This is a genomic window from Streptomyces sp. NPDC054887 (assembly GCF_053610585.1).
In genome coordinates this window covers 45,492-94,147 of the sequence record NZ_JBSGYQ010000026.1, presented here as the reverse complement: position 1 = coordinate 94,147, position 48,656 = coordinate 45,492, and the positions used below count along the sequence as shown (strand labels likewise).

Annotated in this window: 50 protein-coding genes and 1 tRNA gene; 22 read left to right on the top strand and 29 right to left on the bottom strand. The window is 71.2% G+C overall.

Features of this window, described 5'->3' with window-relative positions; genetic code table 11:
- Positions 1 to 72: 72 nt before the first annotated feature.
- Both ACWGH0_RS17180 and ACWGH0_RS17175 read right to left on the bottom strand, forming a co-directional pair.
- Complete coding sequence (locus tag ACWGH0_RS17180) at positions 73 to 579, bottom strand: DUF5949 family protein (RefSeq protein WP_453404962.1); 507 nt, start codon at positions 577 to 579, stop codon at positions 73 to 75.
- A gap of 82 nt (positions 580 to 661) precedes the next feature.
- A complete protein-coding gene (locus tag ACWGH0_RS17175; RefSeq protein WP_453404961.1) occupies positions 662 to 1,051 on the bottom strand; it encodes an ArsR/SmtB family transcription factor in 390 nt (129 codons plus the stop codon).
- Between the two features lie 149 nt (positions 1,052 to 1,200).
- On the opposite strand from ACWGH0_RS17175, the gene ACWGH0_RS17170 reads away from it, so the two are divergent.
- The 3 genes from ACWGH0_RS17170 (at position 1,201) to ACWGH0_RS17160 (ending at position 5,767) form a co-directional block, all read left to right on the top strand.
- A complete protein-coding gene (locus tag ACWGH0_RS17170; protein ID WP_453404960.1) occupies positions 1,201 to 3,255 on the top strand; it encodes an HAD-IC family P-type ATPase in 2,055 nt (684 codons plus the stop codon).
- Between the two features lie 380 nt (positions 3,256 to 3,635).
- Positions 3,636 to 4,580, top strand: a complete 945-nt coding sequence (locus ACWGH0_RS17165; protein WP_453404959.1) for an endonuclease/exonuclease/phosphatase family protein — start codon at positions 3,636 to 3,638, stop codon at positions 4,578 to 4,580.
- Positions 4,581 to 4,696: 116 nt separating this feature from the next.
- A complete protein-coding gene (locus ACWGH0_RS17160; protein ID WP_453404958.1) occupies positions 4,697 to 5,767 on the top strand; it encodes a terpene synthase family protein in 1,071 nt (356 codons plus the stop codon).
- Positions 5,768 to 5,803: 36 nt separating this feature from the next.
- On the opposite strand, the gene ACWGH0_RS17155 is transcribed toward ACWGH0_RS17160, so the two are convergent.
- Entirely contained in the window at positions 5,804 to 6,406 is a 603-nt protein-coding gene (locus tag ACWGH0_RS17155) for a CAP domain-containing protein (RefSeq protein ID WP_453404957.1), read from the bottom strand.
- Between the two features lie 207 nt (positions 6,407 to 6,613).
- On the opposite strand from ACWGH0_RS17155, the gene ACWGH0_RS17150 reads away from it, so the two are divergent.
- Positions 6,614 to 6,847 carry a hypothetical protein gene (locus ACWGH0_RS17150; protein WP_453404956.1) on the top strand — a complete coding sequence of 78 codons (234 nt, stop codon included), beginning with the start codon at positions 6,614 to 6,616 and terminating at the stop codon, positions 6,845 to 6,847.
- A gap of 52 nt (positions 6,848 to 6,899) precedes the next feature.
- On the opposite strand, the gene ACWGH0_RS17145 is transcribed toward ACWGH0_RS17150, so the two are convergent.
- The 5 genes from ACWGH0_RS17145 to ACWGH0_RS17125 form a co-directional block, all read right to left on the bottom strand.
- Positions 6,900 to 7,655, bottom strand: coding sequence for an ABC transporter permease (locus tag ACWGH0_RS17145; protein WP_453404955.1), 756 nt, complete (start codon positions 7,653 to 7,655; stop codon positions 6,900 to 6,902).
- Positions 7,652 to 8,503, bottom strand: coding sequence for an ABC transporter ATP-binding protein (locus ACWGH0_RS17140; RefSeq protein ID WP_453404954.1), 852 nt, complete (start codon positions 8,501 to 8,503; stop codon positions 7,652 to 7,654). Before ACWGH0_RS17140 ends, ACWGH0_RS17145 begins: the two co-directional genes overlap by 4 nt.
- A gap of 159 nt (positions 8,504 to 8,662) precedes the next feature.
- A complete protein-coding gene (locus ACWGH0_RS17135) occupies positions 8,663 to 9,718 on the bottom strand; it encodes a polyprenyl synthetase family protein (RefSeq protein WP_453404953.1) in 1,056 nt (351 codons plus the stop codon).
- 132 nt (positions 9,719 to 9,850) lie between these two features.
- Positions 9,851 to 10,261 (bottom strand): ATP-binding protein, encoded by a 411-nt coding sequence (locus ACWGH0_RS17130; protein WP_453404952.1) that lies wholly within the window; start codon positions 10,259 to 10,261, stop codon positions 9,851 to 9,853.
- Positions 10,262 to 10,325: 64 nt separating this feature from the next.
- Positions 10,326 to 11,516, bottom strand: coding sequence for a PP2C family protein-serine/threonine phosphatase (locus ACWGH0_RS17125; RefSeq protein WP_453404951.1), 1,191 nt, complete (start codon positions 11,514 to 11,516; stop codon positions 10,326 to 10,328).
- 248 nt (positions 11,517 to 11,764) lie between these two features.
- Between ACWGH0_RS17125 and ACWGH0_RS17120 the strand changes: the two genes are divergently transcribed.
- On the top strand, positions 11,765 to 12,112 hold the full coding sequence (locus ACWGH0_RS17120; RefSeq protein WP_453404950.1) for an STAS domain-containing protein: 348 nt from the start codon (positions 11,765 to 11,767) through the stop codon (positions 12,110 to 12,112).
- 132 nt (positions 12,113 to 12,244) lie between these two features.
- On the opposite strand, the gene ACWGH0_RS17115 is transcribed toward ACWGH0_RS17120, so the two are convergent.
- Both ACWGH0_RS17115 and ACWGH0_RS17110 read right to left on the bottom strand, forming a co-directional pair.
- Positions 12,245 to 12,748 carry a MarR family winged helix-turn-helix transcriptional regulator gene (locus ACWGH0_RS17115; protein ID WP_453404949.1) on the bottom strand — a complete coding sequence of 168 codons (504 nt, stop codon included), beginning with the start codon at positions 12,746 to 12,748 and terminating at the stop codon, positions 12,245 to 12,247.
- 81 nt (positions 12,749 to 12,829) lie between these two features.
- Entirely contained in the window at positions 12,830 to 13,699 is an 870-nt protein-coding gene (locus tag ACWGH0_RS17110) for an RNA polymerase sigma factor SigF (protein ID WP_453404967.1), read from the bottom strand.
- Positions 13,700 to 13,883: 184 nt separating this feature from the next.
- On the opposite strand from ACWGH0_RS17110, the gene ACWGH0_RS17105 reads away from it, so the two are divergent.
- Positions 13,884 to 14,519, top strand: a complete 636-nt coding sequence (locus ACWGH0_RS17105) for a hypothetical protein (RefSeq protein ID WP_453404948.1) — start codon at positions 13,884 to 13,886, stop codon at positions 14,517 to 14,519.
- A 164-nt stretch (positions 14,520 to 14,683) separates the two neighbouring features.
- Positions 14,684 to 15,232, top strand: coding sequence for a flavoprotein (locus tag ACWGH0_RS17100; protein WP_453404947.1), 549 nt, complete (start codon positions 14,684 to 14,686; stop codon positions 15,230 to 15,232).
- Positions 15,233 to 15,496: 264 nt separating this feature from the next.
- Here the strand turns inward: ACWGH0_RS17100 and ACWGH0_RS17095 are convergent, their stop codons facing one another.
- From ACWGH0_RS17095 to ACWGH0_RS17080, 4 genes are all read right to left on the bottom strand, one after another.
- A complete protein-coding gene (locus tag ACWGH0_RS17095) occupies positions 15,497 to 16,558 on the bottom strand; it encodes a serine/threonine-protein kinase (RefSeq protein WP_453404966.1) in 1,062 nt (353 codons plus the stop codon).
- A gap of 286 nt (positions 16,559 to 16,844) precedes the next feature.
- Positions 16,845 to 17,450, bottom strand: coding sequence for a hypothetical protein (locus tag ACWGH0_RS17090; protein WP_453404946.1), 606 nt, complete (start codon positions 17,448 to 17,450; stop codon positions 16,845 to 16,847).
- A gap of 192 nt (positions 17,451 to 17,642) precedes the next feature.
- On the bottom strand, positions 17,643 to 18,383 hold the full coding sequence (locus tag ACWGH0_RS17085) for a PP2C family protein-serine/threonine phosphatase (RefSeq protein ID WP_453404945.1): 741 nt from the start codon (positions 18,381 to 18,383) through the stop codon (positions 17,643 to 17,645).
- A gap of 131 nt (positions 18,384 to 18,514) precedes the next feature.
- Positions 18,515 to 19,279 carry a DUF72 domain-containing protein gene (locus ACWGH0_RS17080; RefSeq protein ID WP_453404944.1) on the bottom strand — a complete coding sequence of 255 codons (765 nt, stop codon included), beginning with the start codon at positions 19,277 to 19,279 and terminating at the stop codon, positions 18,515 to 18,517.
- Between the two features lie 195 nt (positions 19,280 to 19,474).
- On the opposite strand from ACWGH0_RS17080, the gene ACWGH0_RS17075 reads away from it, so the two are divergent.
- Entirely contained in the window at positions 19,475 to 20,278 is an 804-nt protein-coding gene (locus ACWGH0_RS17075; protein ID WP_453404943.1) for a transglycosylase family protein, read from the top strand.
- A 401-nt stretch (positions 20,279 to 20,679) separates the two neighbouring features.
- Here the strand turns inward: ACWGH0_RS17075 and ACWGH0_RS17070 are convergent, their stop codons facing one another.
- The 3 genes from ACWGH0_RS17070 to ACWGH0_RS17060 form a co-directional block, all read right to left on the bottom strand.
- A complete protein-coding gene (locus ACWGH0_RS17070) occupies positions 20,680 to 20,970 on the bottom strand; it encodes an antibiotic biosynthesis monooxygenase (protein WP_453404942.1) in 291 nt (96 codons plus the stop codon).
- A gap of 98 nt (positions 20,971 to 21,068) precedes the next feature.
- Positions 21,069 to 21,674, bottom strand: coding sequence for a hypothetical protein (locus ACWGH0_RS17065; protein ID WP_453404941.1), 606 nt, complete (start codon positions 21,672 to 21,674; stop codon positions 21,069 to 21,071).
- A 62-nt stretch (positions 21,675 to 21,736) separates the two neighbouring features.
- A complete protein-coding gene (locus ACWGH0_RS17060) occupies positions 21,737 to 22,675 on the bottom strand; it encodes an SCO2400 family protein (RefSeq protein WP_453404940.1) in 939 nt (312 codons plus the stop codon).
- 430 nt (positions 22,676 to 23,105) lie between these two features.
- On the opposite strand from ACWGH0_RS17060, the gene ACWGH0_RS17055 reads away from it, so the two are divergent.
- A complete protein-coding gene (locus ACWGH0_RS17055; RefSeq protein WP_453404939.1) occupies positions 23,106 to 24,530 on the top strand; it encodes an FG-GAP and VCBS repeat-containing protein in 1,425 nt (474 codons plus the stop codon).
- Positions 24,531 to 24,768: 238 nt separating this feature from the next.
- Here the strand turns inward: ACWGH0_RS17055 and ACWGH0_RS17050 are convergent, their stop codons facing one another.
- Together ACWGH0_RS17050 and ACWGH0_RS17045 are read right to left on the bottom strand one after the other, a co-directional pair.
- Positions 24,769 to 25,029, bottom strand: coding sequence for a hypothetical protein (locus ACWGH0_RS17050; protein ID WP_453404938.1), 261 nt, complete (start codon positions 25,027 to 25,029; stop codon positions 24,769 to 24,771).
- A 52-nt stretch (positions 25,030 to 25,081) separates the two neighbouring features.
- Positions 25,082 to 25,408 carry an immunity 53 family protein gene (locus ACWGH0_RS17045; RefSeq protein ID WP_453404937.1) on the bottom strand — a complete coding sequence of 109 codons (327 nt, stop codon included), beginning with the start codon at positions 25,406 to 25,408 and terminating at the stop codon, positions 25,082 to 25,084.
- A 578-nt stretch (positions 25,409 to 25,986) separates the two neighbouring features.
- On the opposite strand from ACWGH0_RS17045, the gene ACWGH0_RS17040 reads away from it, so the two are divergent.
- Positions 25,987 to 26,700 carry a hypothetical protein gene (locus ACWGH0_RS17040; RefSeq protein WP_453404936.1) on the top strand — a complete coding sequence of 238 codons (714 nt, stop codon included), beginning with the start codon at positions 25,987 to 25,989 and terminating at the stop codon, positions 26,698 to 26,700.
- Between the two features lie 135 nt (positions 26,701 to 26,835).
- Here the strand turns inward: ACWGH0_RS17040 and ACWGH0_RS17035 are convergent, their stop codons facing one another.
- Together ACWGH0_RS17035 and ACWGH0_RS17030 are read right to left on the bottom strand one after the other, a co-directional pair.
- Positions 26,836 to 27,018 (bottom strand): hypothetical protein, encoded by a 183-nt coding sequence (locus tag ACWGH0_RS17035; protein WP_453404935.1) that lies wholly within the window; start codon positions 27,016 to 27,018, stop codon positions 26,836 to 26,838.
- A gap of 87 nt (positions 27,019 to 27,105) precedes the next feature.
- Positions 27,106 to 27,179 (bottom strand) — tRNA-Gly (locus ACWGH0_RS17030).
- A 578-nt stretch (positions 27,180 to 27,757) separates the two neighbouring features.
- On the opposite strand from ACWGH0_RS17030, the gene dcd reads away from it, so the two are divergent.
- Positions 27,758 to 28,333, top strand: a complete 576-nt coding sequence (gene dcd, locus ACWGH0_RS17025; RefSeq protein WP_453404934.1) for a dCTP deaminase — start codon at positions 27,758 to 27,760, stop codon at positions 28,331 to 28,333.
- Between the two features lie 22 nt (positions 28,334 to 28,355).
- Positions 28,356 to 28,853, top strand: coding sequence for a phosphoribosyltransferase (locus tag ACWGH0_RS17020; protein WP_453404933.1), 498 nt, complete (start codon positions 28,356 to 28,358; stop codon positions 28,851 to 28,853).
- 189 nt (positions 28,854 to 29,042) lie between these two features.
- Here the strand turns inward: ACWGH0_RS17020 and ACWGH0_RS17015 are convergent, their stop codons facing one another.
- The 5 genes from ACWGH0_RS17015 to ACWGH0_RS16995 form a co-directional block, all read right to left on the bottom strand.
- Complete coding sequence (locus ACWGH0_RS17015; RefSeq protein WP_453404932.1) at positions 29,043 to 29,972, bottom strand: Yip1 family protein; 930 nt, start codon at positions 29,970 to 29,972, stop codon at positions 29,043 to 29,045.
- Between the two features lie 164 nt (positions 29,973 to 30,136).
- Complete coding sequence (locus ACWGH0_RS17010) at positions 30,137 to 31,585, bottom strand: FG-GAP-like repeat-containing protein (RefSeq protein WP_453404931.1); 1,449 nt, start codon at positions 31,583 to 31,585, stop codon at positions 30,137 to 30,139.
- 426 nt (positions 31,586 to 32,011) lie between these two features.
- A complete protein-coding gene (locus ACWGH0_RS17005; protein ID WP_453404930.1) occupies positions 32,012 to 33,154 on the bottom strand; it encodes an FG-GAP repeat domain-containing protein in 1,143 nt (380 codons plus the stop codon).
- A 180-nt stretch (positions 33,155 to 33,334) separates the two neighbouring features.
- Positions 33,335 to 35,602 carry a (Fe-S)-binding protein gene (locus ACWGH0_RS17000; protein WP_453404929.1) on the bottom strand — a complete coding sequence of 756 codons (2,268 nt, stop codon included), beginning with the start codon at positions 35,600 to 35,602 and terminating at the stop codon, positions 33,335 to 33,337.
- A gap of 161 nt (positions 35,603 to 35,763) precedes the next feature.
- Entirely contained in the window at positions 35,764 to 36,255 is a 492-nt protein-coding gene (locus tag ACWGH0_RS16995) for a sugar transferase (protein WP_453404928.1), read from the bottom strand.
- A 179-nt stretch (positions 36,256 to 36,434) separates the two neighbouring features.
- Between ACWGH0_RS16995 and dnaK the strand changes: the two genes are divergently transcribed.
- The 5 genes from dnaK (at position 36,435) to ACWGH0_RS16970 (ending at position 41,167) form a co-directional block, all read left to right on the top strand.
- Positions 36,435 to 38,291 carry a molecular chaperone DnaK gene (dnaK, locus tag ACWGH0_RS16990; protein ID WP_453404927.1) on the top strand — a complete coding sequence of 619 codons (1,857 nt, stop codon included), beginning with the start codon at positions 36,435 to 36,437 and terminating at the stop codon, positions 38,289 to 38,291.
- Positions 38,288 to 38,965, top strand: coding sequence for a nucleotide exchange factor GrpE (grpE, locus tag ACWGH0_RS16985; protein ID WP_453404926.1), 678 nt, complete (start codon positions 38,288 to 38,290; stop codon positions 38,963 to 38,965). Before dnaK ends, grpE begins: the two co-directional genes overlap by 4 nt.
- 45 nt (positions 38,966 to 39,010) lie before the next feature.
- Positions 39,011 to 40,213 carry a molecular chaperone DnaJ gene (gene dnaJ / locus ACWGH0_RS16980; protein ID WP_453404925.1) on the top strand — a complete coding sequence of 401 codons (1,203 nt, stop codon included), beginning with the start codon at positions 39,011 to 39,013 and terminating at the stop codon, positions 40,211 to 40,213.
- Position 40,214: 1 nt separating this feature from the next.
- Complete coding sequence (locus ACWGH0_RS16975) at positions 40,215 to 40,670, top strand: heat shock protein transcriptional repressor HspR (protein ID WP_453404924.1); 456 nt, start codon at positions 40,215 to 40,217, stop codon at positions 40,668 to 40,670.
- A 188-nt stretch (positions 40,671 to 40,858) separates the two neighbouring features.
- Positions 40,859 to 41,167: a hypothetical protein gene (locus ACWGH0_RS16970; protein WP_453404923.1), complete on the top strand. Its 309-nt coding sequence runs from the start codon at positions 40,859 to 40,861 to the stop codon at positions 41,165 to 41,167.
- A 34-nt stretch (positions 41,168 to 41,201) separates the two neighbouring features.
- Here ACWGH0_RS16970 and ACWGH0_RS16965 read toward each other — a convergent pair whose 3' ends face one another.
- The gene (locus ACWGH0_RS16965) at positions 41,202 to 42,185 is read right to left on the bottom strand and encodes a helix-turn-helix transcriptional regulator (RefSeq protein WP_453404922.1); all 984 of its coding nucleotides are present in this window, start codon (positions 42,183 to 42,185) and stop codon (positions 41,202 to 41,204) included.
- Between the two features lie 154 nt (positions 42,186 to 42,339).
- Between ACWGH0_RS16965 and ACWGH0_RS16960 the strand changes: the two genes are divergently transcribed.
- Together ACWGH0_RS16960 and ACWGH0_RS16955 are read left to right on the top strand one after the other, a co-directional pair.
- Positions 42,340 to 42,501: a hypothetical protein gene (locus ACWGH0_RS16960; RefSeq protein WP_453404921.1), complete on the top strand. Its 162-nt coding sequence runs from the start codon at positions 42,340 to 42,342 to the stop codon at positions 42,499 to 42,501.
- Positions 42,498 to 42,818, top strand: a complete 321-nt coding sequence (locus ACWGH0_RS16955) for a Rieske (2Fe-2S) protein (protein WP_214909602.1) — start codon at positions 42,498 to 42,500, stop codon at positions 42,816 to 42,818. Before ACWGH0_RS16960 ends, ACWGH0_RS16955 begins: the two co-directional genes overlap by 4 nt.
- A 115-nt stretch (positions 42,819 to 42,933) precedes the next feature.
- Here the strand turns inward: ACWGH0_RS16955 and ACWGH0_RS16950 are convergent, their stop codons facing one another.
- Positions 42,934 to 43,356, bottom strand: coding sequence for a pyridoxamine 5'-phosphate oxidase family protein (locus ACWGH0_RS16950; RefSeq protein ID WP_453404920.1), 423 nt, complete (start codon positions 43,354 to 43,356; stop codon positions 42,934 to 42,936).
- A gap of 144 nt (positions 43,357 to 43,500) precedes the next feature.
- On the opposite strand from ACWGH0_RS16950, the gene clpB reads away from it, so the two are divergent.
- Complete coding sequence (clpB, locus tag ACWGH0_RS16945; RefSeq protein ID WP_453404919.1) at positions 43,501 to 46,086, top strand: ATP-dependent chaperone ClpB; 2,586 nt, start codon at positions 43,501 to 43,503, stop codon at positions 46,084 to 46,086.
- Between the two features lie 116 nt (positions 46,087 to 46,202).
- The gene (locus ACWGH0_RS16940; RefSeq protein ID WP_453404918.1) at positions 46,203 to 46,745 is read left to right on the top strand and encodes a YbjN domain-containing protein; all 543 of its coding nucleotides are present in this window, start codon (positions 46,203 to 46,205) and stop codon (positions 46,743 to 46,745) included.
- 200 nt (positions 46,746 to 46,945) lie between these two features.
- Here ACWGH0_RS16940 and ACWGH0_RS16935 read toward each other — a convergent pair whose 3' ends face one another.
- A complete protein-coding gene (locus ACWGH0_RS16935) occupies positions 46,946 to 48,199 on the bottom strand; it encodes a pyridoxal phosphate-dependent aminotransferase (protein WP_453404917.1) in 1,254 nt (417 codons plus the stop codon).
- Between the two features lie 128 nt (positions 48,200 to 48,327).
- On the opposite strand from ACWGH0_RS16935, the gene ACWGH0_RS16930 reads away from it, so the two are divergent.
- A complete protein-coding gene (locus tag ACWGH0_RS16930) occupies positions 48,328 to 48,537 on the top strand; it encodes a hypothetical protein (RefSeq protein WP_453404916.1) in 210 nt (69 codons plus the stop codon).
- Positions 48,538 to 48,656: the final 119 nt, after the last annotated feature.

Here is a 48,656-nt window from a genome sequence, read left to right as displayed (position 1 = left end):
CATCACAGATATGCGCCTCCACTGGGGCGCATATCTGCCTGAAGGCTGTGGGGGGGGCGATCGCCCGCCGGGTTACTTGCGCAGGGTCGTCACCGGGATCACGCAGTGCGCCGAGGCGGCCAGCACCTCCTCGTCGGCGACGAACGCCTTCAGGGCCTCCGCGTCGACGGGGACGCCGGGCTTGGCGTCCGGCCACGGGCGGGTGGTGAAGATGAGGTGCGCGTGCTTGCGCTTGAGGGCCGCGGCGGTCCACTCCTGCGGTACGAGGCTCTGGACCCGCAGGCTGGGCATCGTCAGGGAAATGCTGCCGCTCTCGACGAGCAGGCTGACCGGCTCCTTCGACTTGGAGCCGTCGGTGACGCCTTCGCCGACGGGGAGGCCGGTCTGCTCCAGCAGGTGGCGGACGGCCCGCTCGCCGGCTTCGGGGCCGGCCGAACCGTCACCGAGGGAGTACGCGAGCAGGAAGGCCATGTCGCGGCCGTCGTCGATGTTCTCGCCCGACCATGCGATTACCGAGATAGTGCCCAAGTGGCTTTGTTCGAAAGGCGTTTGAGCGTCCTGAGCAGTCTGTGAGGTCATACAGCGGGACCCTAATTGCCCTCGGTGGGCAGGCCCGGCCATAAGTCACCCGGTCGGGCTAACCGGATTTCCGCAGTACCCCTTACGAGGAAGGCGTCCCGTCGATATCCGGCCGCGCTGCCGGGGGGACGTCCCGGGTGCCGAGGCGCAAATGCTCGATGTGATAAACGGCTTCATCGAGTAGTTGGGCGACGTGATTGTCGTAAAGGCTGTAGACAATGCGACGGCCTTGCCGGACGCCGGTGACGAGACTCAGTGCGCGCAGCAGCCGGAGTTGGTGCGAGACCGCCGACTGCTCCATGCGGACGGCTTCGGCCAGCTCCGTCACTCCGCACGGGCTCTGGCGGAGGCGGGTCAGGATCATCAGCCGGGACGGGGTGGCCAGGGCCTGGAGCGTGGCGGCGATGGTGGCGGCGGCGTCCGCGTCGAGATGACCCGTGGGTGTGGCGCGTTCGTCGACTCCGTGTCCCATGCGGCCATCGTATCGGGGGCGTTTCGTGTGATGAGTGAAGAGCTCTTCATGTGTTCCGTTATGGTGGCCGCAGGGCGCGCCGTGCGGCGGTGCGTGGCCGGCCGGGATCCGCCCCGGTCGGGATCCGCCCGATCGAGAGGTGTTCCGTCATGGCTTCTCCGCTGATCGACGACCGGACCGCCGCGCGGCCGGTCGCCGCGCCGGCTCCGGTCCGCCGTACGCGGTTGTCCGCCCTGCCGGAGGTGCGGTGGGCGGGTCTGTCCGCCCTCGCCTTCCTGCTGGCCTTTCCGTTCGACCTTGCGGGGGCGCCGGGGTGGGTCTGGGGGCCGCTCTACGCGGTCTGTTACGTCGCGGGCGGGTGGGAGCCGGGCTGGGCCGGGCTGATGGCGCTCAAGGAGCGGAGCCTCGACGTCGACCTGCTGATGGTCGTGGCGGCGGTGGGAGCGGCGGCCATCGGGCAGTTCCTGGACGGCGGGCTGCTGATTGTGATCTTCGCGGTGTCCGGGGCGCTGGAGGCGCTGGCCACCCGGCGTACGGCCGATTCGGTGCGGGGGTTGCTGGACCTGGCCCCGGCCACGGCGGTCCGGGTCGCGGGCGCGGGCGCGGCCGGGGAAGCGGCGGGCGAGGAGGTGGTGGGAGTCGCCTCGCTGCGGATCGGGGAGCTGGTGCTCGTACGGCCGGGGGAGCGGCTGCCGGCCGACGGGACGGTGGTGGAGGGCGCCGGCGAGGTGGACCAGGCGACCATCACGGGGGAGCCGCTGCCGGTGCGCAAGGAGCCGGGAGACGAGGTCTTCGCGGGCACGCTCAACGGGACGGGGGCGCTGACGGTGCGGGTCGACAAGGACGCGTCCGATTCGGTCATCGCGCGCATCGTGGAGATGGTCGAGGAGGCGAGCGGGACCAAGGCGCCGACGCAGTTGTTCATCGAGAAGGTCGAGCAGCGCTACTCGGTGGGTGTCGTGGTGGCCACGCTGGCGCTGTTCACCGTTCCGCTGCTGCTGGGGGCGGACTTCACCGGGACGCTGCTGCGGGCCATGACGTTCATGATCGTCGCCTCGCCGTGTGCGGTGGTGCTGGCGACCATGCCGCCGCTGCTGTCCGCGATCGCCAACGCGGGACGGCACGGGGTCCTGGTCAAGTCCGCCGTGGTGATGGAGCGGCTGGGCGGCGTCACGCGGGTGGCGCTGGACAAGACGGGGACGTTGACGGAGGGGGCTCCTCGGGTGGCGGAGGTTCGGATGCTTGGGGTGGGGGTGGGTGGTTCTGCTGGTGCTGGTGCTGGTGCTGGTGCTGGTGATGTGGGTGCGGGTGCTGGTGGTGCTGGTGGGTTTGGGGTTGGGGAGGTGTTGGCTCTGGCTGCCGCCGTGGAGCATCCGAGTGAGCATCCGCTCGCGCGGGCCGTTGTGGCCCTGGCCAAGGAGCGCGGGCTGCCCGTGGGTACGGCCGAGGACTTCTCGTCGGAGCCGGGGCTCGGGGTCCGGGCCGTCGTGGGCGGGCGTGAAGTACGGGTGGGGCGGCCCGCCGGAGCCGTCGGCGGGGACGCGGTGACGGCCGCGGTCGTGGAGGAAGTGGAACGGGCGGGGCGTACCGCCGTGGTGGTGTGGGTCGACGGGGCGCCGGTGGGGGTGCTCGCGATCGAGGACCGGGTGCGGGCGGGGGCCGGGGAGGCGGTCGCGGCGCTCGGGCGGCTCACCGGGGCTGCGCCGGTGCTGCTGACCGGGGACAACGTGCGCGCCGCCGAGCGGCTCGCCGGTGGGGTCGGCATCACGGACGTACGGGCTGGGCTGCTGCCGCAGGACAAGGTGGCCGCCGTGCGGGAGTGGGAGGCGGCGGGGGAGAGGGTGCTCGTCGTCGGGGACGGGGTCAATGACGCACCGGCGCTTGCCGCGGCGCACAGTGGCATCGCCATGGGGAGGGCCGGGTCGGACCTGGCGCTGGAGACGGCTGACGCGGTGGTGGTGCGGGACGAGTTGGTCACGGTGCCGGCGGTGGTGGCGCTCTCGCGGCGGGCGCGGCGGCTGGTCGTGCAGAACCTCGTGATCGCGTCCGTGTGCATCGGGGTGCTGGTGGTGTGGGACCTGGCGGGGCATTTGCCGTTGCCGTTGGGGGTGGCGGGGCATGAGGGGTCGACGGTGCTCGTGGGATTGAACGGGTTGCGGTTGCTTCGGGAGTCGGCTTGGCGGGAGGCCGTTCGGGACGCGTGAGGTGTGCGGGGGCCTGGGGCGGCGCGGGGGCTTTGGTGCCGGTGCCGGTGCCGGTGCCGGTGCCGGTGCCAGTGCCGTGCCGGGGCTTTGGGGTCGGTGCCGTGCCGGGGCGTCTCCTCGGGCGTCGAACGTTCGGGTCTGGCTGCGGTTCTTGGGGGGTGGTTGCGTTCGACGCCCTGCGGGGAGCGCCCCGGCACGTCCCCTCCCGCCACCGTGGAGGAGGTGCCGGGAGCTGCGCTGTGGGTGTGGCCCGGCGCGTCCCCTCCTGCCGTCGTGAGGGTGCGGGGTGCTTCTGCCGGGCGGGGGCGTGGCGCCTCTCACTGTTGCCGGGGTGCGGGGGTCTTTGGTCGGTGGTGTGGGGTGATGGTTACGGTCGGGGGATGGGGTGGATGCGGTGGTGCCGGTGGGAGTGGGGGCTTGTCTCGGGGGCTCTGCTGGTCGCGGGGCTGTTGAGTTTCCATTCCGCCGTGCCCGACATGGTGGGGCGGCCGGGCAGTCTCCTGGAGACGTTCCTGCCCTGGCTCGGGGTGTTTGTTCCCGTGCTGCTCGTGCTGTCGCTGTGGCGCCGTTCGCTCGTCGGGCTGGTGGCGCTCTCGCTGCCCCTCGGCGCCTGGGTCGCGTGCTTCGGCGGGACGGTGGTGGGTGACGGGGCCGCGTACGACCTGGTCGTGGTGCAGCACAACGTGAGTGACGAGAACGCCGATCCGGCGGGTACGGCCGGGGTTCTGACGAAGGCCCGCCCCGGACTGATCGCCCTGGAGGAGCTGACTCCACAGGGGCTGGACGGCTACGCGTCGGCGCTTCGGCCGGAGTATCCGCATCACGCGGTGGTGGGCACGGTCGGGCTGTGGTCGAAGTACCCGCTGACGGGCGTGCGGCCGGTGGACATCCGGCCCGAGGGGGTCGGTACGGGCTGGAACCGGGGGCTGCGGGCCGATGTGCGGATGCCGGGGCGGGAGGCCGTCGCCGTGTACGTCGCTCATCTGCCGTCGGTGCGGCTGGGACCGGCGGGGTTCGGCACGGCGCGGCGGGACGAGAGCGCCCGGCTGCTGGGCGCCGCCATCGGCGCGGAGGCGCGGGAGCGGGTGATCCTGCTCGGCGACCTGAACAGCACGGTGGACGACCGGGGGCTGGACCCGGTCGCCGCGCACGTGAGGGCCGGGCCGGGGTTCGCCTTCAGCTGGCCGGCCCGGTTTCCTCTGGCGCGTATCGACCAGGTCATGACCCGCGGGGCCACCGTCACCGGGATGTGGTCGCTGCCCGCCACGGGGAGCGACCACCTGCCGGTCGCCGCGCGCGTCGGACTGTCAACGCCGGAGGGATGACGCCCTGATCGGGTGGATTGCCGTGTCTGGTGATTTATGGGCCAGATGTGGTGGTTGGTGCGCTGGAGGATGGGGACACCGCCAGCGTTGCCAAGGCCAGAGGTGTGTCCATGGGTATGTCCGTAACCGAAGTCGAGCTGCCGCCGATCTTCTGCCCCCTCGAGTCGGCCATCCACTCCCGGGTCCGCTCCATCGAGGCGCGGGCCGAGGCGTGGGTCCGTGCGAGCGGCATGGGCGGCGACGACGAGCTGGCGTGGATCGTCGCGAGTCACAGCGCCGACTTCTTCGCCCGTTTCGCTCCCACGGCCGACGCCGACCGGGTCCTGGTGGCGGCCCTGTGGGTGTACTGGGGCTTCGGGTTCGACGACGCGCGGTGCGACAACGGGCCGCTGAGCACCGACCCGGCGGCGTTCGGCGCCCTGGCGGGACAGGTGCAGCGGGCGGTCGAGGCGCCGTCGGCCGTGTGCGCCGCCGAGCCGTACGTGGCGGCCGTGCAGGACATCATGGCCAGGTTCCGCACCTTCGGCGGGCCCGCGCAGCTGCGGCGGTTCGCCACCGCTCACCGTGCCTGGCTGTCGGGTGTGACGTGGCAGATCGGGAACGCGGCCCGTGGGCACATGCCGGATCTGGACGAGTTCCTCGCCATGCGGCTGCTGTCGTGCGGCGGCGAGCCGACGTTCGCGATGCTCGAACTGGCCACGGGTGTGGAGGTGCCCGGCCGTGAGATGCACCGGCCGGTGGTCCGGGCGCTGACGGAGATGGCCATGCTGCTCGCGGCACTGGACAACGACCGGCACTCGCTGCGCAAGGAACTGTCCCGGGGGCACACCGACCAGAACGTCTACACGGTCCTGATGCGGCATCACGACCTGTCGCTGCGCGAGGCGGTCGAGGCGGCGACGCGCCTGCGCGACCGGGTGATGCTCCGGTTCCTCGACGTGTACGAGCAGGTACGCCCGCAGGCCGGCGCGGAGCTGGACCACTACCTGCGGGGACTGCGGTACGGCGTACGGGGCAACGCCGAGTGGGGTCTGCGGGTGCCGCGCTACCTCAGCCTGGGGCACGTGCCCGAGGGCCTGGACGACACGCCGCTGGAGTGGGCGGAGCGGCCGGCCGACGACGACCGTTCGCCGCTGCGGATCCCCTCCGTGGCGTGGTGGTGGGACGAGGACCTGCTGAGCCGGTGAGCGGCGGCCGTGTTCCCGCACGGCCGCCGCACCGGCTCAGCGCGGGCGGGCCAGCAGGAGCGTCCACCATCCCTGGCCGCCGCGGCGGCTCACTCCGACGCCGACGTGCCGGAAGGCGCAGGTGAGCATTACGGCGCGGTGTTTCGGGCTCTGCTTCCAGCGGCGCAGGGCCGCCGCCGGGTCCAGTGCGGAACGGGCGAGGTTCTCGGCCACCCGCCGCCACCGGTATCCCTCGTCGGAGAGCCGGTCGCCCGGCCTTGAGGCGTGCGCTCCGGTGTGCGAGAGGGCCCCGGCGCGTGCCATGTAGGCGCTGTGCCGTTGCGCGGCCCCGGTCAGGGCGCGGTGCGACCGTACGGGACGGCAGCCGTGGCGGGCCCGCTCCCGGTTGAGGAGCCGGACCATGACCTTCCGGGCCTTCTGCACGGAGGCCGGAGGGCGCCTCTCGTGCCCGGACGGCTTGCGGGGCGGGCGCTGTCCCCCGGAGGGGTGCCACGTCTCCTGCCAGACGTCGGGGAGTGGCGGCAGGGTGTGGGTGTGGAAGTCGTGCACGGGGGGCTCGGGCCACGCGAGGTGCGGCGGCGGAGGGGGCGGATCCGCGCTCGCGGGCGCGGCGGTGACAGGGGCCGCGACGACGGCCATGGAAAGGAGGATCAACGTCAGTTTCCGGCGCACCCGCTGCTCTTTCTCTTCTTGTCCGACGACATGGGTAGGCATTTGTTTTTTGACGATTATTCCGTCCTTCACCTTAGGGGGAATGTGCGGGGAAATCAGTTTCCATTTCTGGGAGTTGTGCGGGCGAGTGACTAAGATTTTTCTCGTTCCTACTCCCCCACACAAGGAATGCCGATGTCGTTCTTCCGCCGTACCGCGGCCGTCTCCGCCGTCGCCGTCGCACTGGTCGCCGGCGGGCTCGCGTCCACCGCGTCCGCCGCCCCCGCCGGGGCCCCCGCCGCCGTGTCCGAGGTCCTCCACCCGTACCCGCCGGGCGGTGGCCCGCTGCGTTTCGGGCCGTTCGTCTTCCCGAGCAACGGCCAGGTCAGCGGTGGCTTCGCCTGGAACACGTCGAACCACCCGCTGTAGCGGCGCACACAGGGGTGGGGCGTCACCGGTTCACGGTGGCGCCCCACCCCTGTCAGCGCTTCAGGGTCGCCGCGCTGGCCACCAGCACCGCCACGACGCAGACCAGGATCAGCAGCGCGTCACGCACGAACACCCCCGTGACACCGCTGTGCTGAGCCGCTTCCCCCGCCGCCTGCACGGCGTATGTCATCGGCATCACCTTGGCCAGCGCCGCCAGTGAGCCGTGCATCTCGTCGCGCGGGACGAACAGGCCGCAGACGAGGAACTGGGGGAGCACGCCGGCCGGCAGGAACTGCACGGCCTGGAACTCGTTGCGCGCGAAGGCGCTCACCAGCAGGCCGAGGGCCAGGCCGAGCAGGGCTCCCAGCATGGCGATGACCATCAGCAGGTAGGCGGGGCCCTTGATCTCCAGGCCCAGCGGGCCGACCGCGAGGAGCGTGGAGAGGACCGCCTGGAGCAGGGCCAGGAAGGTGAAGGCCAGGGTGTAGCCGAGGACGATGTCCAGCCGCTGCACCGGCAGCGTGAGCAGCCGTTCGGCCGTCCCCGAGGTGCGTTCGCGCAGCGTGGATACCGAGCCGACGAGGTACATCACGATGACCGGGAAGATCCCGAAGACCTGCGGTCCCACCCGGTCGAAGCTGCCGCCGGAGTGGTCGAACATGAGCTTCAGCAGCACCATCAGCATGCAGGGGATCGCCAGCACCAGGGCGGTGCTTCCGCGGTCCCGCGAGAACTGCTGGAGCACCCGGTGCGCGGTGGCGACCGTGATGCTCGGGGTGAACGGCAGCTGCCTGGTCCGGGTGATCATCCCAGAGTCTCCTGCGCGAAGAAGGAGGAGTGCGGGTCGGCCGGTACGTCGACCAGCCCGGTGGACGGGGAAGGCGCCGGGACGAGGCCCGCCGGGGTGCGCTGTGACGGCTTCACCAGCCGCATGAAGGCGCTCTCCACGGTGTCGCAGCCCGTGTGCGTCAGCAGCTCGTCACGGTCGCAGGACGCGAGCAGCCGGCCGCCGCGCATCAGGAGGAGCCGGTCGCAGCGGTCGGCCTCGTCCATGACGTGGCTGGACACGAGCAGGGTCGTCCCCTCGTCGGCCAGCCGCCGGAAGACCGTCCACAGCTCCCTGCGCACCAGCGGATCGAGGCCGACCGTGGGTTCGTCCATGACCAGCAGGTCCGGTGTCCCGAGGAGGGCGACCGCGAGCGACACACGGGAGTACTGGCCTCCCGACAGGCGGGCGACGGGCTGGTCGGCGTACTCCGCGAGGTCGACCTCCTTGACGACCCGTACGACGGCGTCCTCGCGGCGCCAGCCCCGCATCCCCAGCGCGGCCGAGAAGTAGCGCAGGTTCTCCAGGACCGTCAGATCGGCGTATACGGACGGGGCCTGGGTGACGTAGCCGACGCGCGAGCTGAGGGCGGCGGACCCGGCGGGGTGCCCGAGGACCTGTACGTGGCCCGAGGTGCATCGCTGGATGCCGACGACGGAGCGCAGGAGCGTGGTCTTGCCGCAGCCGCTCGGCCCGAGCAGGCCCACGATCGATCCCCTGGGCACCGTGAAACTGATGTCGTCGAAGATGACGCGGTTGCCGAGCGCGACGCGCAGACCGTACACATTGATGGCGGTGGGACCGAAGGCCGATGGCCTTTTGGTCTGCATGTCGTCCCGCTTCAAAATTCGCGTCCCGTGTTAGATGCTGCGCGTCGGTTCGTCGAAATGGCGCAGGGGCCCACTGACTGGAACGGTGAAAGACCCCGGGCGGTTACGCCGAATGCCGAAAACGCTGACGCGCATGGCCGAGGGGCGGGATTTCCGGTGTCAGTGGTCGCGTTGCGTCAGCAGCAGTGCGAGGTCGTGCAGTTGGCGGTAGACGGAGGGAACGGGCTCGGCCCGCGCCAGTGCCCGCATCGCGGACGTGATCTGCCGCCTGGCCTCGACCTCCGTCGCCTCCCGGCCGCCGGCGCGCTCGATCAGGTCGGTGGCGAGCGCCACGTCGGCCTCGCCCAGCGGGTGCGGACGGCTGTAGATGCTCGCCAGTCGCCGGCCGGCCGGGCCCTCGTCCGCCAGCGCGACGGTCACCGGCAGGGACTTCTTGCGCGCCGCCACGTCCGCCCCCACCGGCTTGCCGCTGCGCTCGGTCCGGCCCCAGATGCCCAGCAGGTCGTCCACGCACTGGTACGCGATGCCCAGATGGCGGCCGAAGTCGCGCAGCCCGGCGACGCGGGACTCCGGCACCCCGGCCAGCACGGCGCCCAGCGCGCAGGCGCACGCCATGAGGGAGCCCGTCTTCCCGGCGGCCATGGCCAGGTAGTCCTCCGGGGCCACCCGGTCGGTGCTCTCGAAGGCGACGTCCTCGCTCTGGCCGCGCAGCAGGTCGTCGAGAGTGGCGGACAACTCGCGTACGGCGGCGGCCGCGTGGGGGGAGCCGGACGTGGTGAGGGTCGTCAGGCCGCTGATGAGCAGCGCGTCGCCCGCCAGTACGGCGGCGGGTACGCCGAACACCGCCCACGCGGCCGGCCGGTGGCGGCGGAGCCGGTCGGCGTCGATGACGTCGTCGTGCAGGAGCGAGAAGTCGTGCACCAGCTCGATCGCCACGGCGCCGGGGACGGCGCACTCGGGGGGCGCGCCGACCGCCTGCGCGGCGAGGAACACCAGGGCGGGGCGTACCGCCTTGCCCTCGCCCGCCGCGACGGCGGTGGGGGTGCCGTCGGCCTCGTTCCAGCCGCGGTGGTATCCGGCGATGCGCCGCTGCGGGGCGGGCAGCCGGTCCACCGCCGCGCGCAGCGCGGGCGTCACGAGTGCGCGGGCCCGGGAGAACACCGCCGTGTGGGAGGAGGCGGGGGGAGCCGGAGAAGGGAGCAGTTCGTTGAGCACACGCTCAGTGAAGCGAGATCGCGGGGGTGACGCACCGTGACCGGCGCGCGCCGTCGGGAGATCACCGGAACAGATGATGCACGGGCCAATTAACGATGGTCGGAGGGTCTGACGTAACGCTCGGCGCCGGGGTCAGAGGGCGAGCGCGGCGCAGATCTTCTTGCCCCCTCCGGGGGCCGGGGTGACCGTGACGAAGCGGGCCAGGAAGTTCACGAGGGTGAGGCCGTAGCCGCCCTCGTAGCCGGTGATGTCCGGGTGGCGGGGGCGCGGGCGGGAGGGGCTGGGGTCCTGCACGGTGATCTCCACCGTGTGGCGGTTCGCGGTCAGGCGGAGCCCCGTGATGCCGCCCGCGTGCCGCAGCGCGTTGGTGACCAGCTCGGAGACGACCAGCACCACGTTCTCGGCGGCCTCCTCGGTGGGCGCCGGGGCGAGGTCGGACAGGAACGCGCGAGCGGTGTCGCGCGCCTCGGCCGCGGTGTCCGGCCGTGTGGTCCTCTCGGCGACGCCGGTACTTCGGCCACAGACCGTCTGCGTGCGGTTCATGTCGTTCACCCCCGTCTGGATGGAAGGTCCTTGATCAGGCGACCCCGGGGCTCCTGCCCCGCTTCTACCCCGGGCTAACTTCGCGCGTCCCCCGGCCGAACCAGTCCAGGCAGACGACCAGCGCGTCGTCGGCGGCGTCCGTGTCGGTGTCACGGTACGAGGCGAGCTCCTGGAGCACCGCGCGGGGTACCGCGGCGGCGGGCAGGAAGCTCGCGGCCTGGATGGCGCGCGCCAGTGCGCGCTCGCCGTAGGTCTCGCCTGCCCGCGTGGCGGCGGCGTACACACCGTCGCTGACGAAGACCAGCCGGTCACCGGGGAGTACGCGGAACTCCTGGGGGACGTACGCCGTCTCCTCGAACATGCCGAGGGGGAGCTGCGCCTCGAAGGGCACGCGCTCGACGGTCTTGTTCCGCTGGCGCCACAGCTGGGGGGAGCCGGCGTCGACGACCCTGGCGTGCCCGGTGGCGAGCTCGAAGGAGAGCAGGAGCGTCGAGACGTACGCCTCGCCGTGGTGCTGGCCGTAGATGGCCTGGTCGGCGAGGGCGGCCTGGTCGGCGATGCCGATGCCGGCCCGGCGGGCGTTGCGCAGCGCGTTGACGGCGAGGTTGGTGAGCAGGGACGCCTGGATCCCCTCCCCCATGCCGTTGGTGACGGTGAGGGTGAGGGTCTCGGCCGTGGTGGCCCAGTCGAAGTTGTCGCCGTGGATGGCGTACGCGGGTTCCAGCTGGGCCCCGATGGCGTACTCCTGGCGGGAGCAGGCGCTGCCGGGGAGCAACTGCCACTGCATCTCGGCGGCGAGGGTGAGGCGGCTGACCCGGCGGGCCTGGAGGTACACGTCCGTGTCGCGCTCGGCGACCATGATCTCGTGGCCGAGGAGTTCGGCGAGCTCGGTCAGTTCCTCGGTGGTCTGGGGCGTGCATCTCTGCTGCGGCAGGCGCACGCTGAGGACGCCGAGCCGGTCTCCGCGCACGGTGACCGGCAGGTGCAGGTCGACGGCCTCGTCCCGGCCCACGTGCTGCCCGTACGGCTTCTGGCTGCCGAAGGCGCGACCCTCGGGGCTGGCATGGACCGGCAGGGAGCGGGCGGTGTGCGGCAGGGCGGTGACCGGCTGGAGGACCGTCAGGCTGTAGTCGGCCATCAGCAGGTCGACTGCGGTGGCTTCGTAGTGCTCGACCAGAGCGGCACGTGCCGTTTCGAGGAGGGCGTGCGGTGCGGCGGTGCGCACGGCACGCTCCACGGCCAGGAAATGCGTCACGGTCGGCGGTCCTCTGTGTCTGTCGGGCGGATCGGGGTGTATCGGGGCAGAACGGACGGGGGTGCGGCAGTGGTCGGCGGCCGTTGGTGACGGTGCAGCGTAACGGCATTGGGGAGATTCGGTGAGCATAATGTTGACAAACCCCGAGTGTTGCCAAGCGGCAACTGTTACCCCTAGGGTGATTCTGCCGCACCGTAGGGGCAGATGCGTCGGCTCAGCCGGCCGCTGCCACATCTGAGGGGCCAGTTGTGCACACACGCAGCACCGAACAGCGCATGCTCCTCCACACGCACCGGTCGGAGCGGGCCGTCGTGCTCGCCCTGCGGGGTGAGGTCGACCGGGAGTCGGCCGGACCTCTTCGGACGGCACTGCACCGCGAGGCCGGCCGGGGAAGGACGCCGGTGGTGATCGACCTGTCGGAGGTGACGTTCGCCGACACGGGAATGATCAACGTGCTGCTCGCGGCCCGCCCTGTGCTGGGGAGCCGCCTGCGCCTCGCCGCGCCTTCGGCGCTCGTGCGGAGGCTGCTGGGAGTGCTGTGCCTCGACGGCGTCTTCACCGTCCGCGACACCCGCGAGGCGGCGATCGCCGCGTAGACCGGGGGGTGGCGGGGCCCTCTTCGTGCGCGGGGAAAGGTGGCGCGTACGTCGGCCGCCCGTACGGCAGCGGGGGCGGTCGGCCGGGAGGCGTCGGCGGCGCGGACGCCGGCCGGCTGGGTGTCGGCCCGCTCAGGCCGGGCGGACCGCGCGTACCGGGGAGTCGTCCTCGGCCGCTGTGCCGTGCACCACGGCGGCGGCGGCCTCCCGGAACGCGGCGAGGCCCTCGGCCAGTTGTGTCACGTCGTCGGGAGCCATCGTTTCGAGCACGGGCGCGAGTTCCAGCACCTGCGACTCCCGTACCTCGTCGAGCAGCGCGCGCCCCGGCCTGCTCAGGTGCAGCTCCACCTCGCGGCGACTGGCCGGGCTGAGGCGGCGCTCCGCCAGGCCCGCCGCCTCCAGACGGTCGCACAGCCGGCTCGTGGCGGGCGGGCTCGATCCGAGCGTCTCGCCCAGGGCACGCAGATTGCCGCCATCAAGGCGCTCGATGACCAGCAGCGCGCGGAGCTGCGAGGGCGAGATGGGCCCGGACGGGGCGCTCAGCTGCGCCCTGCCCCACAGGACGGCGAGCAGATCCGTCACCTCGGACGCGGTGTACGCCGGGTCCGGTGAGCGCGACGGTGGTCTGGGGGGCACCGTTCCACTCTGCCACCCCGGAGGCGGCGCTGTCAGTACGGGCCGGGACCTCATGCGCTCGGCCGCCGTGACCCGCGTACGTCAGCGCTCGCCGGCCATCATCCCGGCACGCAGTTGCTTCAGCACGCGCGACAGGAGACGGGACACCTGCATCTGGGACACGCCGAGCTCGGCGCCGATCTGCGCCTGCGTCATCTCCTGGCCGAAGCGCATCTCGACGATGCGGCGGTCGCGCTCGTCGAGCCGCTCCAGGAGCGGCGCCAGGGTGTGCAGGTTCTCCACGCTCTCCATGGCGGGGTCCAGCTCGCCGAGCCGGTCGGCGAAGGTCCGGCTGTTGGCGTCGGCGCCGTCGGTGCTGTCGTTCGGTGCGTCGAGGGAGCCGGCGGTGTAGCCGTTCGCGGCCACCAGGCCCTCGATGATCTCTTCCTCGGAGAGGCTCAGGTGCTCGGCCAGCTCCGGCACGGTGGGGTCGCGGTCCAGGCGTACGGAGAGCTCCTCCTTGGCCTTCGCGAGGTCGACGCGCAGCTCCTGGAGCCGCCGGGGAACGTGCACGGCCCAGCTGGTGTCGCGGAAGAACCGCTTGATCTCACCGACGATGTACGGCACGGCGAAGGTGGCGAAGCCGACCTCGCGGCTGAGGTCGAACCGGTCGATGGCCTTGATCAGACCGATGGTGCCGACCTGGACGATGTCCTCCATGTCGCCGCCGCCACCGCGGTTGCGGAAGCGGTTGGCGGCGTACCGCACGAGGGACAGGTTCATCTCGATGAGGGTGTTGCGCGCGTACTGGTACTCGTGGGTGCCCTCTTCGAGCACCTGGAGCTGGTCGAAGAAGAGCTGCGACAGCTCACGGGCGTCCTTCGGCGCGACCTTGCCCGCGTCCTCGATCCAGGGCAGCTCCCCGACCGTCTCCACGTCGGCGATGGTCTGCGTCTGCGTGGCCGTCGTCATGGTCGCCGTCCTGTTCATCGTCCTGCCCCTCCCGGTATGCGGTCCCCTCGAAAGGCGCTCCTGCCCCCTAATCCAGAACCTATGCATCATCACTGTCCGCGTTTACACGGCCAAGAACTGGTAACACTCCGTGACTAACAGCGGAATCCTCGTACGAGGAAGCCCCCAAGAAAGGCGGGAACTCATGTCTACGGGCGCTGTGGTCCTTCTGGGTGTGGTGGCCGCGATCATCACGGCACTCCTGCTGGCCCGGCCGGTGGCGCAGGCGGCCCCCGACGATCTGCGACGCAGGTTCGGGCCGGAGTTCGACGAGACGGCCGCACGGCACGGCGGGGACGTCGAGGCGGCGGAGCGCGATCTGAGCGAGCGGCTGCGGCGGTACGGCGGCCTGCGGGTCAGGAGTCTGACGCTTCAGGAGCGTGAGCGGTACACCGCGCGGTGGGCCGGGCTCCGGGAGCAGTTCGTCGACGCGCCGGGGACGGTCGTGGCGCAGGCGGACCGGCTGATGAACGACCTGGCCCGCGACCGCGGTTTTCCGGCGGACTCCCTCCAGCGCCAGTACGAGGCGCTGTCCGTGCACTGCCCCCACGAGGCGGGAGCCCGCCGCCTGCTGCACGACGCCGCCGAGCGCGCGGCGGCGGGTGACACGGACACCGAGGCGATGCGCCAGGCCCTGCTCGCGGGCCGCGCCCTGTTCGCCGAGCTGATCAGGACCCGCCCGCACGACGAGGGCGCCCGCCGGGCCAATGGCCTCCAGCGCCTGCCCCGGCGTCCCCGGCTGCCCGGCCAGCGGATCGCGGCGCACCACCACGCGGACTGAGGGGACGGATCGCGGCGTACCGCCACGGGGACTGAGGGGACGGATTGCCGCGCACCGCACGCGGACCGAGGAGACGGCGTACGGCGTCGCACGACCCGCCGGACGTACGGCGACGGGGGCCTGATCCACTGGGGTGCTGACTCAGTCGTCGATCGGGGTGTGGTGTGTCCCAGCGGGCCAAGCCTTTTCTGTACGTCGTCGTCTGCGCGGCCGCGGTCGCCGACGGCGTGGGGCGGCTGGTGGCCGCCGCGCAGGAGCGCGGGTGGGAGGTCGGCGTGATCGCCACCCCCCAGGGGCTCGGGTTCGTCGACCGGGAGGCGCTGGAGGCCCTGACCGGGCGGCCCGTGCGGTCGGCGTGGCGGTCGCCCGGCGATCCGCGGCCCTTCCCGCCGGCGGACGCCGTCGCGGTCGCGCCCGCCACGTTCAACACCGTCAACAAATGGGCGGCGGGCATCGCGGACACCCTCGCCGTGGCCACCCTGTGCGAGGCGTACGGCGCGGGCGTGCCCACCGCCGTGCTGCCCTCGGTGAGCCCGGCGCTGGCCGCCCACCCCGCGTACCGGCAGAGCATCGAGCGGCTGCGGGGGATGGGCGTGCTGGTGGAGGGCGGCACGGGGCCGTTCCGGTGGGAGGAGGCGCTGGAACTGCTCGCGCTCGCCGCGCCGGCGGACGGGGTGACGGTCGCTCAGGCCGGTTCCGCAGAGGGGGAGTAGGGGCGCGTCGCTCCGGCGTGGATTCGACCGTGGTCGAGGGGCCGGGGTCCGGGGACAGGTCCGTGTCGCCTCGGTGCGGTGCCGGCCGTGTGCGGGGGCCAGGGCCCGGGAGTGGGCCCGCGTCGCCCGGGCGCGGACTCGCCGGGCCCGTAGTGGCGCCTCGGCTCCGGGGGTGTCGTGGCCGCGGTCGAAGGGCCGGGGGCCGGGAGAGGCCCGCGTCGCTTCGGCGCGGGCCCGGCGCGGGCGAGCAGGCCCGCGTTCGGCTCAGCGCGGTGTCTCGGCCGTGGTGGAGGGGCCGGGGTCCGGGGTGTCGGCGGAGCTGGGCTCGGGGGAGAGCCACGCCATGCCGATGAGTACCGCCGTCACGAAGGCGATGGCCCCGGCGATCGCGCTCGCCACGCGGGGGCGCCGGCGTACGAACTTCCGGGTGCTGGGCCGCTGTACGGGCGGTGCGGCGCGCCGCCGGGAGGCCGGGCGCGGAGCGCCCGTGGAGGGCAGCGAGTACGTCGCCGTGGTCGGCGGCGGGGAAGGGCTGACCGGGAGCGGCGCGGGCAGCGGGGCGGGGCGGGCGCGCCAGGAGTCCTGACGGAACCAGTCGGCGGCCTGCTCGGCCGTCGGACGCTCCTCCGGCTGCTTGGCGAGCAGCCCCAGCAGGTACGCCTCGAACGGCGCGGGCACGTCGACGCCGAGCCGGCGCGGCGGCACGGGCACGGCGTCCACGTGCTGGTACAGGGTGCCGGTCGCCGTGTCGGCCTGGAACGGCGGTCGGCCGGCGAGGAGTTGGTAGAGGACGCAACCGAGTGAGTACATGTCGGACGCGGGGCCGGCGGGTCTGCCGAGCGCGCGTTCCGGAGCGAGGTAGAGGCTGGTGCCGACGATCTGCCCGGCGGTGGTCAGCGCCGTCGCGGGATCGTCGACGAACTGCGCGATGCCGAAGTCGGCGATCTTCACCGTGCCGTCGTGACTGGTCATCAGGTTGCCGGGCTTGATGTCCCGGTGCACGACGCCCTGACGGTGGGCCGCGGCAAGGCCGGCGGCCGCCTGGGCGGCGATCCCCGCGACCTGTTCGGCGGGCAGCGCGCCCACGGAGAGCAGGGTCTGCGCCAGGCTCGTCCCCTCGACGAGTTCCATGACGAGGTAGAAGCGGTCCTCCCACGCTCCGAAGTCGAACACCGCCACGAGGTGCGGGTGGCTCAGCCGGGCGGCGGTCTGCGCCTCCAGCCGGAACCGGGCGGCGGCCGAAGCGTCGGCCCCGTTGCCGAGCAGCAGTTTGACGGCGACCGGCCGGCCCAGCACCTCGTCCGTTGCCCGCCAGACCTCTCCCATCCCGCCCCGCCCGATGGGTGTGTCCAGCCGGTATCTGTCCGCCACCAGCACTTGCGCACCAACCCCGATTCACTGTGACAATCTCAAGGCTGCTGAACCTACTTCACCCCGTTGTCACCCCTTCGGGTGAGGGCTGAAGTTACGTACGGCAGCGTGTTCCGCAGGCGCCCGTGAGCCGGTGGTCGAAGCCCGGCACGAGCCCGTGACGGCCGGGTGCGTCGCGCGGTGAGAACCCCGCCGCCCCCCGAACGATCTTACGGCGACGCCACGCCTGTTTGGCGGCCCGTCAGGCGAACAGGAAGGCGGCCGAGGTGGCCGCGCCAACGGCGGCTCCGGCCATCGTCTGGGCGACGGTGTGGTACCGCAGGGCGACACGGGACCAGCAGACGACGGCGGTCACCGCGTGGGCGAGCAGCCACCAGCGGGAGTGCACGACGGCCAGCAGGGTGACGACGGCCGACGTGACCGACGCGTCCACCGAGATCTTCCAGACGGTGTTCACCGCGAGGAGGAGAACGGTCATCGCCCAGAGGCCGAGCATCGCCAGCAGGATGCCGGCGGGAGCACCGCCGAGCAGCATGACGAGGGAACCGGTCCCGAGGGAGCCGAGGATGACGAGGAAGATCGGCGCGCGCTGGGTGCGGTCGACGACGTGCCGGTCGCCCCACGTGCCGCGCCTGCGCTCCCACTCGATGTACCCGGCGGGCACGATGCCCGCGCACAGCGCGCCCAGCAGGCCCCACGGCAGCCCGCTCCAGTCACCGGCGGCGGCGAGCCCGATGCCGAGCATGCCCGCGAGCAGGACGTTGCGGGGCTGGAGCGCGTCGGTGACGACCCGCGCCGCCGCCTCGGTGGCGGAGGGCGTGGGGGCGGCGGGGGTGCGGGTGGTCATGTGGTCACTCCTGCGGTGGCGCGGGGCGTTCGGGTGCTGCGGGCGGTACGTCCACGAGGCTGTGCGAACGGGCGGGCGTACGTGTGTGAACGTCGTCGAACGGTAGACGGACCGGTGTCCGGCCCGCCTTCCCCGGGTACGGCCCGCCCTCACCGGGGGCGGGCCGCAGGCCGGTCCGTCACCCGCCGGGCGTCACCCTCCGATGCGTACCGTCGCGAACGTGATGTTGTCCGGGCCGCCCGCCTCGATGGCCCCCTTCCACAGCTCGAAGGCGGCCCGGGCGCCGTCGTGCTCGCCCAGGACCCCGGCGATCTCCTCGTCGGGGCACGGGTCGGTCAGCCCGTCCGTGCACACCAGGTAGCGGTCGCCCGCCGCCAGTGCGCGGCTGGTCACATGGGGCGTGACGGGGCTGAAGACCGGGCTGCCGCCGAGCGTCTGCGTGACGGCCGACGTGGTGCGGCGTCCCGGCGGCGGCAGCGGGCTGTCGTCGACGCTCACCTGCCGGAGCCCGTGCGGGGCCGCGTCGAACACCTTGCTGTCGCCCACGTTGAACACCACCACCGCGTCCGCCAGCACGACGACGCCCGCGACCGTGGTGCCCATGGTCACCAGCGCCGGATCGCCGTCGGCGGCGGCGTACACCACCCGGTTGCACACCGCCAGGACCTCGCGGACGGCCTCTTCGCCGTCCATGGCCGTTCCCAGCGCGGAGAGTTGCCGTACGACCAGCGAACTGGCCACCTCGCCGGCCGGCTGCCCGCCGAGCCCGTCGGCGACGGCGACGACGAGCGGCGTGCCGAGGGGGAAGACGAGCGTCTGCGGGTTCTCGGTCACGGTGCCGCACAGCGTCCACGGCCCGGCGACGAGGCTGTCCTCGTTGTGCTCGCGGATCAGTCCGGCATGGCTCAGGGCGGTGACAGCTGTGTACGGCACCGGAGGTTCCGCCTCTCCGCGCTGGAAGGCATGTCCGTCCCCACCATTGTCCCGCCGTACGGCTCGCGCGCCGCGTTGCCGGCGACCGGGCCGCCGGGCCCGCGCCCGGCCCCCTCGTCCCGGCCTGCTCCCTACAGGAGCGGCGTACGGCTCACCGTCCGGCCCAGCGCGGCCGCCTCCCGCGCGAACCGCGCCGCGTCCACGACGGCCGCGCCGCCCGGATCGTTGTTGAAGTACACGAACACGTCGTCCTCGTCCGTCCACGCGTCGGCCACGCGCCGCGCCCAGGACCTCAGTGCCTGGCGTCCGTAGCGCGGCGGCGGCTCGGCGGTGCCGCCGTGGAACCGTACGTACCCCCACGACGCCGTCCGCCAGAGCGGCGTCACCGGGCGCGAGCCGCGATCCGCCCAGCACAGCGCGCTGCCGTGCCGCTCCAGCACCTCCCGCAGCTCCCATTCCACCTCCCACCACGAGGTGTGCCGCAGTTCGACGGCCACCCGGACCGAGTCGGGGAAGCAGCGGAGGCAGGCGTCCAACGCACCGGTGTCCGCCCGGAAGTTGGGCGGCAGTTGCAGAAGTACGGGCCCCATCCGGTCGCCGAGGCCGGCGGTGCGGTCCATCAGCCGGCTCACCGGTTCCTCGGGCTCGCGCAACCGCTTCAGGTGGGTCAGGTAGCGGCTGGCCTTGACCGCCATGACGAACCCCTCGGGCGTCCGCTCCCGCCAGGAGGCGAACGTCTCGGTGGTGGGGAGCCGGTAGAAGGCGTTGTTGTTCTCGACCGTGGCGAAGTGGCGGACGTACTCCTCCAGCCAGAGCCGCTGGGGCTGTTCGGACGGGTACAGACCGCCGCGCCAGTCCTTGTACTGCCATCCCGAGGTTCCGACGAGCATGGGCATGCCCCGATCCCTGCCCGGATTCCGCACGCCCGCCACGGTGGGGCCCCGGGACCGGCCTCCAAGCGGGTGAAAGCGCGGCAGGTCGTCGTCGGCGTACCTACGGAAAAGCGTACTGGCGGGTTATCTGTTGCTTGCCCACCGGCCGTGACGCCACCGCGTCACGGCGCTGCCGGAGTCAGCGGAGGAGAAACCCGGATGTCGCCTTCCTTCTGTGCCAAGCGGTCCGTCCAGACGGTCATGTCCCTGCTGCTGGTCCTCCTGAGCGCCCTGGGCCTCGCGGGGCAGAGCACCGCCACCGCCGCGCCCCGGCCGGCCGCCCCGCAGACCGCCCCGCAGTCGGGCGTTCCGCACACGGCCCTTCCCCAGTCGGTCCTTCCGCGGTCCGCGCCGGCGCGGCCCGACTGGGAGAGCATCGCCGCCTGCGAGAGCAACGGCCGCTGGAACATCAACACGGGGAACGGCTACTACGGCGGGCTCCAGTTCTCACCCTCCACCTGGCGCGCGTACGGCGGTCACCATTACGCACCGCGCGCCGACCTCGCCACCCGCTCCGAACAGATCGCCGTGGCCACCCGCGTAGCCCAGGGCCAGGGACTCGGCGCTTGGCCCAACTGCGGGCGGCGCCACAGCGCGAGCGGATCCGGCGGCAGCCCGGCGGTCACCGGGAACAACGGTCAGGACACGACCGCCGCGCAGCCCCAGCGCCAGCCCCAGCGTCAGTTCCGGCTCCAGGCGCAGCCGCAGCCCCAGGCCCAGCCGCAGGTGCAGCCCCAGCGTCAGGCGCAGACCCCGGCCGCCGTTCCGGCGCCCTCGCGCGGTTCGCAGGAAGCCATCGCCTCGCAGACGTACGTCGTACAGCCCGGTGACTGCCTCTCCGTCATCGCCGACCGCGCCGATGTCCGGGGCGGCACGCAGGCCCTGTACGAGATGAACCGCCACCAGCTCGACGAGGGCCCGGACCGCATCTACCCCGGCCAGCGTCTGCGCCTGCGCGCATGAGGCGCGGAACGCGACCGCGCGTGTGCGACAGCCGGAGCAGCCGGAGCATTGGAAGCGACCGAAGCAGCCGAAACGTTTACGCGGGAGACCTGGTGAACATCCGTCCCGTACCGCGCCGCCGCCCTGACCAGCACCGACACCTGGACGAGCACCGGGTACGCACCGGACGCCACGCCACCCGCTTCCCCCGCCACAGCTCCCAGGTGCGACTGCTGCGGCGGCCACCACACTTCACGTACGCCGAACGTCCCGAGGAACGGCCCGCGGACCGTTTCGAGGAACGACCCGACGAACAGCCACGTTGCCTGCCAGTGCCAGTGCCAGTGCCAGTGCCAGTGCCAATGCCAATGTCGGTGCGGGTGCCAGAGCCGGCGCGGGTGCCGGTGCAGGGAGGACGCGTCCTACGGAATCGTCAGCTCGCCGCCCCGGTAGTACCCCTCGTTCTCCTCGACCACGTACGGGTTCATCGCGTCCCGCCGCTGCTGCTCGGCATCGGAGGTCCGCCAGGCGTCGCATGCCTGCCTGGACTCCCAGAACGACACCCCGGTGACCTCCTCCCCGTCCTCCGACCAGTACGCGAAAGCCCTGCGCATGCCGTCCGGATGCGCACGCGGACGCCAGGCCCGCTCGAAGTCTTCCAGGGTGCCCGGCCTGACGCGGCGCGTCGTCACCCAGACGAAGTGCTCGTCCATCGTGGCCTCCTCCGGAGCGCCGGTTCGGTTCGGTCGCGCTCTCTCCGACCACCGTAGGCGCGCCGCGCGACCACCGCTCGGCGTGTCCGCCGTGACGCTCAGGCGCTGTCCTCCGCGATCGCCCACGACGGGCGACTGGGCGCGGGAGGCCGGTGGCGCTGTGGGCGTGCCGTACGGGCGGTACCTGCCGGGCTGGTGATGCGGCCGGTGCTGGTGATGCGGCTGGTGCTGGCGGTGCGGCTGGTGCTGGCGGTGCTGCTTGTGCCGGAGGCCGGGCCGGCGGGCGCGGACAGAGGGCCGAGGGCCGGCCAGGGACGCGAGGCGGCGGCCGTGCGCGGCGGGGCCAGGCGGGACATCTCCTCGTGCGAGAGACCGAGCAGCCGGCCGGCGTCGTTCTGGCTGACGCGCAGGTCGTCGACCAGGGTGCGTGCCGCGTCGGCAAGGGCCCGCAGCCCGGCGCGACCGCCGGCGGCCGGGCGCTTCCGGGCCTCCCGTACGCCGTGCAACAGTGACGCGAATTCCGGAACCACCAGCTCCACGTCGACGGCGTCCGGCCGGACGCCTTGCGCCCGGGCGATGGCGTCGCGCGCCAGCGCCTCGGCCTCGTCGAGGGTGCGGCACTGGGTGTGGACGGCGGCCTGCGGGATGTCGACGGCCCACCAGCGGCCGATCCGGTGCAACCGGGCCTGGTAGCAGGAGCTCACGGTGAATCGGCCTCCTTGGGATCGCGGCGGCGAGGTTTCGCTTCGGGGTGCACGGGCGGCGGTCAGCCGAGGCACACGCCGATCAGGCACACGTGCGCCGGTGAGGTCGGCTCCTCCGCCGAGGTGCCCGGCAGGAGCCCCACCACCGTGCCCACGAGGCCGGGGCGTTCGGTCGTGGCCGGCTCGGTGGGTTCGGGAGCCGGGGCCGGGGACTGGACTTGCGCCTGGTCGGGGGTGGTTTCACTGCTGGTGCCACCGCCGCTGTCACCGCCCGTGCCCGGTGCGGGCTCGGGTGCCGCATCGGCTGCCGCGACGGGTGCCGACGCGGCGGCGGAGTGCTTCCGCGTGCCCGGTGCGGTGGGCGCGACGGCCCGGTCCGCGGCGGAGGCGCGTTCCTGGCCGCTGTTCTCCGGAGCGGTGGGGGACGCGGCAGCGGTCTGCCGTGCGCCGGCCTTGACGGCCGCGCGCGTGGCGCGGTCGCTCGACTCCCGGCTCTCCGGGTGCTCGGACGACGAGTCGCTCGCCGCTGCCTGCGGCGTGGCCGAGGCGTTCACCGGTTCCGGCGGCGAGGCGGCCTGGGTGTGTCCGGCGGACGGCCGCACGGCCGACAGCGCGGCCATGCTCAGACCGCCGCCGAAGAGCGCGACGGCGGTCGCCGCGGCGGCCCGGCGCCGGTGCTTCTTCCAGCGCGCCAGTTGCCTGCGCCGCGCCGCCCGGCCGCGCCCGGTCGCGACCTGCCCCGCGATGCCACTGGACGTGTCCTGGCCGGACGCGTCGAGGCCGGACGCGTCAGGGGCGGGCGGGTCCTGGTCGGACGTGTAGGGGTCCGACGCGCCGTCGGCCCGGTGGTGGACGGCCCGGCCGTGCTCCGGGGCGGGCGACTCCGTGTAGGCGCCGGGGAGCAGGTCGGCGGGCGGGGCGATGTCCGGAGCGTATGCGCCGCATCCGGGGCACACGAGGGCCCCGTTGAGATGCCGGCGGCACGAGGAGCAGTAATCCATCTGCGATCTTTCTGCTGACTGCGCCGCCAGGGACGCCGCGACCTGTTCCGGTGCGCACGCGGGATCGCACGCGGGATCGAGCGGCGCTCACGCTAGCGGCACCCGCCGAAGGTGGTGCGCAGCCCTTGTGACGCTGCTGCGAAGATTTCCGGGCGGTGGTGTCGGGCCGCTCCTGTCCCCGTACGTCCCCTTTTGTGGGCGGCGGCGCACATGTCACGGCCGACCCCGCGCCGACTTCCTTGCCGCGCGACCAACCCCACCCGCTCCGACACCCTCGGGACGTACCGGACAGAAGCCCGGCGCGACCGGCTGACGCCCCGCCGAGGCCGTTCACCTGGTCTTCCCCGGCGTACAACCCTTCGTGCACCACGCGTGTCTTAGGGAACCGAAGCTGCGAACCGACGTCGGTTCCACAGACAGGAGCACCACCTTGCGCGTACGTACCCTGGCAGTCGTCACGGCCGCCGTCCTCGCAGTCGCCGGACTGGGCGCGCCCACCGCCGCCGCGGCTCCTTCCGGTCTGCCGGACGACTTCAACGGGGACGGCTACCGCGACCTCGCCATAGGCACGCCGAAGGCGGGCGGCGGCACGGTCACCGTCGTCTTCGGCTCGGCCTCGGGGGTCAGCCCCGCCAACTCGGTGAACATCACCCAGGACTCGCCGGGCATCCCCGGAACGTCGGAGTCCGTGGACAAGTTCGGCGACGACGTCACCAGCGGCGACGTCAACGGCGACGGCTACGCCGACCTGATCGTCGGCGCGCCCTGGGAGCGGATCACGGACAAGCCGAACGGCGCGGTCACGATCGTCTGGGGCGGCGCCAAGCCGTTCACCTCCGGTGCTCAGATGCTCACCGCGCCCGACAACGACCCCTACTCCGGGTTCTTCGGCGAGGGTGTGTCCTTCACCGACGTCGACGGCGACGGCGCCGGCAACCTCGTTGTCATCGGCGCCAACTCCTTCTGGTGGTACGAGGAGGGGAAGGTCACCCAGGGCGGCGCGCTCGCGCCGAAGGAGAAGTTCCTCCCCGACAACGTGCGCCTCTACGGAATCGCCGCCGGCAACTTCTCCAGCACCGGCAGCAGCGACTACGTCCTGCACGGCCAGCGCCGCGACTCGGACCTCACCACCAACTACGTGGGCATGGTGCGCGGCGGTACCGACGACATCGGCTCCACCTACTCGGTTCTCGCCCAGGGCACCGACCCGGGCAGCGCAGCCTGGACGCAGGCGGTGTCGCAGGGCGACATCAACGGTGACGGGCTTGACGACCTGGTCACCGGCAACCTCGCCGGCGGACCGAGCGGTTCGTTCACCGTACGGTACGGCCGGCCGGCGGGCCTCCCGGCCACCGGCACCACGTACACGCAGAACAGCCCGGGCGTGCCCGGCACCAACGAGGACTTCGACCGCTTCGGTACCGCCGTCGCGGTGGGTGACGCGACCGGTGACGGCTACGCGGACGTCGCGGTCGGTGCCTCGTACGAGGGCGTGAACGACCGTGACAACGTCGGCAACGTCGTCTTCCTGAAGGGCAGCGCGAGCGGGCTGTCCACGAGCGGAGCCCAGTCCTGGCACCAGGCCACGGCCGGAGTGCCCGGCGCGGCCGAACGAGGCGACCACTTCGGTTCCTCACTGCGCCTGCGCGACATCAACGGCAACGGCAAGGCGGACCTGGCCGTCGGCGCGTTCGGCGAGGACGTCGTGCCCAACGGTTACGACGACGGGGCGGTGTGGGTGCTGCGCGGCGCGGAATCGGGGCTGACGTCGGCCTACGCGACGTCCTTCAACGCGACGCACTTCAACTACCCGGTCGTCGAGGGCCGCAAGTTCGGCGACATCTTCGCCCGCTGACGCGCACATCCGAGCGCGGCCGCTCCGGGCGCGGGCACCCGGGCAGAGGCACCGGGCGGGAGCGAGGGCACCACGGCAACGGGCTTCCGCGCCCTGACCCCGAGCACCCAGGGCCCCCGACGCCCACGAGCGCACTCCGTACGCCCGTGTCCTCACCCGCGGCCAGACACGCCCGCGGAGAAAGCCCCAGGCCACCGGCCTGGGGCTTTCTCCGTAGTACCGCTACCGGGCCACCTCTCTACTTCACATTGTGAGAGAAGAGATCGTGCCCGCACTTCCCGCAGTCGCCGTCATCCCCGACCTCGAACTGCTGGCAGTTCATACACACAAGGCAGTTCTGACCGGCATCGATGCCGTTGTCCACCAGCCCCACACTCTCCAGGTGGGAACGCGCATCCTTCTGCACCTCACGAAAGCGCGCCCGGACCTTCCCCAGCTCCACCGCGTTCTCTCGCAGCGCCTGCTGCTGGGCATCAGTCAGCTCAGTGTCGAGATCCACCGTCCGCCTCCCTCGCCAACCGGGGGCCATCTCCCGCCAACTCTCCCCCCGCTCAGACGACCGCGCGCGCCGAGCCCGGCAGCGCCTCCGTCCACTTCCGGAACGCCGTCAGCACCTCGGTCAGGTTGCCCGGACCACACGCACCACAGAACCGCCGGTCGGCTACACGGGTATGGACCCAGTCGTCCGGACCACGCTCGACGGACTGCTCCGGATACTCAAGCTCGTCGAGCGGAGTGCCCTCAAGGTCAACCGTGACCAGCCAACCCGGGTTGTCGAGCGTCTCGATCCTGATCCCCCACTCGTGCTCCCAGTCACCGTCACACTGCCCGGAGTACCACCCCTGCAGCCAGTCGAGAACCGAACCCCCGTCGCTCATGGCCCCCGACCCTAGCCCCAACACCGCCGTACCACCCGGCCTTTCACCCCTCCGTCACGGACCGGTCCGCCACCGCCTCCTCCTCTTGCGGTGAAGTCCTCGGTTGAAGCACCGTCAGGTAGCCCAGGGAGGCCCGAGTAAGCGGGCGCGAGCACGCAACTCCGCTCGGCATTCGGGAATGAGCGTCGTTGGCGACCTGATCAGCTCGACCAGGTACCAGGGTTGATGTAATGGTCTCGTCCTTGCGCCGCGGTTGGCCATGGTTGACCGACTCGTCGACTACGGATCCGGGACGCTTTCCGATCCGTAGCACGCGCCTATGTCTGACCAAATCACCCCGCTACCGCCCTTGGGCGGTTGCGCGGACAGCGTTGCGATCCCCCTACGGGTGCAAGGCGGCTTGCTCCGCTCGCATGTACGGCCATGGCCCGGCCGGGTCTGCGCCCCGCCCTCGCTCGGCTTCGTCTGGGCTCAGCAGTCAGGTGGTGCTCGCGCCCAAGGCCGCTTCCCACCGCCCGTATTGCTCCATCACCGCACCCGCACGCCCGCCCCGCACCTCAAGTTGCGCGAGCAGTTCCATGGCGATTGAATATGAGGAGATGGATTATGCCGTGCCTGGCTCATGGCGCGTTCGGGCCGATCAGGGGCGTGGTTCCCCTTTGCTGGGTGAAGGCGCTCAGATCCCAGCCCATAACCTGCTGCAGGTGGGTGGCCGTATGGAATTCTTCCCGATCGCAGCTCTCGTCATTGCGACCTTTCTGCTCCTCATTGGAATTGTGGGGCGCGGGGCGAGTATGGGTTCCTCTCAGTTTCATGTCACCTTGGAAGGAACTATTGGACGGCTGCCAAGAGCCGCCATCCTGGCAGTCAGCATCGTGACTTACATCTTGGCTATTTTCCTTTTCGTTTACGTAGCCGAGTCAAAATCGAGCTCAGGCCCGCCCTCTCCGCCGGCGACTACACAAGCGGAGACGCCACCTTCCACAATTACGCTGAAGATCGAAAGTCTACTTCCCGATGGTTACACGGCAGAGAAAGATACGATCATCATAGGGGACTCCGAGCCGTTGGTTCTGGAAATGGATTCCAATGGCAAAAGTATGAATGGAGCCGTGTACCTAGATGCGCAACTTGACGGGGCAAGCGTGCGTTTTTCTGTTGACGTCATGGTTACCAAAGCGGATGGCACCGAAGAAGCTTATTCCGGCGAAGGCGTAATCACTGCGGGGGATGGTCTAGCGTATAGCGTGATACTTTATGAAGACGGCACAGCCGGACTAGAACCGTCTTGAATGTGCAAGACGCGGCGCGCGGTCTTGAAGACCCTAGTGACCGCGACGTCACCGTGGTGCAGACCCCACGCCCACCACGGGCTAGTTCCGTGACCAGGTAGAGCGGTTAGGTCCTTTTCGTGAGCCCAAAGGTCGTTACTCGGTCGCGCCCGTGGTTCTCCGCTCGACGAGGCGCTGGGTGGCGGGCTCCGTGACGCCGCGCCGGAGCGAGTTACAGCTGTCGTCGCGTCGGGGCCGGGTGAGGGTCTTGAGCGGCAGCGGGTAGTAGCGAGCAGGCTGGATGATCCCGTGCGGGCCGCCCGCGAGAAGTCTGATCATGGGCCTTCTGGTGCGGATCTGGTGCGCGACGCTTGAACTGGTCCAGACAACAAAGAAGCCCCGGGCTCTTGGCCTGGGGCTCTTGCGTGGAGCGGGTGACGAGAATCGAACTCGCGCTCTGAGCTTGGGAAGCTCATGTTCTACCATTAAACTACACCCGCGCAGCGGGCCGTTGGATGGCGCCGCTTCGTCGGACAGTGTACCCCAGGTCCCGCCCCGTTGTGTCCGGTGTGTGTTCGGTGCGCGTGGTCGCCCGGGTTTTCGTGGCTTCTGGTGGGCGTACCTTTGAGGGCGGAGTGCCGCCTGGAGCGGCGTCCTGTTCATCCCCTAATGTGGCCTTCTCGTCCACGCTTGGTTGGGGAAGGGACTTGATGGACTTGATGGAGCCCACCGTCGTCCGTTGTGCCGAGGGGCACGTTTTCAGCACCACATCGTTCCCGTTGCAGCAGCTCGGAGCCGACCGTATCGGTCCGGGGCGGCTCATCCGCTGTCCGCGCTGTGCGCGGCTCCGGCACGCAGTGCCGGTGGTGTTGCAGCAGCGCTAGAGACCGGCAGGGAGTGGCTGCCCGTCCGGCCGGAGATCCGGCCGGACGGGCGCGCGAGGCCGGCCCCGACGGCAGTCGAAACGCCGGTCGGTGGCCCGTGCAAGATCGGGCACGGGGTCGGCCGGAAGCGGAGACCGAGGCGCGCGGGGTCGTCCGATTGGGGCGGGCCCGCGCGCTCTGCGTATCCTCGGTGGGTGCTTCTCTCAGACAAGGACATCCGGGCCGAGATCGACGCCGGACGCGTGCGCATTGATCCGTACGACGAATCCATGGTGCAGCCCTCGAGCATCGACGTGCGGCTGGACCGCTACTTCCGGGTGTTCGAGAACCACCGCCACCCCCACATCGACCCCGCCGTCGAGCAGGCGGACCTGACGCGGCTGGTGGAGCCGGAGGGGGACGAGGCGTTCATCCTGCACCCCGGCGAGTTCGTGCTGGCGTCGACGTACGAGACGATCACGCTGCCGGACAACCTCGCGTCGCGGCTGGAGGGCAAGAGCTCGCTCGGCCGGCTGGGGCTGGTGACGCACTCGACCGCCGGGTTCATCGACCCCGGGTTCTCCGGCCACGTGACGCTGGAGCTGTCGAACCTGGCCACGCTGCCGATCAAGCTCTGGCCCGGAATGAAGATCGGCCAGCTGTGCATGTTCCAGCTGAGCTCGCCCACCGAGTTCCCGTACGGTTCCGAGCGGTACGGGTCGCGTTACCAGGGCCAGCGCGGGCCGACGGCCTCGCGGTCCTTCCTCAATTTCCATCGGACGCAGGTGTGATGCCGGGTATGGGTGCATGGGTATGAGTGCTGTACGGGAAAATCTGACGTACGAGGGGTTCGGCGTCGCCGTGCGCGAGCTCGCGCAGAGCATCGCGGACGACGGGTACGAGCCCGACATCGTGCTGAGCATCGCGCGCGGCGGGGTCTTCGTCGCCGGCGGCCTGGCGTACGCGCTCGACGTCAAGAACATCCACCTGGTGAACGTCGAGTTCTACACCGGGGTCGGAACCACGCTGGAGATGCCGGTCATGCTGGCGCCGGTGCCGGACGCGATCGACTTCAGCAACAAGAAGGTGCTGATCACCGACGACGTCGCCGACACCGGCAAGACGCTCAAGCTCGTGCACGACTTCTGCCTCGATCACGTGGCTGAGGTGCGCAGCGCCGTCGTCTACGAGAAGTCCCACTCGCTCGTGAAGTGCGAGTACGTGTGGAAGCGCACCGACGAGTGGATCAACTTCCCCTGGAGCGTGCAGAAGCCCGTGGTGCGGCGCAGCGGGCAGGTCCTGGACGCGTAGCGGCAAGAGCCGCAGGCGGTGCGCACGGCCACGCGGTGCGCACGGCCACGCGGTGCGTACGGCCACGCGGTGCGTACGGCCACGCGGTGCGTACGGCCACGCGGCCCGTACGTAGGGACCACGCGGTACGTACGACAGAGCCCCGGCGCGGACAGCGCGCCGGGGCTCCGTCGTGAGGTCGTGCCCGGGTCAGATCGTGCCCAGCTTGATCAGCGACAGCAGCGCCACCAGCTGGATCGCCGACGCGCCCAGCGCCTTCTGCCACGGCAGGTCGTGCGACTTGCTCACCATCGAGGTGAACAGGGCCGCCGAGCCGAGCCAGGTCGCCCAGCCCAGCACCTGCACCAGCGCGTTCTCGCCGCCCAGGAAGATCGCGAAGACGAGGCGCGGGGCGTCCGTCATCGACATGATCAGCATGGAGAGGCCGACGGTCGGCTGCCAGGAGCCGTCGCCGCCGAGCTGGCGGGCCAGCGTGTGCGTCACCGCGCCGAGGATGAGGCCGCAGATGATCACCGCCACGCCGGTGGTCAGGACGTACGGGATGGCGTTGGACAGCGTCGCGTTGATCGCCTCTTCGCGCGCCTTGTCGAAGCCGAAGACCGCCAGCAGGCCGTAGAGGAAGGTGACGACCAGGGCCGGTCCCCAGACCGGGTAGTCGCGCATCTGCCAGAACGTCGGGCCGGGGCGCAGCACGATGCCGCTCAGCAGCTGCTTCCAGTGCAGGCGCGGACCGGCCGGCGGGGCGGGGCTGTCGCCGGCGTGGTACGTGCCGCCGTCGCCGTACGGGTCGTCGATGCTGAAGGCCGTGGTGTGGCCCGGGCTGTTGTTCGCGGCGTACGGGTCACCGCCTCCGGGGCCGCCGTGCCCGCCCTGGCCTCCGTAACCGCCCTGCCCGCCCGGGGCGTGGCCCTGGTGGGGGTGCGGCTCGCCGAAGTACTCGGGCTCGCCGTGCTGTCCGCCGTACTGCGGTGCCTGCGGCCACTGCTGCTGGCCGTACGGGGGCTGAGGCGATGCCTGCTGCCCGTACGGCTGTTGCTGCCGTTGCCGCTGCGGTTGCCGCTGCGGTTGTTGTTGCGGGGTGCGGTTGTCCCGGCCGCGTCCGATCCTGAATCCAGCCACGTAATCGAACGTACCTGGTCCGGATGCGCCGTATGCCGGGCCTGCCGCAACAGGCCCGGCATTGCGGCCGAGCTGTGACATCCCCTAGGGGGTCCCCGGCGGGTTGTCCCCCTGGGGGCGTGGGGCGGTCGTCCGTACGACGGAGGACCGCCCGGCCGTGCGGGTCAGCCCGAGATGTTCAGGCCCAGTACCGGTGCGCCCGCCGTCGAGATGCCGGTGGCGGCCGGGCCGAGGCCCCGGCCGCTCGTCGAGATCTTCGTGCCGTCGGAACGGAACGCCACCACGTAGCCGTTCTCGTCGTTCTCCCACGGCACACCGACCGTCATGTCGGCCTTGCCGTCACCGGTCGTGTCCGAGAGGAACACCTCGCCGCCGAAGCCGTCGAACTTCTCGCTCGTGCCCGGGACGCCGGGGGTGTCCTGCTCGATCGCCTGCGCGCCCGTGGTCACAAAGCCGTTCGCGGAGCCGTAGACGACGGTGACCATGCCGGTGTCGGCCCCGCCCGCCAGGTCCTCGTAGGGAGCGCCGACTGCGAGGTCGAGGAAGCCGTCGCCGTTGATGTCGCCCAGGGACAGCTCGCCGCCGAACGCGTCGCCCGTCTCGGAGCCGCCCGGGATGCCGGGGGTGTCCTGCGTGATGGTGTCCTTGCCGCCGGTCGGGCCGCTCGCCGTGCCGTAGACGACCTCGACCGCGCCGCCCTTGGCGATGCCCGCGCCGCTGTCCCAGGAGTTGCCGATGACGATGTCGCCGTAAGCGTCGCCGTTGGTGTCGCCGATGTCGGTGATGATGCCCGCCGGGAGCTTCCTCGCGCCCGTCGTGGTGACGCCGGCCGAGCTGCCGGGCAGGTAGTAGTTGGCGTTGTACGAGTACTCGCCGGTGGAGTCGCCCTCGTAGCCGTCTACGACCAGGTCGGTGCGGCCGTCGTTGTTCACGTTGCCCGCGGTGATGTTGAAGATGTCGTGGCCCTCGACGGCGAGCACCGGGGTGGTGACCGAGTAACGGCCGCCCGTGGTACCCGACTTGCTGATCCCGCCGCGGTAGACGTCGACCTTGTTGTTGTCGGACTTGATGGCGAGGTCGTTCTTGCCGTCACCGTTGAAGTCGCCCGCCGCCACGCCCGATCCGAAGTGGTCGTGCTTGGTGGGCGTCGGGTCGGCGATGGTGACGCCACCGGTCAGACCGGTGGCGGAGCCGAACACGACCACGACCGTGCCGCCGTCGACGTCGGAGCCGACGTCTTCGAGCAGCGCGCCGATGGCGAGGTCCGCGTACCCGTCGCCGTTGAAGTCACCGGCGGCGGTGTGGCCGCCGAAACGGTCCTGCTTCTCGGCGGAGCCGGGGACGCCCGCGCTCTCCTGCGTGATCGTCTGGATCTTCTGCGCGCCGGCGCCGGTGGGGGAGCCGTAGAGGACCGTGACGGCGCCCGCGCCGTTGTAACCCTTGACGGTGGAGCCGGAGGCGGAGACCGCCAGGTCGCGGTAGCCGTCGCCGTTGAAGTCGCCCTGGAGTCCGGAGGGCGCCGCGGCGGCGGCTCCGGCTCCGGCGACCAGCAGGCCGCCGGTGAGGGCGGCCGCGGTCGCGACGGCGAGGGTGGTGCGGAGGCTGCTGTGCATGCGGAGTTCTCCTGCGGCATGCCGGGACGCGTGGTGCGCGTCCGAGTCAAATGGGGCGCCGATCGCCGCGCCGGCCGGGATCCGGCCCGCGGGCACGTGCCGCGCACGTGGTGATCAGCGGACAGGAGACCGCTGAGGGGCACGGATGGTTGTACGAAGTTGTACGACTGTTGCCGGCCGGCCGGCCGGGTGGAGTCGAGTCGTACGGCCGGTGTACGGCGCAGCGCGCGCCCGGGGCGGCGAGTCGTACGGCCGCCCGTGCGGCTCGGGGTTTTGGGGTCGCGAGTCGTACGGCGTCCCGTGCGCGACCCTCCGCAGCGGCGAGGCGTACGGCCGTCCGTGCGACCAGTGCCCGGGTCGCGAGGCGTACGGCGCCCCGTGCGGTGCAGCGCCCCGCAGCGGCGAGGCGTACGGGCGCTGTGCGGCTCAGTCCCCCTGAGCGGCGAACAGCGCCGTGGAGAAGGTGGTGGTCCTTCCGGTGGCCGACGAGCGCAGGGTGATGACGTCGGTCGTCTCGCCGCGCTGTGTGCGCACCGCCGTGTCCGGCTTCTTGTCGCCGTCGAAGTCGGCGTGGCGCAGGACGGCCGTCACGGCTGTCTCCTCGCCGGCCGGCAGCGCGCCCGGCCGCGCCTTCACGGCCCCGAAGGTGTACGTACCGCCGGGCCGCCCGGGGCCGGCCGGCCCGCCGAGCAGCAGCGTCGCCCGTGCGGCCGTCCCCGGCTCGTGCGGGCGGGTGGCGGAGACCAGGTCGTCGTACCCGTCCCCGTCGACGTCGGGTGCGAGGTCGGGGGAGAGGAGGACGGGCCCGGCGCCCGGGATCGCGCCGCCGGCCGCGCGTGGGGCGCCCGCTCGGCTGAAGGGGCCCCGCAGGAAGCTGAGACGGCCGCCGCTCGCCGTCACGGCCAGGTCGTTGGCGCCGTCGCCGTCGAAGTCGCCGCAGACGGGGTGGTCGGGCCACTCGTTGCCGAAACGGGCGCGGTCGGGGATGCGGAGCTTGACCGCCTTGCCGGTGAGGCCGCTCTCGCCGCCGAAGAGGATCTGGAGCGGTACGGGCGGCCTGCCCGTGCCGTTGAACGGCGGGTCGGTGGTGACCACGAGGTCGGCGTAGCCGTCCTTGTCGAGGTCGCAGGCGGCCTCGGCGTCGAAGGCCGCGGGGAGGACACCCTCGGTGCGGGCAGCGTGCCGGGCGGGCGTGAGGAGCTGGCGTACGGACGGGTCGACGACGCGCGGGGGCGCGGCGCCGTACACGATGCCGATGCCCGCGTCGTCGCCCAGACGCTCCGCGGGGCCCTTGACCAGGTCGTTGAGGACGAGGTCGCGGTGCCCGTCGCCGTTGAAGTCCTCGGCGACGCGGCTGCCGCCGCCGTGCGGTACGGGGCGGACGGGCGCCGCGGCGGCCCGGGCGGCCAGCGGGGTGGGGGAGGCGTCGGCGCGGGCCGCGGCTGCCGGGGAGTCGCCGCCGGAGTCGGGCCCGCAGCCGGTCAGCAGTACCGCGCAGCTCACCGCCGCCGCCGCGATCGCTCTTCGCACGACCCACCCCGCCCGTATCGCTCGTTTCAGTTGCCACATGATGCTCTTTTTTGACCGCGGAGTTAAGCGGTCCGCACGAAAGCGGCCGTAAGCCGTGCGTGGCCCGTGAGTCCGTACGAAAGCGGCGGTGGGCCGTGCGTGGCCCGTGAGCGGTCCGTACGAAAGCGGCCGGACCTGCCCCCGAGGCAGATCCGGCCGCTTCCTTCTTCCGGGTACGCGCTACTTCGCCGGCTCGGGCTCGGGCGCGTCCTCGGACGCGGTCTCGTCCTCCGGCTCCGCCGGCGTCTTCACCGAGTCCAGGAGCAGCTGCGCCACGTCCACGACCTGGAGGGACTCCTTCGCCTTGCCGTCGTTCTTCTTGCCGTTCACCGAGTCGGTGAGCATGACGAGGCAGAAGGGGCAGGCGGTGGAGACGATGTCCGGGTTGAGGGACAGCGCCTCGTCCACGCGCTCGGTGTTGATGCGCTTGCCGATGCGCTCCTCCATCCACATGCGCGCGCCGCCGGCGCCGCAGCAGAAGCCGCGCTCCTTGTGGCGGTGCATCTCCTGCTGGCGCAGGCCCGGGACGGCCGACATGATCTCGCGCGGCGGCGTGTAGACCTTGTTGTGACGGCCCAGGTAGCACGGGTCGTGGTACGTGATGAGGCCCTCGACCGGGGTCACCGGGATCAGCTTGCCCTCGTCGATGAGGTGCTGGAGCAGCTGCGTGTGGTGGATGACCTCGAACTCGCCGCCCAGCTGCGGGTACTCGTTCGCGATCGTGTTGAAGCAGTGCGGGCAGGTCGCGACGATCTTCTTCGACGACTTGGGCTTCTTCGTCGCCGGATCGTCGTCGTCCTCGCCGTACGCCATGTTCAGCATGGCGACGTTCTCCTGGCCGAGCTGCTGGAACAGCGGCTCGTTGCCGAGGCGGCGGGCCGAGTCACCGGTGCACTTCTCGTCGCCGCCCATGATCGCGAACTTGACGCCCGCGATGTGCAGCAGCTCCGCGAAGGCCTTCGTGGTCTTCTTCGCCCGGTCCTCCAGGGCGCCGGCGCAGCCGACCCAGTAGAGGTACTCGACCTCGGACAGGTCCTCGATGTCCTTGCCGACGATCGGGACCTCGAAGTCGACTTCCTTCGTCCACTCGACGCGCTGCTTCTTGGCCAGACCCCAGGGGTTGCCCTTCTTCTCCAGGTTCTTGAGCATCGTGCCGGCCTCCGAGGGGAAGGCGGACTCGATCATCACCTGGTAGCGGCGCATGTCGACGATGTGGTCGATGTGCTCGATGTCGACCGGGCACTGCTCGACGCAGGCGCCGCACGTGGTGCAGGACCACAGCACGTCCGGGTCGATGACCCCGTTCTCCTCCAGCGTGCCGATCAGCGGACGCTCGGCCTCCGCGAGAGCGGACGCGGGGACGTCCTTCAGCTGCTCCTCGGTCGCCTTCTCGTCGCCCTCCATGGTCTTGCCGCCGCCGGCCAGCAGGTACGGGGCCTTGGCGTGCGCGTGGTCGCGCAGCGACATGATCAGGAGCTTGGGGGAGAGCGGCTTGCCCGTGTTCCAGGCGGGGCACTGCGACTGGCAGCGGCCGCACTCGGTGCAGGTGGAGAAGTCGAGGATGCCCTTCCAGCTGAACTGCTCGACCTGGCTGACGCCGAAGACCGCGTCGTCGGCCGGGTCCTCCCAGTCGATCTCCTTGCCGCCCGTCGTCATCGGCTGGAGCGCGCCGAGGGCGGTGGATCCGTCGTCCTCGCGCTTGAACCAGATGTTCGGGAAGCCGAGGAAGCGGTGCCACGCCACACCCATGTTGGTGTTGAGCGAGACCGTGATCATCCAGATCAGCGAGGTGCCGATCTTGATCATGGCGGTGAAGTAGATCAGCGTCTGGAGCGTGGAGACGCTCAGCCCGTCGAAGGCGAGGACGAGCGGGTACGACACGAAGTACGCGGCGTCGTAGCCGTCCACGTGGTGGATCGCGCCCTCAAGGCCGCGCAGGGCCAGGATCGCCAGGCCGATCGTCAGGATGATGTACTCGACGAAGTACGCCTGCCAGGCCTTCGAGCCCGCGAAACGCGACTTGCGGCCGGCCCGCGAGGGCAGGTTGAGCAGGCGGATCGCCATCAGGACGAGGATGCCCACGACCGTCATCAGGCCGATGAACTCGATGTACATCTCGAACGGCAGGAAGCCGCCGATGACCGGCAGCACCCAGTCCGCCTGGAAGAGCTGGCCGTACGCCTGGGCCAGGGTCGGCGGCAGCGTCAGGAAGCCGATGGCGACGAACCAGTGCGCGACGCCGACGATGCCCCACCGGTTCATCCGGCTGTGGCCGAGGAACTCCTTGGCGAGGGTGATCGTGCGCTGCTTCGGATTGCCGGTACGGCTGCCCGCGGGAACGGGCTGGCCCAGCTTGACGAACCGGTAGATCTGCGCGACGGCTCGGGCGATGAGCGCAACGCCGACCACGGTCAGGACCAGCGACACGATGATCGCGGCGAGTTGCATTGGGGGCTCCTCGGGCCTGCGAGGTGGAGAAATACGGGGGGACGGCTGAGCGACTGGCGGGATTACTAAGCGGTAACTTATTCAGCCCGTGCTGAGCGTACCCATTTATGCCGCCGCACTGTAGTTGGGCCGGCGGTGATCTGTGTCGCGTAAGGCTGCCCTCAGCGGCGGGCGGCGAGGGCGGCGGGCACCGTGCGGGCCAGGACGGCGAGGTCCATGCCGAGCCAGTGCCGCTCGATGTAGTCCAGGTCCAGTACGTCCATCTCCTCCCACGGCAGCCCTGAGCGCCGGCCGACCTGCCACGGCCCGGTGACGCCGGGCCGCACCACCAGTCTCGCTCGGGTGGCCGAAGGATGGCCCGGCGGCAGCGCGCACGGCCCGACCAGCGACATCTCCCCGCGCAGGACGTGCAGCAGCCGGGGCAGTACGTCCAGCCGCGTCCGGCGCAGCAGCCGGCCGACCGCGGTGCGGGGGTCGGTGCGCAGCGTCAGCATCGCGAAGGGGCGCCCGGCCAGGCCGGCGCGGGGGCTCCGTACGAGCAGCGGGCCCGCCGACGTGGCGGCGGCGGCCGTGGCGGTGAGGAGGAAGAGGGGGGCGGCGACCGGCAGCAGGGCGGAGGTGACCGCCAGATCGAAGATCCGCTTGGCGAGCATGTGCGTACCATTTCATGGGCTTAGGTACGAAATGTGGCTCTGCTCGGCCCGGGCGTGCCGTGCTCATGCCGATAAGGGCCGCATAAGAGTTGAGTCGACTGCACTCAGGTCTGTTGACGCGACGACATCCGTCATGCATCCTTGAGCCTGTTCCACTCAAGTCAGCTGGAGGAATCGAAATGGCACGTGCGGTCGGCATCGACCTGGGCACCACCAACTCCGTCGTCAGCGTTCTGGAGGGCGGCGAGCCCACCGTCATCACCAACGCCGAAGGCGCCAGGACCACGCCGTCCGTCGTCGCTTTCGCGAAGAACGGTGAAGTGCTGGTCGGCGAGGTTGCCAAGCGCCAGGCAGTCACCAACGTCGACAGGACGATCCGGTCGGTCAAGCGCCACATGGGCACCGACTGGAACATCGAGCTCGACGGCAAGACCTTCAACCCGCAGCAGATGAGCGCCTTCATCCTGCAGAAGCTGAAGCGCGACGCCGAGGCGTACCTGGGCGAGAAGGTGGCCGACGCGGTCATCACCGTCCCGGCGTACTTCAACGACTCCGAGCGCCAGGCGACGAAGGAGGCCGGCGAGATCGCGGGTCTCAACGTCCTGCGCATCGTGAACGAGCCGACCGCCGCCGCCCTGGCGTACGGCCTCGACAAGGACGACCAGACGATCCTCGTCTTCGACCTCGGTGGCGGCACGTTCGACGTCTCGCTGCTGGAGATCGGCGACGGCGTCGTCGAGGTGAAGGCCACCAACGGTGACAACCACCTCGGTGGTGACGACTGGGACCAGCGTGTCGTCGACTACCTGGTGAAGCAGTTCCACTCCGGCCACGGCGTGGACCTCTCCAAGGACAAGATGGCTCTCCAGCGTCTCCGCGAGGCCGCGGAGAAGGCGAAGATCGAGCTGTCGTCCTCCACCGAGACGTCGATCAACCTGCCCTACATCACCGCGTCGGCCGAGGGCCCGCTGCACCTGGACGAGAAGCTCACGCGCTCGCAGTTCCAGCAGCTGACCGCCGACCTGCTGGAGCGCTGCAAGACGCCGTTCCACAACGTCATCAAGGACGCGGGCATCCAGCTCTCCGAGATCGACCACGTCGTTCTCGTCGGTGGCTCGACCCGTATGCCGGCCGTCGCCGAGCTCGTCAAGGAGCTCACGGGCGGCCAGGACGCCAACAAGGGTGTGAACCCGGACGAGGTCGTCGCCATCGGCGCCTCGCTCCAGGCCGGTGTCCTCAAGGGTGAGGTCAAGGACGTCCTGCTCCTCGACGTCACGCCCCTGTCTCTCGGCATCGAGACCAAGGGCGGCATCATGACGAAGCTCATCGAGCGCAACACGACGATCCCGACCAAGCGTTCCGAGATCTTCACGACGGCCGAGGACAACCAGCCGTCCGTGCAGATCCAGGTCTACCAGGGCGAGCGCGAGATCGCGGCGTACAACAAGAAGCTCGGCATGTTCGAGCTGACGGGCCTGCCGCCGGCCCCGCGCGGCGTCCCGCAGATCGAGGTCGCCTTCGACATCGACGCCAACGGCATCATGCACGTCGCCGCCAAGGACCTCGGCACCGGCAAGGAGCAGAAGATGACCGTCACCGGCGGCTCCTCGCTGCCGAAGGACGAGGTCAACCGGATGCGCGAAGAGGCCGAGAAGTACGCGGACGAGGACCACAAGCGCCGCGAGGCCGCCGAGACCCGCAACCAGGCCGAGCAGCTCGTCTACCAGACGGAGAAGTTCCTCAAGGACAACGAGGACAAGGTTCCGGGTGACGTCAAGACCGAGGTCGAGACCGCCGTCACCGAGCTGAAGGACAAGCTCAAGGGCGAGGACACCGCGGAGATCCGCACGGCCACCGAGAAGGTCGCCGCCGTCTCGCAGAAGCTCGGCCAGGCCATGTACGCGAACGCCGAGGGCGCTCAGGCCGCGGGCGGCGACGCTCCCGGCGCCGAGCAGGCCAAGGCGGACGACGACGTCGTCGACGCCGAGATCGTCGACGACGAGAAGGACGCCGGCCGTCAGGGAGGCGCCGCATGACGGAGGAGACTCCGGGCTTCGAGGAGAAGCCCGACGTCCCTTCCGGCGCCACTCCCGAAGACGCCGAACCGCAGGCCGCCACGCCCGACACGGCAGGGACCGACTCCGTCGCGGAGTCGGGCCCGGCGGCCCCGGCCGGGGACGTACAGGACGTAGCTCTCACGGCGCAGTTGGACCAGGCCCGCATGGCGCTCAACGAGCGCACCGCGGACCTCCAGCGGCTCCAGGCGGAGTACCAGAACTACCGTCGCCGCGTGGAGCGGGACCGGGTCACGGTCAAGGAGATCGCTGTGGCGAACCTCCTGAGCGAACTCCTCCCGACCCTCGACGACATCGGCCGCGCGCGGGAGCACGGCGAGCTGGTGGGCGGGTTCAAGTCGGTGGCCGAATCGCTGGAGACGGTCGCCGCCAAGATGGGCCTGCAGCAGTTCGGCAAGGAGGGCGAGCCCTTCGACCCGACGATCCACGAGGCGCTGATGCACTCGTACGCGCCGGACGTCGAGGAGACCACGTGCGTCGCGATCCTCCAGCCCGGGTACCGGATCGGCGAGCGGACCATCCGTCCGGCGCGGGTCGCGGTGGCCGAGCCCCAGCCCGGCGCCGCGCCCGCCAAGGCGGACGAGGCCGAGGCCAAGGCTCCGGACGAGGAGAGCGGTGGCCCGGACGAGGGCTGACGTGACCAGCAGCAGTACAGGTGACGGGAAGGAGGGACGTCGGGGATGAGCACGAAGGACTTCGTCGAGAAGGACTACTACAAGGTTCTCGGCGTCCCGAAGGACGCCACCGAGGCCGAGATCAAGAAGGCGTACCGGAAGCTCGCCCGCGAGTTCCACCCGGACGCCAACAAGGGCGACGCCAAGGCGGAGGAGCGCTTCAAGGAGATCTCCGAGGCGAACGACGTCCTCGGCGACCCCAAGCGGCGCAAGGAGTACGACGAGGCGCGTGCTCTGTTCGGGAACGGCGCCCTGTACAACAGGCAGGGCAGGCCGGGCCCGGGCGCCGGCGGCACCTTCAACTTCGACCTGGGCGACCTCTTCGGAGGCGCCCAGGGCGGGGCCCAGACCGGTGGCGCCGGCGGGTTCGGCGGCGGCCTCGGGGACGTCTTCGGGGGCCTGTTCAACCGGGGCGCCGGCCCGGGTGCCCGTACGGGTACGCAGCCCCGCCGCGGCCAGGACATCGAGTCCGAGGTGACGCTCAGCTTCACCGAGGCGGTCGACGGGGCCACGGTCCCGCTGCGGATGTCCAGCCAGGCGCCCTGCAAGGCGTGTTCGGGTACGGGCGACAAGAACGGCACCCCCCGGGTGTGCCCGACCTGCGTCGGTACCGGACAGGTGTCGCGCGGCGGCGGTGGCGGCTTCTCGCTCACCGACCCCTGCGTCGACTGCCGGGGCCGCGGGCTCATCGCCCAGGACCCCTGCGAGGTGTGCAAGGGCAGCGGCCGTGCCAAGTCCTCCCGGACCATGCAGGTCCGGATCCCGGCGGGCGTCTCCGACGGCCAGCGGATCCGGCTGCGCGGCAAGGGCACGGCGGGCGAGCGGGGCGGCCCGGCGGGCGACCTGTACGTCGTGGTCCACGTGGACGCCCACCCGGTCTTCGGCCGCAAGGGCGACAACCTCACCGTCACCGTGCCCGTCACCTTCGTGGAGGCGGCGCTCGGCGGCGAGGTGAAGGTCCCGACGCTGGGCGGGCCGCCGGTCACGCTCAAGCTGCCGGCCGGCACGCCCAACGGCCGCACCATGCGCGCACGGGGCAAGGGCGCGGTCCGCAAGGACGGCACCCGCGGCGACCTCCTGGTCACCGTGGAGGTCGAGGTGCCCACGGCCCTTGACGACAAGGCCCGTGAGGCGCTGGAGTCCTACCGTGAGGCGACCGCCGGGGAGGACCCGCGGGCGGAGCTGTTCCAGGCCGCGAAGGGAGCATGAGATGGACCCGCGCATGCGTCGTAACCCGTATCAGCTGACCGACGAGACGCCTGTGTACGTCATCTCGGTAGCGGCCCAGCTCTCGGGTCTGCACCCGCAGACCCTGCGGCAGTACGACCGCCTCGGCCTGGTCTCTCCCGACCGCACGGCCGGGCGCGGCCGGCGCTACTCGGCCCGCGACATCCAACTGCTGCGCCAGGTGCAGCAGTTGTCGCAGGACGAGGGCATCAACCTGGCCGGCATCAAGCGGATCATCGAGCTGGAGAACCAGGTGACCGCACTCCAGCAGCGCGTCGCGGAACTGTCGGCGGCGGTCGACGGCGCGGCGGCCGCGCTCCAGCAGCGCGAGGCCCAGGTCCACGCGTCCTACCGGCGCGACCTCGTCCGCTACGAGGACGTGCAGCAGGCGAGCGCACTGGTGGTCTGGCGTCCGAAGAGACAGCATTCGTCGGACTGACGACTGCGTCGACTCGTGGAGAGGGCCGGGCTTTTCCGGCCCTCTTCGCGTTTCCCGGCTCGACCTGCGCGCCGTGATCGCCTTATGGTCACACCTGCCGCGCTGTACGCGCCCTGTCCGCACAGAAGAGCGCCGAGTCGAAGGTGAAGATGAGTCCGGATTCACCGGGCCGGGCCGGAGCGGTACCGATGCGGACGACAGCGGGACCGCGCAGGCTGTGGTTCCCCGCCGCGGAGGCGGTGCTGACCCTGCTCGTGGCCCGGACCCTGTGGACCTGGCGCGACGATCCGTATGTGCTGCTCGCGGACGTCCCGTACCTGCTGTGGTCCAGCGTGGGGCTGACGCTCTCCCTCGCGGTGAGTCTGGCCCTGCTGTCGCGTGAGCAGGCGTGGGCGCGGCGGCTCGGCCGGTCGCTGACGGTGGCCCGGCTGTGCCTGCTGCCGCTGCCCGGACTGGCGTGGTACCCGGCGATGTCGCCGTACATCTCGCTCTGGTGACACAGACGGTGACCGGACCCGTGCCCGGGTCGGGTCAGTGGTCCTGGTTCAGGATGCCTGATTTGGCTATGAGGTAGCCGAGTTGGGCGCGGCTGCCGCTGCCGAGGGTGGCGGCGAGTTTGGCGATGTGGGCGCGGGCGGTCCGTACGTTCATGCCGAGCCGGCGGGCGATGGCCTCGTCGACGTACCCCTCGACGAGGAGCTTGGCTATCGAGCGCTGGACGCCGGATATGCCGTCGGGGGTGTGGTCGTAGGAGACCCGCTCCTGGAGGGGGACGCCGCGTTGCCAGAACTGCTCGAAGACGGTGGCGAGGTACTCGACCAGGCCGGGGTGGCGCAGTTCCAGGGCGACCTGGCGGTCGTCGCGCGCGGGGATGAAGGCGACCGTGCGATCGAAGATCATCAGGCGCTCGATGAGCTGCTCCAGGGTGCGGATCTCGACCTTGCCCTCGGCCATGCGTTCGGCGTAGGCGAGCGTGCCCTGGCTGTGGCGGACGGTGTGCTGGTAGAGGGTGCGCATACTGATGCCGCGGTTGATGAGCGCCTGGCCGCGCTCGAGGGCCGCGTTGAGGGCGTGTTCGCTGCGTCCGCCGCCCGGCTGGACGGTGAGCACCTCGGTGTGGCACTCGGCCGTGGCGAGATCTATGGCCGCGTTGATGCGGTTGATGCCCTCCAGCACGGTGATCGCGTGGGTGGTCGGAGGGTCCTGTGCGCTGATGGCCATGAACGGCTCAAAAGAGTCGGTGAGTTCGATCGAAAGGTGCCGCCGCTCGTGAATCTCGCGTTCGATCGGGTGCAGTCGTTGCGCCAGTGCCGCGGACGGCGGAACCGGGCGCAGCCAGTTGGCGTCGTCCGGGTCCGGGTGCAGCAGAGCGAACTCGATGAGGCAGGGGGCCGGTGCCACCTCGGTCCGCGCGATGCGACCGGTGCGCAGCGCGCTGGCGTAGAGGCGCCTTCCCTCGTCACAAAAATCGGTGACAGCATGGGGATGTGCCTGATTTGAGTCACTTGCGGCCATAACTCCACCCCCCAGGGTCCTGAACGTGCAGGAACATGATGCATCGACCCAGTGGTGTTGACGTGGCCGAATAGGCCATGGTCTTGGTGCGGGGAGAGAAGAAACCCTTCAAGTGAGGACGAAGCCGACCATGTACAAGAGAATGCTTCGCTCGGTGCTTGCCACTGCTTTCACAGCCGGGCTGGCCCTCGGCGCCGCGACGACCATGGACCTCGCCTGGGACAGCAAGCCTGCGGGCGGCGGCGTGGTCGGCGCGCAGTCCGAAGCGCCGCCAGACCTCGGCTGGGACACCGCGCCGGCCAAGTCGGACGTATGACCGTTCCACCGGACGACCGCACCTTCAGGCGCGAAATGGCCACCGCCTACCGCTCGGGCTGGCACTTCATCGACCTGGTCACGGCCATTCCCCACCGTGGCGACTCGCTGATGGTCACCCTGTTCGGCGAGCCGATCCTGGTCGCGCGTGAAGAGGATGAGGACGTCCGTGCCTACCGGTGCCTGCGCAAGCCCCGGGGCGCCCCGCAACCTGTTCGCTGTGCCGTGCGCTACGGCATGGTCTTCGTCAATCTCGACCAGCGTGACCACCAGCTGATCGAGCCCGAAACCAGCACCGCCACCCCCCGCAGCGCCTGACGCGATTCCCCCGTCGTTCCAATCGCCCAGGCGCTCCCCCACACAGCGGCGCCATCGTGGACCTGAACACGATGGCGCCGCTGTGCTGCGCCCGCACGTGTGGAGCCCGGCCCGGTCAGCCCGTGCTCGGGGCGCGGCCCATCGCGCGCTCCAGCGTGATCTCGATCAGTACGCGGTCCGGGTTCGGCGCCGGCGTGCGCCCGTACCGCTCGGCGTAGCGGAGCACCGCCTCCGCGATCAGCTCCGGCTCCGTACGGATCACCGCGCGCCCTTCGAGCGTCGCCCAGTGGCCGCCCTTCACCTGGCAGACGGCGACCCGGGCGCCTTCCTCTCCCGCGGCCAGCACGTTGGCGACCTTCCTGCTGCTCTTGTTGGTGATCACGCGGGCGATCCCCGCCTCGGGGTCGTACGTCACCCCGACCGGCACCACGTGCGGCGAGCCGTCCGGGCGCGGGGTTGTCAGCGTGCAGAGGTGGTACTCGCGCCAGAAGGCGAGGTAGTCCGGGCTCGGGTTCCGTACGTCGAGGTCGTTGGCCATGGCGCCAGGGTAGCCGGGCTGTCTTTTCCCGCCTTGAGTGGAATAGACTCAACTTTGCCTATGCTGAACAAGTCATAGCTGCACAGTCGTGGGACACGTCACAGCCGAGGAAGCAGTACCGCCCGCCGAGGAGGAACGAGCGCAGTGGACGCAGAGCTGACCAACAAGAGCCGGGACGCCATCCAGGCGGCGAGCAACCGGGCCGTCAAGGACGGGCACGCGGATCTCACCCCCGCCCACCTGCTGCTGGCCCTGCTCGCGGGCGAGGACAACGCCAACATCACCGACCTGCTGGCCGCCGTGGACGCGGACCAGGCGGCCGTGCGCGCCGGCACCGAGCGCGTGCTCGCCGCGCTCCCCAGCGTGACGGGGTCCACCGTCGCCCCGCCGCAGCCCAACCGCGAGATGCTCGCGGTCATCGCCGACGCCTCGCAGCGGGCGAAGGAGCTGGGCGACGACTACCTCTCCACCGAGCACCTGCTCATCGGCATCGCGGCCAAGGGCGGCAAGGCCGGCGACGTACTGTCGCAGGACGGCGCGAGCGCCGCGAAACTGCTGGAGACCTTCGAGAAGATCAGGGGAGGACGCCGGGTGACGACCCCCGACCCGGAGGGCCAGTACAAGGCCCTGGAGAAGTTCGGCACCGACTTCACGGCGGCCGCGCGCGACGGCAAGCTGGACCCGGTCATCGGCCGTGACCAGGAGATCCGGCGCGTCGTGCAGGTCCTGTCGCGGCGTACGAAGAACAACCCCGTGCTCATCGGCGAGCCCGGCGTCGGCAAGACCGCCGTCGTCGAGGGCCTCGCCCAGCGCATCGTCAAGGGCGACGTCCCCGAGAGCCTGAAGAACAAGCGGCTCGTCGCGCTCGACCTCGGCGCGATGGTGGCGGGCGCCAAGTACCGCGGTGAGTTCGAGGAGCGGCTGAAGACCGTCCTCTCCGAGATCAAGGAGAGCGACGGGCAGATCATCACCTTCATCGACGAGCTGCACACCGTCGTCGGGGCGGGCGCGGGCGGCGACTCCGCCATGGACGCCGGCAACATGCTCAAGCCGATGCTGGCGCGCGGCGAGCTGCGCATGGTCGGCGCGACGACCCTCGACGAGTACCGGGAGCGGATCGAGAAGGACCCCGCCCTGGAGCGCCGCTTCCAGCAGGTGCTGGTAGCCGAGCCGACCGTCGAGGACACCATCGCGATCCTCCGCGGCCTCAAGGGGCGGTACGAGGCCCACCACAAGGTGCAGATCGCGGACTCCGCGCTGGTGGCCGCCGCGGCCCTCTCCGACCGGTACATCACCTCCCGCTTCCTGCCCGACAAGGCCATCGACCTCGTCGACGAGGCGGCCTCGCGGCTGCGCATGGAGATCGACTCCTCGCCGGTCGAGATCGACGAACTCCAGCGGGCCGTCGACCGGCTGAAGATGGAGGAGCTCGCCCTCAAGAACGAGTCCGACCCGGCGAGCCGCCAGCGGCTGGAGAAGCTGCGCCGCGACCTCGCCGACAAGGAGGAGGAGCTGCGCGGCCTCAACGCGCGCTGGGAGAAGGAGAAGCAGGGCCTCAACCGCGTCGGTGAGCTGAAGGAGAGGCTCGACGACCTGCGCGGCCAGGCGGAGCGCGCCCAGCGCGACGGCGACTTCGACACCGCCTCCAAGCTGCTGTACGGCGAGATCCCCGGCCTGGAGCGCGAGCTGGAGGAGGCCGCGGCGGCCGAGGCCGAGGTCCGTACCGACACCATGGTCAAGGAGGAGGTCGGGCCCGACGACATCGCCGACGTGGTGGGCTCCTGGACCGGCATCCCCGCCGGACGCCTCCTGGAGGGAGAGACGCAGAAGCTGCTGCGCATGGAGGACGAGCTCGGCACGCGGCTGATCGGCCAGCACGAGGCGGTGCGCGCGGTCTCCGACGCCGTACGCCGCACCCGCGCGGGCATCGCCGACCCCGACCGCCCGACCGGCTCGTTCCTCTTCCTCGGCCCGACCGGCGTCGGCAAGACCGAGCTGGCGAAGGCGCTCGCCGACTTCCTCTTCGACGACGAGCGGGCCATGGTCCGCATCGACATGAGCGAGTACGGCGAGAAGCACAGCGTCGCGCGGCTGGTCGGCGCCCCGCCCGGTTACGTCGGCTACGAGGAGGGCGGCCAGCTCACCGAGGCGGTCCGCCGCCGCCCGTACAGCGTCGTACTCCTCGACGAGGTTGAGAAGGCCCACCCCGAGGTCTTCGACGTCCTGCTCCAGGTGCTCGACGACGGCCGCCTCACCGACGGTCAGGGGCGCACGGTCGACTTCCGCAACACCATCCTCGTCCTGACGTCGAACCTCGGCAGCCAGTACCTCGTCGAGCCGCTGACCAGCGCGGAAGTGAAGAAGGAGCAGGTCCTGGAGACCGTGCGGGCGTCCTTCAAGCCCGAGTTCCTCAACCGGCTCGACGACCTGGTCGTCTTCTCGGCCCTGTCCGGGGACGAGCTGGCGCACATCGCCGAGCTCCAGATCGGCCGGCTGGCCCAGCGCCTCGCCGACCGGCGCCTCACCCTCGACGTCACCCCGCGGGCGCTGGCCTGGCTGGCGGACAAGGGGAACGACCCGGCGTACGGAGCCCGGCCGCTGCGCCGGCTCATCCAGACGGCGATCGGCGACCGGCTCGCCAAGGAGATCCTGGCGGGCGAGGTCACCGACGGGGACACCGTCCGGGTGGACCGGTCGGAGGACGGCCTGACCGTGGGCCGCGCCGAGTAGGCGGTCCGGGTGCGGGTTCAGCGCAGGGCGAAGGACCCGCACCCGCTTTCGCGACTAGGGTCGATGTCAGGCAGCCACGCGAAGATCCCACACGCGATAACCCAGGAGTATTCAAGATGTCTATCGACCCGTCCTCGATCCCGAACTTCGGGGGCCAGCCCGAACCGCAGCCCGAAGGGCCCGCCGGCCCCGTCGTCCCCGACCAGGACCTCGTCAAGCAGCTGCTGGAGCAGATGGAGCTGAAGTACGTCGTCGACGACGAGGGCGACCTCGCCGCGCCGTGGGAGGAGTTCCGTACGTACTTCATGTTCCGTGGCGAGGACGACCAGCAGGTCTTCTCGGTACGGACCTTCTACGACCGGCCGCACCAGATCGAGGAGAAGGTCCAGCTCCTCGAACTGATCGACGACTGGAACCGCCGCACGCTGTGGCCGAAGGTCTACAGCCACACCCACGACGACGGCACCGTCCGTCTCATCGGTGAGGCGCAGATGCTGATCGGCACCGGCGTCAGCCTCGAACACTTCGTGTCCTCGACGGTCAGCTGGGTCCGCGCCTCGATCGAGTTCGACAAGTGGCTCGTCGAGCAGCTCGGCCTGGAGAAGGACGTCGACTCCGCCGAGGGCGAGGGCGACGGCGACGGCGACGGCAAGGTCTGAGCCCGGCCCGTCACACCGGCACCGGGGCGATCGACACCGGATGCGCCCCGTGGCCCGGCGAGAGCCCGGCCGGGGCGGCGGTCATCACGACCGCCGTCCTCGGCCGGGCTTTCGCCGTGGCACGGGTGGACCCCTCCGACCGCGAGCCGGTCACCCCGGCCCCGGGCAGGACGCCCGCACCGCCGCCGGACGGCTCGGCGCTACCGCTGTCCGGCCAGGGCCTTCAGGCGGGCCACCGCGTCCTGGAGCACCTCGGTCCGCTTGCAGAAGGCGAACCGGACGAACGGCGCGCCCTGGTCGCGGTGGTCGTAGAAGACCGCGTTCGGGATGGCCACCACCCCGCACCGCTCCGGCAGCGCACGGCAGAACGCGAAGCCGTCGCTCTCGCCCAGCGGGCGGATGTCCGTGGTGACGAAGTACGTGCCGGCCGGGCGGTAGACCGCGAAGCCGGCGTCGGCGAGGCCCGCGGACAGCAGGTCCCGCTTGGCGCGCAGGTCCTCGCGCAGCGCGGTGAAGTAGGAGTCGGGCAGGCGCAGCGCCTCGGCGACGGCGTACTGGAAGGGCCCGCCCGACACGTACGTCAGGTACTGCTTCGCACTGCGTACGGCGGTGACCAGGGCGGGGGACGCGGTGATCCAGCCGATCTTCCACCCGGTGAAGGAGAACGTCTTGCCCGCCGAGGAGATCGTCACCGTGCGCTCCCGCATGCCGGGGAACGACGCGATCGGCAGGTGCTCGCCGTCGAAGACCAGGTGTTCGTACACCTCGTCGGTGACCACGAGCAGATCGCGCTCGACCGCCAGCTCGGCCACGGCGGCCAGTTCCGCGCGAGTGAGCACGGTGCCGGTGGGATTGTGCGGGGTGTTGAGGAGGATGAGCCGGGTGCGGGGGGTGACGGCGGCGCGGAGCTCGTCGAGGTCCAGGACGTACCGGCCCTCGTGGGGGCGCAGTGTCACCGGGACGCGCGTGCCGCCGGCGAGGGCGATGCAGGCGGCGTACGAGTCGTAGTACGGCTCCAGGGCGACCACCTCGTCGCCGGGCTCCAGCAGGGCGAGGAGCGAGGCCGCGATCGCCTCGGTGGCGCCGGCGGTGACGAGGACCTCGGTGTCCGGGTCGTACTCCAGGCCGTAGCGGCCGAGCTGGTGGGCGGCGACGGCGGTACGCAGCTCGGGGACGCCGGGGCCGGGCGGGTACTGGTTGCCGCGTCCGTCCCGCAGCGCGCGGACCGCCGCCTCCCTGATGGCCTCGGGGCCATCGGTGTCGGGGAAGCCCTGCCCGAGGTTGATCGCGCCGGTCTTCTGGGCCAGCGCCGACATCTCGGCGAAGATCGTCGTCCCGAACTCCGCCAGCCTGCGGTTGAGCGCGGGGCGGGGGTGCGGCTGCGGCTGCGGGCGGGAGCCGGGGCCCGGGCGGTCGTCCTGGCCGGGGGCGTCGTGCTCTGCGGGCGTCGTCATGGCGGCCATCCTGGGCCGAAGCTCTGGAGTTGCTCAAGTCGGCTTTCGGTTCCGGCGGCCGGGGGCATCACCGGGTCACGCAAGAAGCGAGCACCTCGCTTCGGGGGAACGGAAGGACGGTGAGGGGCGTGGAGTTCGTGCTGATCGCTCTGGTGGTGCTGGTGATCGTGGGGTTGACGGTGCTCGCGGGCAGCCGTGGTGGACGGCGGACCCGCAGGAGCGGGGGGAGCTGGTGGGAGGGCAGCCACCACGGCTCCTCCGGTTCAAGTTCGTGCGGCGGCTCCTCGTCCTGCGGCGGCGGCGGAGGCGGCTGCGGTGGTGGTGGCGGAGGCGACTGACACGGGGCAGTCGCCTCCGCCCGGCAGGGCGGCGGGCGGGGGGGGGGGGGGCCGCGGGAGCCGCCGCCGCCCCCCCGGGGGCCCCGGGGGGGCCCGCTGTAAGGGGCCCCCCCCAAAAA

What these genes read in the sequence shown, in the direction of transcription:
- ACWGH0_RS17180 (WP_453404962.1), bottom strand. Translation starts at nt 579, where the DNA reads ATGACCTCACAGACTGCTCAGGACGCTCAAACGCCTTTCGAACAAAGC.
- ACWGH0_RS17175 (WP_453404961.1), bottom strand. Translation starts at nt 1,051, where the DNA reads ATGGGACACGGAGTCGACGAACGCGCCACACCCACGGGTCATCTCGAC.
- ACWGH0_RS17170 (WP_453404960.1), top strand. Translation starts at nt 1,201, where the DNA reads ATGGCTTCTCCGCTGATCGACGACCGGACCGCCGCGCGGCCGGTCGCC.
- ACWGH0_RS17165 (WP_453404959.1), top strand. Translation starts at nt 3,636, where the DNA reads ATGGGGTGGATGCGGTGGTGCCGGTGGGAGTGGGGGCTTGTCTCGGGG.
- ACWGH0_RS17160 (WP_453404958.1), top strand. Translation starts at nt 4,697, where the DNA reads ATGTCCGTAACCGAAGTCGAGCTGCCGCCGATCTTCTGCCCCCTCGAG.
- ACWGH0_RS17155 (WP_453404957.1), bottom strand. Translation starts at nt 6,406, where the DNA reads ATGGCCGTCGTCGCGGCCCCTGTCACCGCCGCGCCCGCGAGCGCGGAT.
- ACWGH0_RS17150 (WP_453404956.1), top strand. Translation starts at nt 6,614, where the DNA reads ATGTCGTTCTTCCGCCGTACCGCGGCCGTCTCCGCCGTCGCCGTCGCA.
- ACWGH0_RS17145 (WP_453404955.1), bottom strand. Translation starts at nt 7,655, where the DNA reads ATGATCACCCGGACCAGGCAGCTGCCGTTCACCCCGAGCATCACGGTC.
- ACWGH0_RS17140 (WP_453404954.1), bottom strand. Translation starts at nt 8,503, where the DNA reads ATGCAGACCAAAAGGCCATCGGCCTTCGGTCCCACCGCCATCAATGTG.
- ACWGH0_RS17130 (WP_453404952.1), bottom strand. Translation starts at nt 10,261, where the DNA reads ATGAACCGCACGCAGACGGTCTGTGGCCGAAGTACCGGCGTCGCCGAG.
- ACWGH0_RS17110 (WP_453404967.1), bottom strand. Translation starts at nt 13,699, where the DNA reads ATGACGACGGCCACGCAGACGCAGACCATCGCCGACGTGGAGACGGTC.
- ACWGH0_RS17105 (WP_453404948.1), top strand. Translation starts at nt 13,884, where the DNA reads ATGTCTACGGGCGCTGTGGTCCTTCTGGGTGTGGTGGCCGCGATCATC.
- ACWGH0_RS17095 (WP_453404966.1), bottom strand. Translation starts at nt 16,558, where the DNA reads ATGGGAGAGGTCTGGCGGGCAACGGACGAGGTGCTGGGCCGGCCGGTC.
- ACWGH0_RS17090 (WP_453404946.1), bottom strand. Translation starts at nt 17,450, where the DNA reads ATGACCACCCGCACCCCCGCCGCCCCCACGCCCTCCGCCACCGAGGCG.
- ACWGH0_RS17080 (WP_453404944.1), bottom strand. Translation starts at nt 19,279, where the DNA reads ATGCCCATGCTCGTCGGAACCTCGGGATGGCAGTACAAGGACTGGCGC.
- ACWGH0_RS17075 (WP_453404943.1), top strand. Translation starts at nt 19,475, where the DNA reads ATGTCGCCTTCCTTCTGTGCCAAGCGGTCCGTCCAGACGGTCATGTCC.
- ACWGH0_RS17070 (WP_453404942.1), bottom strand. Translation starts at nt 20,970, where the DNA reads ATGGACGAGCACTTCGTCTGGGTGACGACGCGCCGCGTCAGGCCGGGC.
- ACWGH0_RS17060 (WP_453404940.1), bottom strand. Translation starts at nt 22,675, where the DNA reads ATGGATTACTGCTCCTCGTGCCGCCGGCATCTCAACGGGGCCCTCGTG.
- ACWGH0_RS17045 (WP_453404937.1), bottom strand. Translation starts at nt 25,408, where the DNA reads ATGAGCGACGGGGGTTCGGTTCTCGACTGGCTGCAGGGGTGGTACTCC.
- ACWGH0_RS17040 (WP_453404936.1), top strand. Translation starts at nt 25,987, where the DNA reads ATGGCGATTGAATATGAGGAGATGGATTATGCCGTGCCTGGCTCATGG.
- ACWGH0_RS17035 (WP_453404935.1), bottom strand. Translation starts at nt 27,018, where the DNA reads ATGATCAGACTTCTCGCGGGCGGCCCGCACGGGATCATCCAGCCTGCT.
- ACWGH0_RS17020 (WP_453404933.1), top strand. Translation starts at nt 28,356, where the DNA reads ATGAGTGCTGTACGGGAAAATCTGACGTACGAGGGGTTCGGCGTCGCC.
- ACWGH0_RS17010 (WP_453404931.1), bottom strand. Translation starts at nt 31,585, where the DNA reads ATGCACAGCAGCCTCCGCACCACCCTCGCCGTCGCGACCGCGGCCGCC.
- ACWGH0_RS17005 (WP_453404930.1), bottom strand. Translation starts at nt 33,154, where the DNA reads ATGTGGCAACTGAAACGAGCGATACGGGCGGGGTGGGTCGTGCGAAGA.
- ACWGH0_RS17000 (WP_453404929.1), bottom strand. Translation starts at nt 35,602, where the DNA reads ATGCAACTCGCCGCGATCATCGTGTCGCTGGTCCTGACCGTGGTCGGC.
- ACWGH0_RS16995 (WP_453404928.1), bottom strand. Translation starts at nt 36,255, where the DNA reads ATGCTCGCCAAGCGGATCTTCGATCTGGCGGTCACCTCCGCCCTGCTG.
- dnaK (WP_453404927.1), top strand. Translation starts at nt 36,435, where the DNA reads ATGGCACGTGCGGTCGGCATCGACCTGGGCACCACCAACTCCGTCGTC.
- grpE (WP_453404926.1), top strand. Translation starts at nt 38,288, where the DNA reads ATGACGGAGGAGACTCCGGGCTTCGAGGAGAAGCCCGACGTCCCTTCC.
- dnaJ (WP_453404925.1), top strand. Translation starts at nt 39,011, where the DNA reads ATGAGCACGAAGGACTTCGTCGAGAAGGACTACTACAAGGTTCTCGGC.
- ACWGH0_RS16975 (WP_453404924.1), top strand. Translation starts at nt 40,215, where the DNA reads ATGGACCCGCGCATGCGTCGTAACCCGTATCAGCTGACCGACGAGACG.
- ACWGH0_RS16970 (WP_453404923.1), top strand. Translation starts at nt 40,859, where the DNA reads ATGCGGACGACAGCGGGACCGCGCAGGCTGTGGTTCCCCGCCGCGGAG.
- ACWGH0_RS16965 (WP_453404922.1), bottom strand. Translation starts at nt 42,185, where the DNA reads ATGGCCGCAAGTGACTCAAATCAGGCACATCCCCATGCTGTCACCGAT.
- ACWGH0_RS16955 (WP_214909602.1), top strand. Translation starts at nt 42,498, where the DNA reads ATGACCGTTCCACCGGACGACCGCACCTTCAGGCGCGAAATGGCCACC.
- ACWGH0_RS16950 (WP_453404920.1), bottom strand. Translation starts at nt 43,356, where the DNA reads ATGGCCAACGACCTCGACGTACGGAACCCGAGCCCGGACTACCTCGCC.
- ACWGH0_RS16940 (WP_453404918.1), top strand. Translation starts at nt 46,203, where the DNA reads ATGTCTATCGACCCGTCCTCGATCCCGAACTTCGGGGGCCAGCCCGAA.
- ACWGH0_RS16935 (WP_453404917.1), bottom strand. Translation starts at nt 48,199, where the DNA reads ATGACGACGCCCGCAGAGCACGACGCCCCCGGCCAGGACGACCGCCCG.